Annotated in this window: 51 protein-coding genes and 1 pseudogene (1 of these 52 running past the window's edge); 16 read left to right on the forward strand and 36 right to left on the reverse strand. The window is 59.6% G+C overall.

Annotation, left to right across the window (positions count from 1 at the left end):
* The 3 genes from FHD67_RS20455 to FHD67_RS12980 all read right to left on the reverse strand — a co-directional run.
* The coding region (locus FHD67_RS20455) for a hypothetical protein (protein ID WP_176695120.1) at positions 1-861 on the reverse strand (861 nt) is incomplete at its 3' end.
* 788 nt (positions 862-1,649) lie between these two features.
* Positions 1,650-1,802, reverse strand: coding sequence for a hypothetical protein (locus FHD67_RS20460; RefSeq protein WP_176695121.1), 153 nt, complete (start codon positions 1,800-1,802; stop codon positions 1,650-1,652).
* Between the two features lie 859 nt (positions 1,803-2,661).
* Positions 2,662-4,857, reverse strand: coding sequence for a methyl-accepting chemotaxis protein (locus tag FHD67_RS12980; protein WP_246071293.1), 2,196 nt, complete (start codon positions 4,855-4,857; stop codon positions 2,662-2,664).
* A 631-nt stretch (positions 4,858-5,488) separates the two neighbouring features.
* Here FHD67_RS12980 and FHD67_RS12985 point away from each other — a divergent pair.
* A complete protein-coding gene (locus tag FHD67_RS12985) occupies positions 5,489-5,962 on the forward strand; it encodes a chemotaxis protein CheW (protein ID WP_139598923.1) in 474 nt (157 codons plus the stop codon).
* An 84-nt stretch (positions 5,963-6,046) separates the two neighbouring features.
* Here FHD67_RS12985 and pncA read toward each other — a convergent pair whose 3' ends face one another.
* The 3 genes from pncA to FHD67_RS13000 all read right to left on the reverse strand — a co-directional run bounded on the left by pncA (position 6,047) and on the right by FHD67_RS13000 (position 8,818).
* The gene (pncA, locus tag FHD67_RS12990; protein ID WP_139598924.1) at positions 6,047-6,643 is read right to left on the reverse strand and encodes a bifunctional nicotinamidase/pyrazinamidase; all 597 of its coding nucleotides are present in this window, start codon (positions 6,641-6,643) and stop codon (positions 6,047-6,049) included.
* A gap of 169 nt (positions 6,644-6,812) precedes the next feature.
* Positions 6,813-7,190, reverse strand: coding sequence for a response regulator (locus FHD67_RS12995; protein ID WP_139598925.1), 378 nt, complete (start codon positions 7,188-7,190; stop codon positions 6,813-6,815).
* A gap of 23 nt (positions 7,191-7,213) precedes the next feature.
* On the reverse strand, positions 7,214-8,818 hold the full coding sequence (locus FHD67_RS13000) for a sensor histidine kinase (RefSeq protein WP_139598926.1): 1,605 nt from the start codon (positions 8,816-8,818) through the stop codon (positions 7,214-7,216).
* Between the two features lie 638 nt (positions 8,819-9,456).
* On the opposite strand from FHD67_RS13000, the gene FHD67_RS13005 reads away from it, so the two are divergent.
* Entirely contained in the window at positions 9,457-11,694 is a 2,238-nt protein-coding gene (locus FHD67_RS13005) for a PAS domain-containing hybrid sensor histidine kinase/response regulator (protein WP_139598927.1), read from the forward strand.
* A gap of 127 nt (positions 11,695-11,821) precedes the next feature.
* On the opposite strand, the gene FHD67_RS13010 is transcribed toward FHD67_RS13005, so the two are convergent.
* The 6 genes from FHD67_RS13010 to FHD67_RS13035 all read right to left on the reverse strand — a co-directional run bounded on the left by FHD67_RS13010 (position 11,822) and on the right by FHD67_RS13035 (position 17,503).
* A complete protein-coding gene (locus FHD67_RS13010) occupies positions 11,822-12,559 on the reverse strand; it encodes a sugar transferase (RefSeq protein ID WP_246071294.1) in 738 nt (245 codons plus the stop codon).
* 1,722 nt (positions 12,560-14,281) lie between these two features.
* A complete protein-coding gene (gene ctrA, locus FHD67_RS13015) occupies positions 14,282-14,986 on the reverse strand; it encodes a response regulator transcription factor CtrA (protein WP_139598928.1) in 705 nt (234 codons plus the stop codon).
* An 827-nt stretch (positions 14,987-15,813) separates the two neighbouring features.
* The gene (locus tag FHD67_RS13020; protein ID WP_139086285.1) at positions 15,814-16,110 is read right to left on the reverse strand and encodes an addiction module antidote protein; all 297 of its coding nucleotides are present in this window, start codon (positions 16,108-16,110) and stop codon (positions 15,814-15,816) included.
* A 3-nt stretch (positions 16,111-16,113) separates the two neighbouring features.
* Complete coding sequence (locus tag FHD67_RS13025; RefSeq protein ID WP_139086283.1) at positions 16,114-16,410, reverse strand: type II toxin-antitoxin system RelE/ParE family toxin; 297 nt, start codon at positions 16,408-16,410, stop codon at positions 16,114-16,116.
* 155 nt (positions 16,411-16,565) lie between these two features.
* A complete protein-coding gene (locus FHD67_RS21205; RefSeq protein ID WP_139598929.1) occupies positions 16,566-16,883 on the reverse strand; it encodes a BLUF domain-containing protein in 318 nt (105 codons plus the stop codon).
* A 305-nt stretch (positions 16,884-17,188) separates the two neighbouring features.
* Positions 17,189-17,503 (reverse strand): H-NS histone family protein, encoded by a 315-nt coding sequence (locus FHD67_RS13035; protein WP_139086277.1) that lies wholly within the window; start codon positions 17,501-17,503, stop codon positions 17,189-17,191.
* A 245-nt stretch (positions 17,504-17,748) separates the two neighbouring features.
* On the opposite strand from FHD67_RS13035, the gene FHD67_RS13040 reads away from it, so the two are divergent.
* The gene (locus FHD67_RS13040) at positions 17,749-18,042 is read left to right on the forward strand and encodes an HU family DNA-binding protein (RefSeq protein ID WP_139086275.1); all 294 of its coding nucleotides are present in this window, start codon (positions 17,749-17,751) and stop codon (positions 18,040-18,042) included.
* Between the two features lie 19 nt (positions 18,043-18,061).
* Here the strand turns inward: FHD67_RS13040 and FHD67_RS13045 are convergent, their stop codons facing one another.
* From FHD67_RS13045 to FHD67_RS13060, 4 genes are all read right to left on the reverse strand, one after another.
* Positions 18,062-18,271, reverse strand: a complete 210-nt coding sequence (locus tag FHD67_RS13045) for a hypothetical protein (protein WP_139598930.1) — start codon at positions 18,269-18,271, stop codon at positions 18,062-18,064.
* Positions 18,272-18,534: 263 nt separating this feature from the next.
* Positions 18,535-18,723: a hypothetical protein gene (locus tag FHD67_RS13050; protein WP_139086071.1), complete on the reverse strand. Its 189-nt coding sequence runs from the start codon at positions 18,721-18,723 to the stop codon at positions 18,535-18,537.
* Positions 18,724-18,946: 223 nt separating this feature from the next.
* Positions 18,947-21,007: a calcium-binding protein gene (locus tag FHD67_RS21070; RefSeq protein ID WP_139598931.1), complete on the reverse strand. Its 2,061-nt coding sequence runs from the start codon at positions 21,005-21,007 to the stop codon at positions 18,947-18,949.
* 254 nt (positions 21,008-21,261) lie between these two features.
* Positions 21,262-22,299, reverse strand: coding sequence for a LacI family DNA-binding transcriptional regulator (locus tag FHD67_RS13060; protein ID WP_139598964.1), 1,038 nt, complete (start codon positions 22,297-22,299; stop codon positions 21,262-21,264).
* 186 nt (positions 22,300-22,485) lie between these two features.
* Between FHD67_RS13060 and FHD67_RS13065 the strand changes: the two genes are divergently transcribed.
* From FHD67_RS13065 to FHD67_RS13095, 7 genes are all read left to right on the forward strand, one after another.
* On the forward strand, positions 22,486-23,496 hold the full coding sequence (locus tag FHD67_RS13065) for an ABC transporter permease (RefSeq protein WP_139086067.1): 1,011 nt from the start codon (positions 22,486-22,488) through the stop codon (positions 23,494-23,496).
* A gap of 36 nt (positions 23,497-23,532) precedes the next feature.
* Positions 23,533-24,549 carry a substrate-binding domain-containing protein gene (locus tag FHD67_RS13070; RefSeq protein ID WP_218062310.1) on the forward strand — a complete coding sequence of 339 codons (1,017 nt, stop codon included), beginning with the start codon at positions 23,533-23,535 and terminating at the stop codon, positions 24,547-24,549.
* 92 nt (positions 24,550-24,641) lie between these two features.
* Entirely contained in the window at positions 24,642-26,189 is a 1,548-nt protein-coding gene (locus FHD67_RS13075; RefSeq protein WP_139598932.1) for a sugar ABC transporter ATP-binding protein, read from the forward strand.
* Complete coding sequence (locus tag FHD67_RS13080; RefSeq protein ID WP_208863777.1) at positions 26,186-27,232, forward strand: ABC transporter permease; 1,047 nt, start codon at positions 26,186-26,188, stop codon at positions 27,230-27,232. The genes FHD67_RS13075 and FHD67_RS13080 overlap by 4 nt, the downstream gene beginning before the upstream one ends.
* A gap of 16 nt (positions 27,233-27,248) precedes the next feature.
* Complete coding sequence (locus tag FHD67_RS13085; protein WP_139598933.1) at positions 27,249-28,250, forward strand: dihydroxyacetone kinase subunit DhaK; 1,002 nt, start codon at positions 27,249-27,251, stop codon at positions 28,248-28,250.
* Between the two features lie 11 nt (positions 28,251-28,261).
* A complete protein-coding gene (locus FHD67_RS13090) occupies positions 28,262-28,921 on the forward strand; it encodes a dihydroxyacetone kinase subunit L (RefSeq protein WP_139598934.1) in 660 nt (219 codons plus the stop codon).
* A 21-nt stretch (positions 28,922-28,942) separates the two neighbouring features.
* The gene (locus tag FHD67_RS13095; protein WP_139598935.1) at positions 28,943-29,998 is read left to right on the forward strand and encodes an aldo/keto reductase; all 1,056 of its coding nucleotides are present in this window, start codon (positions 28,943-28,945) and stop codon (positions 29,996-29,998) included.
* Positions 29,999-30,195: 197 nt separating this feature from the next.
* Here FHD67_RS13095 and pcaD read toward each other — a convergent pair whose 3' ends face one another.
* The 9 genes from pcaD to FHD67_RS13140 all read right to left on the reverse strand — a co-directional run bounded on the left by pcaD (position 30,196) and on the right by FHD67_RS13140 (position 38,706).
* Positions 30,196-30,987 carry a 3-oxoadipate enol-lactonase gene (pcaD, locus tag FHD67_RS13100; RefSeq protein WP_139598936.1) on the reverse strand — a complete coding sequence of 264 codons (792 nt, stop codon included), beginning with the start codon at positions 30,985-30,987 and terminating at the stop codon, positions 30,196-30,198.
* Positions 30,988-31,046: 59 nt separating this feature from the next.
* Positions 31,047-32,378: an MFS transporter gene (locus FHD67_RS13105; protein WP_139598937.1), complete on the reverse strand. Its 1,332-nt coding sequence runs from the start codon at positions 32,376-32,378 to the stop codon at positions 31,047-31,049.
* A gap of 31 nt (positions 32,379-32,409) precedes the next feature.
* Entirely contained in the window at positions 32,410-33,195 is a 786-nt protein-coding gene (gene benD / locus FHD67_RS13110; protein ID WP_139598938.1) for a benzoate diol dehydrogenase BenD, read from the reverse strand.
* A complete protein-coding gene (gene benC, locus FHD67_RS13115) occupies positions 33,192-34,220 on the reverse strand; it encodes a benzoate 1,2-dioxygenase electron transfer component BenC (protein WP_139598939.1) in 1,029 nt (342 codons plus the stop codon). The genes benD and benC overlap by 4 nt, the downstream gene beginning before the upstream one ends.
* Positions 34,221-34,256: 36 nt before the next feature.
* Positions 34,257-34,745: a benzoate 1,2-dioxygenase small subunit gene (benB, locus tag FHD67_RS13120; protein ID WP_139598940.1), complete on the reverse strand. Its 489-nt coding sequence runs from the start codon at positions 34,743-34,745 to the stop codon at positions 34,257-34,259.
* Complete coding sequence (locus tag FHD67_RS13125; protein WP_139598941.1) at positions 34,742-36,100, reverse strand: SRPBCC family protein; 1,359 nt, start codon at positions 36,098-36,100, stop codon at positions 34,742-34,744. Before FHD67_RS13125 ends, benB begins: the two co-directional genes overlap by 4 nt.
* 116 nt (positions 36,101-36,216) lie before the next feature.
* Positions 36,217-37,155, reverse strand: coding sequence for a catechol 1,2-dioxygenase (gene catA / locus FHD67_RS13130; protein WP_139598942.1), 939 nt, complete (start codon positions 37,153-37,155; stop codon positions 36,217-36,219).
* 67 nt (positions 37,156-37,222) lie between these two features.
* Positions 37,223-37,513, reverse strand: a complete 291-nt coding sequence (catC, locus tag FHD67_RS13135; RefSeq protein ID WP_139598966.1) for a muconolactone Delta-isomerase — start codon at positions 37,511-37,513, stop codon at positions 37,223-37,225.
* Between the two features lie 2 nt (positions 37,514-37,515).
* A complete protein-coding gene (locus tag FHD67_RS13140; protein ID WP_139598943.1) occupies positions 37,516-38,706 on the reverse strand; it encodes a muconate/chloromuconate family cycloisomerase in 1,191 nt (396 codons plus the stop codon).
* A 143-nt stretch (positions 38,707-38,849) separates the two neighbouring features.
* Between FHD67_RS13140 and FHD67_RS13145 the strand changes: the two genes are divergently transcribed.
* Positions 38,850-39,785: a LysR family transcriptional regulator gene (locus FHD67_RS13145; RefSeq protein ID WP_139598944.1), complete on the forward strand. Its 936-nt coding sequence runs from the start codon at positions 38,850-38,852 to the stop codon at positions 39,783-39,785.
* 2 nt (positions 39,786-39,787) lie between these two features.
* Here FHD67_RS13145 and pcaF read toward each other — a convergent pair whose 3' ends face one another.
* From pcaF to FHD67_RS13160, 3 genes are read right to left on the reverse strand one after another with little or no spacing between them, the layout of a single operon-like run.
* Positions 39,788-40,990 (reverse strand): 3-oxoadipyl-CoA thiolase, encoded by a 1,203-nt coding sequence (gene pcaF, locus FHD67_RS13150; protein WP_139598945.1) that lies wholly within the window; start codon positions 40,988-40,990, stop codon positions 39,788-39,790.
* 1 nt (position 40,991) lies between these two features.
* Positions 40,992-41,663 (reverse strand): 3-oxoacid CoA-transferase subunit B, encoded by a 672-nt coding sequence (locus tag FHD67_RS13155; protein WP_139598946.1) that lies wholly within the window; start codon positions 41,661-41,663, stop codon positions 40,992-40,994.
* Positions 41,660-42,394: a 3-oxoacid CoA-transferase subunit A gene (locus tag FHD67_RS13160; RefSeq protein ID WP_139598947.1), complete on the reverse strand. Its 735-nt coding sequence runs from the start codon at positions 42,392-42,394 to the stop codon at positions 41,660-41,662. Before FHD67_RS13160 ends, FHD67_RS13155 begins: the two co-directional genes overlap by 4 nt.
* Positions 42,395-42,498: 104 nt before the next feature.
* Between FHD67_RS13160 and FHD67_RS13165 the strand changes: the two genes are divergently transcribed.
* A complete protein-coding gene (locus FHD67_RS13165) occupies positions 42,499-43,257 on the forward strand; it encodes an IclR family transcriptional regulator domain-containing protein (protein ID WP_139598948.1) in 759 nt (252 codons plus the stop codon).
* A 1,293-nt stretch (positions 43,258-44,550) separates the two neighbouring features.
* Here the strand turns inward: FHD67_RS13165 and FHD67_RS20465 are convergent.
* On the reverse strand, positions 44,551-44,706 hold the full coding sequence (locus FHD67_RS20465) for a hypothetical protein (protein ID WP_176695123.1): 156 nt from the start codon (positions 44,704-44,706) through the stop codon (positions 44,551-44,553).
* Between the two features lie 142 nt (positions 44,707-44,848).
* Between FHD67_RS20465 and FHD67_RS13170 the strand changes: the two genes are divergently transcribed.
* From FHD67_RS13170 to FHD67_RS13180, 3 genes are all read left to right on the forward strand, one after another.
* Positions 44,849-45,880 carry a family 8 glycosyl hydrolase gene (locus FHD67_RS13170; protein WP_139598949.1) on the forward strand — a complete coding sequence of 344 codons (1,032 nt, stop codon included), beginning with the start codon at positions 44,849-44,851 and terminating at the stop codon, positions 45,878-45,880.
* 72 nt (positions 45,881-45,952) lie between these two features.
* Positions 45,953-47,137 (forward strand): HlyD family secretion protein, encoded by a 1,185-nt coding sequence (locus FHD67_RS13175; RefSeq protein WP_246071295.1) that lies wholly within the window; start codon positions 45,953-45,955, stop codon positions 47,135-47,137.
* A gap of 1 nt (position 47,138) precedes the next feature.
* The gene (locus FHD67_RS13180) at positions 47,139-49,118 is read left to right on the forward strand and encodes a glycosyltransferase family 2 protein (protein WP_139598950.1); all 1,980 of its coding nucleotides are present in this window, start codon (positions 47,139-47,141) and stop codon (positions 49,116-49,118) included.
* Here the strand turns inward: FHD67_RS13180 and FHD67_RS13185 are convergent.
* The 5 genes and pseudogenes from FHD67_RS13185 to FHD67_RS13205 form a co-directional block, all read right to left on the reverse strand.
* On the reverse strand, positions 49,102-50,175 hold the full coding sequence (locus tag FHD67_RS13185; protein ID WP_176695124.1) for a cache domain-containing protein: 1,074 nt from the start codon (positions 50,173-50,175) through the stop codon (positions 49,102-49,104). The two genes, FHD67_RS13180 and FHD67_RS13185, sit on opposite strands and share 17 nt — an antisense overlap.
* A gap of 26 nt (positions 50,176-50,201) precedes the next feature.
* A complete protein-coding gene (locus FHD67_RS13190; RefSeq protein WP_139598952.1) occupies positions 50,202-50,780 on the reverse strand; it encodes a hypothetical protein in 579 nt (192 codons plus the stop codon).
* A gap of 442 nt (positions 50,781-51,222) precedes the next feature.
* On the reverse strand, positions 51,223-51,588 hold the full coding sequence (locus FHD67_RS13195) for a hypothetical protein (protein WP_139598953.1): 366 nt from the start codon (positions 51,586-51,588) through the stop codon (positions 51,223-51,225).
* A gap of 306 nt (positions 51,589-51,894) precedes the next feature.
* Positions 51,895-52,177: pseudogene (locus FHD67_RS13200) on the reverse strand (transposase); the annotation flags it as partial.
* A gap of 476 nt (positions 52,178-52,653) precedes the next feature.
* Positions 52,654-52,860 carry a hypothetical protein gene (locus FHD67_RS13205; RefSeq protein WP_176695125.1) on the reverse strand — a complete coding sequence of 69 codons (207 nt, stop codon included), beginning with the start codon at positions 52,858-52,860 and terminating at the stop codon, positions 52,654-52,656.
* Positions 52,861-53,655: 795 nt separating this feature from the next.
* Here FHD67_RS13205 and FHD67_RS13210 point away from each other — a divergent pair.
* Positions 53,656-54,651, forward strand: a complete 996-nt coding sequence (locus FHD67_RS13210) for a Hint domain-containing protein (protein WP_139598955.1) — start codon at positions 53,656-53,658, stop codon at positions 54,649-54,651.
* Positions 54,652-54,954: 303 nt separating this feature from the next.
* Here FHD67_RS13210 and FHD67_RS13215 read toward each other — a convergent pair whose 3' ends face one another.
* Positions 54,955-55,587 (reverse strand): TetR/AcrR family transcriptional regulator, encoded by a 633-nt coding sequence (locus FHD67_RS13215; protein ID WP_139598956.1) that lies wholly within the window; start codon positions 55,585-55,587, stop codon positions 54,955-54,957.
* 697 nt (positions 55,588-56,284) lie between these two features.
* Positions 56,285-57,671, reverse strand: partial view of a calcium-binding protein gene (locus FHD67_RS13220; RefSeq protein ID WP_139598957.1) — the 3' portion only. 476 nt of this gene lie beyond the right edge of the window; 1,387 of the gene's 1,863 nt are visible here — the last part of the coding sequence; the start codon falls outside the window, past its right edge — the gene reads right to left on this strand; it ends in the stop codon at positions 56,285-56,287.

A 57,671-nucleotide genomic window follows, 5' to 3' on the forward strand; every position in this document is an offset into this window, starting at 1 on the left:
ATTGCCGCCGCCGTTCCCGTTGCCGCCGCCGTTCCCGTTCCCGCCACCGTTCCCGCTGCCGCCACCGTTTCCGTCGCTGCCACCGTCTCCGTCGCTGCCACCGTCTCCGTCGTTGCCGCCGTCTCCGTCGCTGCCACCGTCTCCGTCGCTGCCACCGTCTCCGTCGCTGCCACCGTCTCCTTCGCTGCCACCGTCTCCGTCGCTGCCGCCGTCTCCGTCGTTGCCGCCGTCTCCGTCGTTGCCGCCGTCTCCGTCGCTGCCGCCGTCTCCGTTGCTGCCGCCGTCTCCGTTGCTGCCGCCGTCTCCGTCGCTGCCGCCGTCTCCATCGCCGCCGCCATCTCCGTTACCGCCGCCGTTCCCATTGCCGCCGCCGTTCCCGCTAGAACCACTGCCACCGGGGCTGCTTCCGCTGCTGGCTCCATCTGACCCGTTCCCGCCAGATCCATTATCGCCGGTGCTTGCGCTGAGACCACCACTTCGGGTGGTGGCCGCATCTTCGGGGCCCTTGTTGCGGCCGAAAATACCGGGAAGATTTAATGGTCGCAGCCATGGATTCTCCCCCCGTTCGCCAGAATCCCGATCAAGATCTTCGGTGATCGGTTCCGGGCCGCCATCGTCACCCGACGCAGTCAACGCCTGATAGGGTTCCGTCATCTGCCCGCGGGTAATCACTGGGTTGGTGATCGGAGGAGCACCCGGTCCACCCAACCATAGTTCCAGATAGCCTTCTTCTGGAGAGGGTGTGAAGCTCACGAAGTCCCGGGCATCAATATCCAGCGCGGCTGCCATATCTTCGGCTGCTGCGCGATCTTGCGGATGAAAATACCGGACATGCGTTTCGCCGACCGTGATCGGCGTCACGACTTCCTGGGGTTTCCAGCCTTCGGCCGATAGCCATCCGATAGTCTGGTCCCGCTGATCTGTGGCACTCCGCTCGGGAACGTAGACGGCGAGGCGCAACTGAGATGGCTCCGACCGCGCCATCGCCTGCTGGGGAATAGCCTCATCTGTCTGAGTTGGGGGGCGGGTATTCTGCATCCCTGGCGCGGCGTAAACCGATGGATCGCTGGAGGTCGTGTCTGGCCTAGCGGTCTCAAGCCCAGAGCCGGGCGTCCCTTCAGGTTGTCTGGACGCAGTGTCGGCCTGCGACCCGGCTGCTTCCGACGGTGCCGGTGCCGGCGAGGTCTTAGACTTCAGCCCTGGCAGCGGTGGCAGATGCCGCCAAATTTCTTGTGCCGTCGGAGGACTATTGCCACTCTGCTGAGCACCCGCTTGTGCCGCCATCAGGCAGGCGACGAGGGTCAATGCTCCCAGAGGGACCTTCATATGCTTGTGTCGTTGCATCACGGCGTGGGCCTTCGCTTTTGATGCACGATACCTGATGAGAACCAGCCATCTGCATGAGGTACAGGGCTCCAGTCCATAGCCCGTCCCATACACGTGTCACGTCAAGTTTAGGTGACTCTACCGACGGGTGAAATCGGGCATACTCACTAGGCCTAAGGCGCTTTTCCCTGAGATAACCACGCCATGCAGGCTTGCCGATCCACGCGGCATGGATGTGAGGCAGTGATAAGAGTTGCATCGATGATGATTAGCGAACAGTGGTGTTCCCCTGCCGCCCACCTAGCCTTGAAGCGTGGCTCCCGTCAGCCGGCAAGTTCGTACACCTGATCCTGCTGCCGGATAAGCTTCTCATACAGTGCCCGATATTTTGTGTTGTGGTTGTATGCTGATAGAGCCGACACGATCATATCGAGTTCGTCTTTGGTGGCGATGGCCATGATCACGGTGTTCCGCACGGTTGTCTCCGTCTGATTTTTTGGTTCGCCGGCACTAACATGGAGCGCACGCCTTGGTTGCACTGATTAACCGCAAGTTGATTTTCTGGCGGAAACACGCTCAGGACGGACCAGATGACAGGCGACCGCTCGGACGCTGCGTGGCATCTGATGATGACGCGTCGCTCGTTGAACTGCACAGCTCTCTGCGCGAGTACTCTGCTGCGCCGTGCCGCGTTCGCGGACGATCCGCAGCTTTTCGGCAGCAGTCCAGCGGCGCCGACGACCGCCATCGGTGATGATCTCAATCCCAGACATAAGCACGTGCTCAGGCATATACCTAAGCCTCCATGGCTATGCCCAAATGTCCGGTCGAAACGGGGACCAGTTCACCCTGCAAAACGTTCTCGCACCTATCTCTGGCATCTTTGGATGAAGAGTCGAAACAGTAGCAATGCCCGATGGCATGAAACGTAAGATATGAAATCTTCCATGCTCAGCCCAGAACTTGCTCGATAAAGACTGCAAAGTCTTGGCAGCCGTCACCATCCACATCGATCCGGACATAGGTTCCGCCACTCCCTTCAGACAGCCAGAGGCAGTTTACCGTTCTGCGCCTGACCTGCGCTGACGACGACATCGGCATGGCCGAGAAAGCAGGGGGAGAGGAAGGTGGACTTGGGATGAGGGTTTCCGAGGTCCTTGCGGCAGAGCTGCGCGGCGTGGTCAATATTCAGAATGACGACTGCGGGTACGCGATTGCTGTCGGGTTTCCGTCCTACGCGTAAGAAGCACCAGCTTTCAATCGGCGGCACAGGCACCATACAATCACCAGCCCGGACCCGGCATGTGGGTCCGGGCTGGTAATCTTTAGTAGATATCAGAACTCGAACATCTGGCTTTCAGGTCGTCCACCGACGACCCGCAGGGGAAGCGTTTGGACAGCGGGGAGAGATGCAGGCATCCGCCCCCGCGACGCTGAGGTCCTGACACCATGTCCTGCAACACGAAACCCCGAGATTTCCTGCGTCAGATCTTCGGCCCGCTGCTGCAGCGATGCTGCTGCGGCATTCGCCTGTTCAGCGACGGCGGCGTTTTGCTGGGTCACCTGATCCAGTTGGTTAACGCCGGTATTCACTTCGATAAGCCCAATCGCCTGTTCATTGGCAGCCAGCGCAATGGCCGAGATCTGGTCTGACACCTCTTTCGCCATGACCAGGATCTGCTCCAGACTGTCGCCGGTACGTCCAACCAGTGCCGACCCTGCCTTGACCTGGCTAGCAGATTCAGAAATCAGCAACTTGATCTCACGCGCGGAGCCGGATGCGCGCTGTGCCAATCCCCGAACTTCTGATGCGACAACCGCAAAGCCACGGCCCGCCTCTCCTGCACGTGCGGCCTCGACGCCCGCGTTCAGGGCCAGCAGATTGGTCTGGAACGCGATATCGTCAATGACGCTGATGATGCGGGTGATCTGGTCGGATGATGCCTCGATCCCCCGCATTGCGGTCACCGCATCGCGCACGATCTCGGTACTGCTTTGCGCGATATCACGGTTCTGGCGGCTGGCGTGTTCGGCCTGACGCGCCCGGTCGGCCGTCGAGGTCACACTGGCACTCATCTGGGTCAAGGCCGCGGCCGACTGCTCCAGCGTCGCGGCTTGGGTTTCGGCGCGGCTGGCCAGATCCTGCGCCGCCGAGGTGATCTCGGATGCCCCGCCACGGACCTGATCAGCGACATCGGTGATGCGCGCCACCGTGCCCGTCAGGTTCTCGACTACCGTGTTGAAGGCCTCGCGCAGCGCGTCATATCCGGCCGGGAACGGGTCAGAGATGGGGTTGGGGATCTGCTCGGTCAGGTCGCCCCGGGACAGACGGTCCAGACCCGCGCCGATGTCACGGACAACGCGCGCCTGCTGACGGGCTTCTGTATCGCGGGCGGCGGCTGTGGCATCCTGTGCCTGACGAGCCTGCTCCTCCAGATCGCGCCGGTCGATCGCATTTTGGCGGAACACTCCCAAGGCCTGCGCCAATTCGGCCAGTTCGTTTCGGCCGTCCTGTCCCTTGATTTCGACCTGCAGATCACCGTTGGCCAAGCTGCGTGTCTGATCCACCGTCTGCGACAGCCGCCGACGAAGATCGCGCGACAGGATCGTCGCAATCGACATTCCGATCAGGATCGCAAGAGCCACGCCACCAAGGATGGCAGCGATGGTCGTCTGCATGATCTCCTCGAACCTGGCGTCAGCCTCCGCCAAGAGGCCGCCGGCGGTTTCGCGGATCACCTCGACCAATGCCACTGCTTCCTTTGATGTCACCTCGACTGCCGCAACCGCTTGCCGGACATTCACTTCAAGCTCGCGCAGCGTCGTGGCGTCCGTCCAGTAATCCGTAACGCCGGCCAGGGCTGTCGTCACCAAGGTGCGGGCATCATCGGGAATGGGGCGGCGGGCGATATCCTGCAGCTGGGATTGCGTCTCCTCATACGGGGCCTGCGCCTCGTCGAAATCTGCGACATCTGCACCCGACAGGAAGCGGTCGACCCGGGCGCGGGTAACGAGCAGGCTGTTCGATGCGGCCATTGCGGCATAGGCATCATCCCGTGCCCCTCGACCCTCGAACAGACCTTGCAACTGCTCGATGTTGCGGCGGTGCTCAATTGCGGTTTTCTGCATGCGGGCAATCAGACCGTTCCGTGCTTGATACAGGTCGATGAACACCTGCGCCTCTGCAAGATGACGGTCCTTGAGTGCAATCATCGGTGCCCCGTTTTTGCTTCCCAAGGCATCCAGATCCACGGCCAGAGCACGAACATGCTGGATCGCTGCGATGACCGCGTCTCCGCTCTCTTCTGTAGGCGCCTCGAGATATGCTCCGACTGCGATGGTGGCTTTTCCAACGCCATGGTCCATATCAGCGGCGATGATTGCCCGAGCCTCGGCGTTATCTGCCTCAGCACTGACATCACGCAGACTGTGCAATTGAGACCAGGTCAACCCCGCAAACAGGGCCAGCATCAGAAGGATCACACCAAAGCCGCCGGCGATGCGTGTCGAGATGCGGATGTTCTTTAACATAGTAACACACTCCGGTGTTGCTGAGTTCTAAGGGGATGTTGGGCAAAGTGGCGGATGGAAACACAGGAGCCAGCTGCGTAGCTTGACACCCTGCTGATATTGCCGATCCGCGGCTGTTGACCGTGGAGATCAGAGGGCACAGGGGTTGGAAGTCCGTTATCCACAAGGGAGCTGCAAGGAATCGCCGCCTCTGGCGTGCAGCCACCGGACAGGCGAGGCTGCTTGTCTCATTTTCCCGCCACACCCCAGAGTTGCACGACATGCAAGAAAGCGGGTTTCGGTATCGGTGTGACGAGATGCAACACGACGTGGCTCCTGTAAGGACGTGCCAAGCCATACTCGAGAACAGTTAAAGGACCGTTTCCATCACTGCTCAGACTCCCTTCGCCCGCAGCAAGGCTTTCTTAATCCCCAGATGCTAGCGGGTATGAATACTGTTGAAGGCGCAGGCGGAACCGCATGACGACAAGGACGAGCAACTGATCGATGTTATCGATAAAGCCCTGGGCCGCTGACGATGGCCGACATAGATAAATTCCGCGACATGTTCTTCGACCCCGAAGAAATCCTTCTTTCCATGTCCAACGACCAGGGCCGCCGCATGGCCCCCATGGCATCGAACGGGTGACGCATGCTGCAATCCATCTCGCATAATTCCGTCGGCAAAAGCGACGTCGTGGCCTTCAAGCTGGCCGATCAGGACTTCTGCATCGACATCGGGCTGGTCCGCGAAATTCGCGGCTGGACCCTCACGACCATGCTGCCCCATGCGCCCGACTACGTCAAAGGCGTGATCAACCTGCGCGGATCGGTCGTGACGGTCGTCGACCTGTCGGCACGGCTTGGCTTCGGTGCGGCGACGCCGTCCCACCGCCATGTCGTCATCATCGCGATGCATGCCGGCCGGATCGTGGGCCTGCTGGCGGACCTGGTGTCCGACATCCTGCCCATCAACGACGATCACATCCAGGCGGTGCCCGACATTGCATCGAACCCCGCGCGCGAGTTCATCGTCGGCATGATCACGCTGGAGGACGGCCGCATCCTGCGCAAGATCGACCTGGCGCAACTGCTGCCCACGGCCCACGGGGTCGATGCAGCATAACAGTGACATCGTTTCCGCTGCCATTCATATGGGCAGTAGTTCTCCGGTGATGGGTCGTTACTCAATTGTTTTGATCCTTACGCGTCAAACCAGCTCGACTCCAGCTCGGCGCATCCCGTCCCGGGCAGAAGCCAAGCTGCCGTTGACGTTGATGGCACGACATGCCTTCTCGATCACGCGCACCTTGAAGCCGAGGCGGGCGGCATCCATGGCGCTCCAGGTAACGCAGAAATCATGAGCAAGGCCCACAAAGCTCAAGTCGGATAAGTCGCGCTCGCGGAGATAGCCGGCCAATCCGGTCGATGTGCGATGATCATTCTCATAGAATGCAGAGTAGCTGTCGATTTCCGGGCGAAACCCCTTGCGGAGGATCAGATCCGCACGGTTCACATGCAATTGCTCGTGGAAATCTGCCCCTGGTGTACCAATGACACAGTGAACCGGCCATAGGATTTGCCCGCCATACGGCATCCGGACGATCTGGTGCGGTTCTGCCCCAGGGTGATTGTCCGCAAAGCTGGTGTGATTTCGAGGATGGACGTCCTGCGTCAGCACTACAGCATCATAGTGGTCCATTAGGGCATTGATAGGACCGACGATCTCGTCTCCGCCCGAGACTGCCAATGCACCACCGGGGCAGAAATCCTGCTGGAGATCGACCACTATCAAAGCTCGCGCCATAAGATCCTCATAGGGTGTCTAGTTTCTCATCATGGGGAAATGCCCGCACCGTCAGGTCAAGGGCCATACAATCAAGGTTTGGCCCATCTAATCGAGTGCGTGCCCACCATCGGTATAGGTAAGCTCAGGGATGGTTCCGGAGCGAGCGTCATCTTGAGTTTTTAGACAGCTACCAAACCTCCAACCCACCCCCCTGCAAATTCCGATCGATAATATCGAAAAGCGACTGCATCCTTACCGGCTTGGGGATGAAGCCATCAAAGCCGGCTGCCTCGCATTCAGCACGGCGTTGCGACGTGTCATCTCCGGTGACCGCGACGATAGCGGGGGCATCGGAGCCCATGAGGTCGGTAATTTCCAATGCCGCCTCGACGCCGGTCATCCCGGGCATGTTGATGTCCATGAGCACAATTGCGGGGGCATTGTCGCGAATGCACTCGATCGCCCGTGATCCGCTGGTGACCTCGGTTACCGCATACCCACGGCTTTGCAGCATTTTTGCGAGGATAAACCTGTTGGTTGGATTGTCATCGACGATCAGGATCATGGCTTGTTCCAATACATTCCCTCTCAGGCTGCAAGTTTCTGTGTGTCGGGAGCGGCGACGGGAGCTTCGAGTGTGACCTCAAAGACGAAGGTTGCGCCTTGCCCCGGTATGCTATTGACGGAAAGTGTTCCGTTCATGGCGTTCGCCAAGCGTCGTGAAATCGCCAGGCCCAACCCGACGCCGCCGGCGGCGCGTGCCTCTGCGCCATCAAGTTGAACGAAGCTCTCGAAGATCCGATTGGTGTCGGCCTCCTTGATCCCGGGCCCGGTGTCACTCACCGCAATTCGAAACCTGTTTCCATTCATGGTTCGAGAGACCTTCAGCTCGACCGAAACTGCTCCCATCTGGGTGAATTTGATCGCATTGCAGATAAGATTCGTTGCGATCTGTCGGATTGCGAGACGGTCACCCAGCAGTGGAGCATCGACTGGTCCTTCAAAGAGAACCTGCAGCTGCAGGCCCTTGCTTCGAGCCAGGGGCATCGCCAGAGACACCACCTCCCGCACTGCGTCCGCGGGTGCGAACGAACCAATGGAAATGTGCCTATTCCCTGAGTCGATCTGACCGAATGAGAGCAAATGATTGATCAGAGCCAACTGTGCTTCGGCCGAGCTCAGCCCTACTGCCACCAACTCACACTGCCCATCAGTCAGATCTTCCAACTGCAGGAGCTCCAGAATGCCGACAATGCCATTCATCGGAGTGCGCAGTTCATGGCTAAGGCTGGCGATGAACTCCGACTTGGTGCGATCGGCAGCCTCGGCTGCCACAAGCGCCCGTTCCAACCGAAGGGCAAGCCTACTGATGGCGAATGCTCCAAGGCCAAGCGTGACCGTCACAAGGAGAAGAGCCAGAACAAGTGGCACCGAGACGGCATGGAGTGCTTGCAGGCCTGGCTGAGGCGCTGCCCAGACAAGATACCTTAGCGGACCAGCAGGACCCGAAATGGGGATTGCTTGGCGGCCCTGAATATCACCAGCAGCTCTAACGAAATTTAGCCCATCAAGGAGGAACATTTCCCCCCACCGCGCCGTCGTTCCCTCGTCAAGCCGTACCGCCGAGACCAAGAGTGCCTTCTCCTCATCAGCACCCAGCTCCCTATCATGTGGAATGATCCAGTCGACCGCAATCGTGAACAAGGTCTCATCGATTTCCACGAATGTACTGATCGGCTCATCGCCGGGTTCGTGATGTCTCCGCTTCGCCAAATCGAAGCCCGCGTCGCGAAAGGCGGCGAAATCCTCGGTGCCTAGATGACCACTCGCTTCGTCGGCCCATCCGAGGGTTTCCGGCAGCGGCCCACCGGCGATGACCAGAACATGCATCGTGTCGGCCAAGACACCGGATCCGACATTGATATTCAGCCAGTCGATATTGTTTTCATTCACCGCGTTGAATGCTTCGGTCCAATACGCGTAATCCCGTCCGATGATTTCATTGCTGGCCACGAGGGCATTGAGGCCGCTCTCCACCATGAGATGGGAGCTTTGCCGCGCGTCTTCATCAAACTCCCGGGATAGCCAGAACACTGCCCCTAGCACTGTCATGCTGACAAGCGTCACCGCTCCGAACGCGGATATGCGCAAGAGGCGAGAAAGGTGACGTGGCACGTGGGTCAGAGATTGCATTGTCAGGTCCTCGTCGAGAAGCCTCAAGCGTACCCTAGCGAACCATCTTAGAGAGTCCTTAACTGTTTAAAACACGCTGACAATTCTTACGTTTTGGTACTCATCCATTCTTCGCAACTGTAGCGTGAATAAACGGGTACAGGCCCTGACTTGTTTTTCCTCTTTTTCTGGCAAGTTGATCGACATTCCCGGCGTGATGAGGATCTGGAGTTCTTAGCCTCGTTGCCAGTCAATGGACCTGCGGATCATTTTCTACCGGTTGATGCCCATTTCCAGGGTCGCCTCGAAATGATCGGAGTCGTCCGGCAACTGTCATTCGCCATCAAGCAATGAGTACGGTCACCGGTTGTCGCAAGAGCCCAGAACGCGCCAAAAGCCTGGGGCCTGCCTTCTTTCTGGCGGTCGGGTTTCAGTCTTACTGCATGACCAACCTCGCGCTAAAGCCGGGGTATCCAGCGAAGCATGCCGGCAAGCCTGAAAATCGGCATCCTGTCTTGCCGCCGACGGAAACACGTCACACACTCCTAACACTATTTTACATCTGGGAGTTGATACGGCTGAACCTTAAGAAAGTGGTAAGGCAATTTTAGTCGGTAACCCTTTGGGCATCTGACCGCATTTAAAGGGACCCTTTGACGATGGATCAGCATGACGAGCTTCGTCTTCTGAGAGGCGCCTGCGCCGCCAGCCAGACCGGCGCGTGGTATTACCGCGTTGGTGAGGATCGAGTTGAATGGACGCCACTTCTCCACGATCTGTTTGCTGTGCCGGTGGGAACGGAACTCGGCCTGGACTTTGCCCTGTCGTTCTACGTCGAAAAAAGCAGGCAAGCAGTCACAGAAGCAGTCAACGCCTGCCTCGCCGACGGAGCGTCGTGGAACCTGGACGTGCAGTGCCGCTCCATGACAGGTAGGTTGTTCTGGGCCAGAACCATCGGTGAGGCGATCCTGCAGGATGGGCGCGTGGTGGCGCTGCAGGGTGCCTTCCAGGACATCAGTCGGGAACGCGCTGCGATCGACGAGCAAATGCGTGCACAGGCGGAGCTATCCTTCGTTATGCGCACGATGACCGACGGCTTTTTCCTGCTTGATAGAAGTTGGCAATTCACATTCGTAAATGTGGCTGCAGAACAGATGCTCCGCCGCCCCCCTACCGAGCTTGTCGGGCAGTGTATCTGGGAGGAATTTCCCGAATCTCGCGGCACGATCTTCGAGCGGACTTACCGGATTGTCAGTGGAACGGGACACTCGGAGTCATTCCAAGCCTATTTCGCTCCGCTGGAGAGCTGGTTTCATGTGACCGTTCATCCTGCTCAGACAGGCATCGCGGTCCACTTCCGGAACGTGACCCGCGAGGTGAGCGAACAGCGTGATCTTCGGCTGTTCAGAACAGCCATCGACGCAATGACCACGGGCGCGGTCATGCTTGAGAGACGTGAAGGCGCCATCGACTTCTGGCCGATCATGTATGCGAACGCCGCGGCGATCGCACTTCAGGATCAGGATGGGCAGCAGCTGTTGGGAAAGACCCTGAAAGAGGTGATGCAGGAGACGGATTGCACCCCCAATATCGACCATGTGCGCGATAGGCTTGCAGCGCAGCAGCCGTGTCATTTCGAGGCGCGGCACCACCGTTCGGGACGCCAGGAGATATTGGAATGCGTGGCCGTGCCGCTGGCGGGTGAACATGACGGGCACGGGCATGCGGTGGTGCTCATCAACGATGTGACGGAGCAAAGGCATAGTGCTGAAGAACGTCAGCGAAGTGAGCGCTTGGCATTGATCGGGCAGATGGCAGGGGGCGTCAGCCACGATTTCAACAATCTGCTTGCGGTGATCCTGGGGAACGTCGAGCTACTGGAACTGACCGCTGATCCCGACGAGGCCAGGATACTGATCTCGGAGGCCCGCGATGCCGTGATGCGCGGCAAGTCCCTGAACGATAGCCTTCTTGCCTTTGCAGGAAAGTCGAAGCTGACGCCGCAGACAGCGGATCTGGGGCGCTTCCTGCAATCCTGGGCGCCTTTTGTGCGACGTGCTATCCCATCGCGCATCAAAATCGAGTTGGAGGTGGAGACCGCTGTTCCGCCGGTTTTAATAGATGCAGTCATGGCGGAAAGCTGCCTCCTGAACCTGGCCCTCAATGCCCGCGATGCGATCGAGGGATCGGGCACCATTCGGATAATGCTCGGCGTGATACACCGTGCGCATCCCAATGGAGGAGCAACTCAAGCATGGGTATGCCTTTCCGTCGCCGATACCGGCTCCGGTGTCCCAGAGCATCTGCATGAACAAGTGTTCCAGCCGTTCTTCACGACACGCTCGCCCGGCCAGGGGTCGGGTCTGGGACTGTCACGTGTGCGCGGTTACCTCGAACAGATGGGCGGCTTCGTGACGCTTTCCAGCACGGCCGGGAAGGGTACGACCATTTCCATGCTCTTCCCCATTGCGCCTGTCGACACTCGGCATGTGGAAGGCGACGCTCCAGCCGCGGCAGCCATTCCGGAAAAGAAACGAAAAGCCCTTGTGGTCGATGATACACCGGCGGTCGCACGGGTGATTGCACGAATGCTGGCCTCTTTGGGTTGCGATACCCTCATCGCAGCTAACGGCAGGGAGGCACGGGACATCATCAATCGTGAAAGCGGGCTGGATCTGCTGATAAGCGATGTGGTGATGCCCGGAGAGTCAGGATTGGACCTTGCTTGCGCGGTCTCCAAGACCCACCCCGACATCCGCATTGCCCTTATGTCCGGCTACAATCAAGAAAAGCTGTCCGCCAACGAAGGTTTGGCTGACATCGTCTTCTTGGCAAAGCCTGTCAGTCGAGCACAACTCGAGACCTTCATCTCTCCGACGCGGCCATCTATCTCCTAGCGCAAGATGCGCACCTGGAACTGCAGCAAACTGCGATCGGTCCAATTAAGGTAGCTTGGGAGACCTGAACATTTGGAATAGTCAGGTCTTCCGCGCTAGCAAATAATTACGACGCTCTACATGTGACCTATCGGGCCCCCTTGGAGGTTATCAGTGCAGGCACGGTCCTGGCGATGATGCGGAGGTCACTCAGCAAGGTCCACTGCACCACGTAATGGCGGTCCATACGGACACGCTCTGCATAAGTCGTATCGCTTCGTCCACTGACCTGCCACAGTCCCGTCAGACCTGGACGGGTCGCCAGGTAGTAACGCGCTGTGCTACCATAATGAGCCAACTCGTCGCGCACGATCGGACGCGGACCGACCAGGCTCATCTCACCCTTCAGAACGTTCAGAAGCTGGGGGAGTTCGTCCAGGCTCAATTTCCGCAGCATCTGCCCAATGGGCGTGACACGTGGATCGTTCGTGAGCTTGCGTTGCTCTCTCCACATGACCGCATCTTCAGGATTTTCTTTCAGATGCTGTTCCAGAACCTCATCGCCATTGACGACCATGGTCCGAAACTTCCAGCAGTTGAACTCACGACCGTCAAAGCCAATGCGGCGGTGACCGTAAAGCATCGGCCCCTTATCACGCTGCTTAATGAGCAGCGCCAGTCCAAGCATCAGCAGGCCCAGAAACGGCAGAACGAGCAAAATCAACGCAATATCGAGGGTGCGCTTGCTCGCGCCACCCAGAGGTAGGGGTTCCTTTGCGGATCTGGATCGACTCGATGTATCGCCATCAAGCGTCAATGCACCGATGAGCGGCCGACTGTCCTTACCAGCTGAACATTCGATGGAAGATCTCTCTGAGCTGGACACGGCTCACCCCTTACGCACAAAAACGAACAATCCATTACCAATTGAATAAAATTTTCTACGTTTCAACCGAACCGGCCCCGGTCTTACCCACAAAGAGTGACAGTTGGTTAACGCCGGGCGGTCGTGGTCAGATTTTAGGATCCCACAACGGTACGGCACCTAGATTACATCAATTGGTTGAATCCAAAAGCTTTTTAAAATAGATCACCATAAGAGTTTACTGTGGTCTATATCCGCGTTTACCCGGGAGATGATGAGGCCTGTTAACTAATTTGATCGGCACAACCACATATTTGGAACGGCAGTTCGTGATGAAGGTTAATATTTACCGAGGCAGCAGTTGCCAATCTGCTCGAGCGGCACCCACCGGTGGCAGATGTGAGGACAACCATGAAACGACGTCTTCTGCTAGCCGGTCTTGCTCCCAGGACAAAGGCGCTGGCCGTCGCAGCAATGATGAGACGGGCCGCGTCGGACAGGGAAGTCGAGGTCTTGACGACATGTCCGATCTATATCGGAAAACGACCCAGGCATGGTGAACGGATGTACCTACAGCGCAGCCGAAGGTGCGCACCGGAACCGGCGGCAGTTGCGGTAAAATCCACGGCGGGTCAGCTTACAGGGTTTCTCCCTACAGCTTCGGCTGAGCTATTGGCAGGTCTATTGGAGCACGGTCTGATGGCTTCAGGGGAGGTGATCGAAGCCGGCCGGCTGCGCGTTCTTCTGTACACAGATTAATGGATGGGGCGTCGGCAGCCCGGGCAGCAATGACGGGGTTAAACATCCTTTATGCATCGTGCTGCTTCTTCAGTGACAAAAGACAGGAGCACGGCAAAATTCGGTTTGCTCATGTCCGGCTTGAAGACACTCGCCAGCCACATGAACGCAATGATCCTAAACCACCGCCGTGTTCCGCGTTACGCGCCGATCACAAGGTGTCTACCCTTGATCGCGCCCGGATCACGCAGCACTGAGCCGTTTCCTTAGACCGGCTCGATGGCTTTTTTTGCTGACAAAGCATTGGATAGCGTCTGATGCGCAGCGCAGACCCTGAGGTCGGGTGCACAGCGTTCCAGCCAATCTCTTAACGGAGCAGAAATGCTTCGGGTGTATCACCATGCTATTCCTCCGGCTGTGCCCTCCTCCCTGCGGTGCCGGTGATACAACAGCCCCCGGCCCGCCGCTTTTTCCTCCTTGCGGCCAGAACCGGGGGGCTCCTCCTTTGGATTACGATTTCTCCAGTCCACCCTTCACGGCGACTACAGAAAAACAAAAATATTTTAGGCTGGGGGAACTTTAAGATGGGGCCTCGCCTTTAGATTGCGTTCTTCACGAGTTCGTAAATACATATCTAAAACCCTCGCCCGATGCTTCGTGCGGGGGTTTTTGCTGGATAACACCCGTCATGCTCATGAGTGTTACAGCAGTTACCATTCGCGTTGCAGGACTAGCCGTGGCGCGGCGTATCCGGACGATTCGATAGGTTCGAATTCTGAATGACCGTTGGAGGTGATCGTGTTCAGCCTTAGTGGCGTTCCCATTGCCAGACAATCATCGCCGATGTGAGTTGCTGCTGGAGTAGCGTTTGGCACAATGGTCATGCCGCCGTTTTACCGGACACTCAGGCGGTTGCGGTTTGAGGTGCGATGAACTCGCATGAAGTGTCACTAACAAATAGGAAATACTGGTGATTTGGGTATAGCGCCGTCCCTCGATTTAACGTCAAGCGCGCGCGGTGATCTGCTTTGCCGGTTGCGCCTCACGAAGAACGTAGCCTCGGCCCCAGACCGTCTCGATCATATTTTGCCCATTCATGGCGTCGGACAGCTTCTTGCGCAGCTTGCAAACGAAGACGTCAACGATCTTGGCCTCCGGTTCGTCGATCCCCCCGTAAAGGTGATTCAGGAACGCTTCCTTGCCGATGACATTGCCCTTGCGCAGACTCAGCAGCTCAAGAATTTGATACTCCTTGCCGGTTAGCTTCAGTTCCTTGCCCCTGATTTCAGCCGTCCGCGTATCAAGATTGATCGTAAGATCTCCAAGCTCGACCATCGCTTGGCTATGCCCCTTGGACCGACGGATGATTGCCTGAATGCGAGCCTGCAGTTCCTGGTGGTTGAACGGCTTTGTCATGTAGTCGTCTGCGCCGAAGCCAAATCCCCGCAACTTGCTCTCGGTATCGTCCGAACCGGTCAGGATAAGAATGGGGGTGTTTATCTTCGCGATGCGGAGATGGCGCAGGACGTCCATACCGTTCATGTCAGGAAGATCGAGATCTAGAATGATGAGGTCATACTCATAGTTCTTCGCAAGATCGATACCCTCCTCCCCCGTGCCAGTCATAAACACGCCGTGCTTCGCAGTCGTCAGCATGAGTTCGAGTGCTCTAGCGGTACTGGCATTGTCCTCCACCACAAGAATTTGCATGGCTGGTCCTTTCTGGTCTTGCTTGCCGTAGGACGGTCGATTTCCCTTTTATATGAACAAGCTTATACACCTATTGGTTGCATTCCGACTTAGGATATATCCCTGCCATTCCAACCTCAAAGCACCTATTTCTGGCGCTTGCCTGCGCACGCCATGAGTATTGTCCTCAAACTTACTGACGCCCCGGATCTCGACGACGGCAGGCTGAACTGGTCGTCGATGACACACCGGCAGTAGCATCCGTCGGTATGCGGCTATTGAGCTGTCGATCAACGACGTAGTCACGTCTGGAAAATCCGAACTAGAATTGGGCCAGACCATATCCAACACCTACCCGCGCATTCGGATCGCTCTCAGGTTGGGCTGCACTCAGGACAAGCTTCTACGAATGATGAAACAAAGGGACCGGTATTCCTAGCGCGGCTGCCGACCATATATGCGCTTGGAAGCCATCACGGGCCGCCAGCAGGCCCTCTACAGCTTCGGAGGGGGTGTCTGTTCTGGCCGTCTTCGGGGGAATTGCGGCTCTGGGGGCCGTTCTGGGCATCGTGGTGCTGCTCCTAATCCAGAGGCGCGGAGATGCACGGGAGTTTGGGAAGTACCCTTTCACCTATTGCATGGCAGGAGGCGGACAAGTCGCGTCCACCAGCGATGGCAGTCGCTTCTGTGGTATCTGGATCGATCCACCAAAACAGACGGACTGATGGACGACTTGAGGGGGTGTTGCAGTTGCAGGATATGGCCGATGTCTACCGAAATTGCATTTCGGCATCCCTGCTGTGTTTTGGAACGTCTCCTAAGGCCGTTCTTTCAGACTTGAAATATGGTCACGTGCCCGGCTGGATCGAGACCTTGAGGCCAAGCGCCTTGGCGACCTTCATCACCGTGGACAGGGTCGGGTTTCCCTCACCGGAGAGAGCCTTACTGAGGCCGACCCGGCTCATGCCCACCTCGCGGGCCAGTGCCGTCATGTTCCGGGCTCGTGCCACAACGCCCAATGCACGGGCGATGTAGGCCGGATCATCGCCCGACTCATCCATGACCGCCTCCAGATAGGCGGCGATGTCCTCTTCCGTCTTGAGGTAATCGGCACTGTCGTAGCGGGCAAAGGCTTCTTCGGTCATCGTTCAACCCTTCCATTCTGCGGCCAGAGCCTTGGCCTGGATGATGTCTTTCTCTTGGGACGACTTGTCGCCTCCGCAGAGCAGCACGATCATAACCGGGCCCCGTTGGAGGAAATACACCCGGTAGCCGGGCCCGTAGTGGATCCGCAACTCGGATACTCCGTTTCCGACAGGCTGGACGTCGCCCGGATTGCCACCGGCCAGCCGATCAAGCCGGGCCGCGATCCGGGCAACCGCCCGACGATCCTGCAGGCCGGTCAGCCAGCGGTCAAAAGTGGCACTGCGGATCAACTCGACCATTTGACAAATATAGTTGTCATAGAGGGCCTAGGCAACTACGGCCCGTCGTTCTCGAAAGATCGGACTGAGGCGAAGTCAGACCAACTGCTGCTTCATGAAAGACATGATGTTTCTGGCATAGGCCGCATGATTTGAGCTCGGGACAGCGCTGGCCGCTATGAACGCGAACAACGAGTTCCCCTCGGACTTGTTTTCAGCCATCGACCATCCTCAAACTCTCTTTCCGGCCCATAGCCTCTGTCCAAGACGACAGTGTTTTGGTGGTTCCGGTCAGACAAAATGTACTGTTCGACAATCGAAAGCCCTGCAGCAGGTCCCTCGATCCATTGATGGATGATCCCATCTTCCCAATGCAGGTATCCAGTGACGCCCAGAATGAAATTGCGGGCTCTGGCCTGCTCTAGGATACGCCGATAAGCATCATCCGACGGCATCAATTCGGTATGGCTTCGATAGATCATGTAGTGAATCATCGGCCTCTCCAAAAACCGATCTCTCACATATGCACTGCTCGTCGAACACCTGAATTTCGGTATAGAAAAAGCCGCCAAAGACGGAAGGTCTTTGACGGCTATGACTCGTTATGCGGTCGCGACGTAGCAGGAATTCAAAGCACTTGCACTCGGCCTTGTTTTTCCGTGCAGTTTTCTGCCTGTCGAGCATAACCTTCGGGCTGATACCCCCCCTGCGCGGTCTGCCGCATAACAATCGCTCTACAGATTTTCGCTCTCGAAAGAGAACGGGCCGGTTCATGACCGGCCCATAGCCTTGCGCGATCTCAGATGATGAGATCGGCAGGCTCGGTCCCGGCCTCGATTGCTTCCCGGAACCAGGTCGGTTGCCGGCCACGCCCTGTCCAGACCTGATCCGGATTGCTCGGATTGCGATACTTTGGGGCGACGGGCCCCCGCTTCGTGGTTTTGACCTCCGCAAGCTCGGAGAGGGAAAACCCGTATTCACGGGCTTTTTCCTCAAGATCGCGCCTTGCTTCCGCTTTGCGGCGGTCATCATAATTGGCAATGGCCTTGTCGAGCTCCCGCTTCAGACGCTTCAGATCCTCAAGGCTCATGGTGTCGAAATCAATATCAAACATAGCTACCCTTACATTTTCAGTCGGCGCCCGAGTTATGTGCCATCAAATCTAAAATGAGGAGAGCATATAGACAGGAAAAAATATTTTTCGGTCATGCGTAATGTGCAATTACCCTGCATTTTAAGGCCGTAACAAAAATCTATCACATCTCTTGAACCCAAAAGTAAGAATCGAAAGTTCTCCATCCGGCGGGCTATGAGATCGTAATGCCTGTTCGGTTTTCTTTCGAAACAGGGATAGACAAAGTGATCCGTTCAGAGCTGCTGGCAAAGCTTCGACAGGAAAATCCTCATCTGACCGCGCTTGCCGCGGAAAAAGCTTTGGACACGATCCTGGACGAGATCGCCGAGGCTTTGAGCCAAGGGCACAGGGTGGAGTTGCGCGGGTTCGGGAGCTTCTTCAGCAAGGTCCGGGTCGCTCGTGTGGGTCGCAATCCGAGAACGGGCGAGGCAGTGGAGATAGCACCCAAGCGGCACATGCATTTTCGGGCCTCGAAGCAGATCCTCAAGCAGCTCAACCGCCTTACAACCCCCGGCTGATCCCCGCCCCCTGTGCCAGTCAGATCAGGTCGCATCTCGCTGAGGGAGGCGGAGCGCCTTTTCGAGGCATTCCATACCCGATCAACAGCATGACGCCCTCGAAGTGGTCGGCACCGCATTCCAGGCAGATCCAATCCTCAGCCAGCTTGCCTTTGCAAACCAAGCAAGGGCCATCCTCGATGTCGAAATCGAGCGGAAACGGATCAGGGACCTGAGGGGTGTCGGACATGGCCTGCCTTACCGAGGGAACCACGCTCAGTTTAGTGCATCTGGCGGTGCCGCGCTGACAGCTTCGCGACACTCGAACCGGGCAATCAGCAGCGTTAGGGGGTATAAAAAATCACACTTCCATTTCTTGCCACTCACACTCCTACCCATGCGCAATTCGTAAAGGGCAGGAACATCTTCAAACGGGTTCTGTTCTCTGCCCATGAAGAGCAAACGCACTCTCTTCATGGGGACCTTCGTTCACCTTGTTCGAAGGTCCCCTCATCATCTGGACAGTGCGTTGCTCAGACCCGCCGAACAGGACACGGATTTGTCGGGAACATTGGCACGCTGGTCCGGTTCGGAGTCATGACAGACATCCCGCCCCACCTGATCGAGCTGGCCCGAAGGCTGGAGGAGGCTTTGCACGCCGCCGCCCTGCGTCATGAAAAACAGATCGCAGATGCGGCGCACCGCAGACCCTCATGAGACAACCCCCGCGCGATCGCTCACACGGGGGTTGTTGGGCGCATAACACCTCATCCTGAAGTATGTCAGATCCAAGCTATCACTTCTGCAGATCACCCGCCTGATCCGGGCCGGCTGCGACGGCCCATGTCTCCACCCGCTCAGATCAGAATAAGTCAGCGCCTGTGTCGCATTTCAAGGTTAAGCCGCAGCAACAAGCCCAGCCCCATCAGACGAAGACAAGGTCGTTTCCAAGCGCGTTTATCGTTGTATTGTGAATGATCAGGACGTCGCCGTGGCCGAAATCGAGGACAACAGCGGATCCGCTTTCCGAAGCGTAGGTACGAGCCTGCGCAAAGTTCGCAACTTCAAAATCAAGAAGCTGGATCGTGTCGATATCATCCTGAAAGTCGAGAATGACATCGTGGTCAGATCCGCTCCTAAAAACAAAGGTGTCAGCGCCTGCGCCGCCCCTGATGCGGTCATTTCCGACACCGCCATCCAAGGTGTCGTTTCCAAAGCCCCCGGCGAGAATGTCATTGCCGACGTTGCCTTGTAGCAGGTCATGGCCATACCGACCGTAAATGGTGTCCGCCCCGTATCCGCCTCTGATCAGGTTGGCTCCAGCATTGCCGAGCAGGTGGTCATTGCCTGCCCCGCCGTGAATGTTCTCGATGTTCCGGATGACATCGACGCCGTGACCTGTGGCCTGCGAACCCGTCACCGCTAGATCGAGCCTTGCCGCCCGGGTTTCGCCCATGAACGTGACCCAATCAACTCCAACACTCCCGTCCAGGGAGTCGTTTCCAAAACCGCCGTTGAGAATGTCATCACCGGCGTTGCCCTGTAGCAGGTCATGGCCATACCGACCGTGAATGGTGTCCGCCCCGTATCCGCCTCTGATCAGGTTGGCTCCAGCATTGCCCAGCAGGTGGTCATTGCCTGCCCCGCCGTGAATGTTCTCGATGTTCCGGATGACATCGACGCCGTGACCTGTGGCCTGCGAACCCGTCACCGCTAGATCGAGCCTTGCCGCCCGGGTCTCGCCCATGAACGTGACCCAATCAACTCCAACACCCCCGTCCAGGGAGTCGTTTCCAAAACCGCCGTTGAGAATGTCATCACCGGCGTTGCCCTGTAGCAGGTCATGGCCATACCGACCGTGAATGGTGTCCGCCCCATATCCACCTCTGATCACATTGGCCCCGGCATTGCCCAGCAGGAGGTCGTTGCTTGCCCCACCATGAATGTTTTCGATGTTCCGGACCACATCGACGCCATGGCCTGTGGCCTGCGGACCGGTTATCGACAGATCGAGCCTTGCCGCCCGGCTCTCGCCCATGAACGTAGCCCAATCAACTCCAACACCCCCGTCTAGGGTGTCGTTTCCAAGACCCCCGGCAAGCGTATCATCGCCAAGACCACCCTCCAGTACGTCGTTTCCTGCAAGGCCATTGATACGGTCATCACCCTCGTTGCCTACCACTACGTTCGCATCGGCTGAGCCGATCAGGATGTCGTTGAAACGACTTCCCATCAGGTTCTCGATGCTGATCAAGGTATCACGACCTTGGGAGGCGCCGACATCTTGAGAACCTACCATTGAGAGATTGACCAGAACATTGCCCTGGGCGCTCAGATAGTCGGCCGTGTCGGTGCCGTGCCCCCCGTCAAGGGTGTCGTTTCCGGCTCCGCCCACCAACGTATCATTGCCCTGGTTGGATGATACCAGGTCACCGGAAACCCTCATGGTATCGATGTCCGAATTCCACCTCAGATCGCCCAGAAGGCCGCCCGCAGAGAGGTTGGTGAAATCAATCACCATCGTTGTGTAAATGTCACCGACGGCTTCATTTCCTGAGATACTTACGATCCCTGAGTAATTTGCGATCAGGTTTCCGGCGATCTCTTCATATTCTGGAGCCAGTCTGAAAGGAAAGCCACTCAATGACCCTGGGGTAGAGCCACCGGACTGATCATCGCTGTCCAACGTCGTGTCAAATACAGAGTTGGCCGGCTGCAGATTAATTTGAAGCGATGCGAGGAGCTTTGTTGCCGCCAACTCATGCCAATCAAAACCAAAGGACATATCGACGCTGGTACCGGTAGCGCCGCCGTATGTATACGCATCCAAGGCGTGCCATCTCAAATTTTCTACTGATCCGTCAGCATATACAGCCGTGATTTGAGCACCTTCCAAATCAACCCCTCGCGAGGCCGTGTCTTCGCGAATACCACCGATGGTTTCGTACGGATTATCGTCTACTCTAACAATATCGATTGAGGGCATTTATCGATCCACTTTCTACCGTCTGAGCACGTTCTCAACGTGCACTTTTTGAAGGCGAAGTAGATCAAGGCCACTCCGTCATAAAACCCATCAGCACGCACTTACAAATCTATTTGATGACCATGAGACTATAAATGTTTCCTGATCTGTTGTTCGGGTTCTCTGTTTGTACCTCCGCGCCCATGTCACAGTTAGGGTTTGATCTGCAAGAGTGAAGCAGTCTGGTAGAGGGACATAATTACCCATAGATGCGCTTAGCTTACTCTCACTGCGCTGCTCTCTCTGAGTATCAGCTGACCGGTCACAAGCACTTTCGTCGGAGCTTGGGTCTGACCACCGTTGATGACGCCGTCGAGCAAGCTGACCGCCATCGCGCCGATCTGGCGTTTCGGGACGTGTATCGTGGACAGAGCCGGGGACAAAAGGCTGCTCATAGGCAGGTTGTCAAAGCCCACGACCGAAACGTCCTCTGGGATGCGATGCCCCAGTTCCTGCAAGGCACGCATCAGGCCGTGGGCCACAATGTCATTCACGCAGAAATAGGCGTGGGCGATACTGTCCTGCGCGGCAAGGTGACGCTTGGCCTCGGCATAGGCTCTGTCGCGCCGCGCTGATACATGCAGGATGTCCTGCTCCCCGACCGTGATGTCCAGCTGCTTACAGGCCCGCGAAAACGCCTGTTCACGCAGCCGGAAATTTGTCACGTCGGAACGGCTTCCGACGAAGCCGATCCGGTCGAGCCGGGACGCCTGGAGGTGCGACGCGACGCAGAAGACGGCTTGATCATTGTCCATGTCGACGAAATTCGCGGTCACGTGCCGGCAATAAGTGTCGATGAACACTACTGGCTGCTGACCTTGTGACAGTTTGAGGATGTCGTCCTCGGATAATTCGGTCCCCAAAATGATCTGACCTCGCCCGTCACCACCCGTGGCCAGCAGGGCCGCGATGTCCACGCCGTCATGGGCCACCACCTCAAGGTTATAGCCCCGGCGCGTGGCCTCGTGGGACATGCCGTCGATATAGTCAGAGATGAAGTGGTTGTGGTCGCGGTTTACCGTGTCGCCATGCTTTGACACCTTGAGGAAGCGAATTGTCTGCGACGCGTCGGCCTTAGTCTTGGACGGCCTGGGAGCATAGGACAGCGCCATCGCCGCAGCCAGCACCCGATCGCGGGTGACCTGCGTGATGTCGCCCTTGCCGTTCAGAACCAGCGACGCGGTCGTGGCCGACACGCCGGCCATGTCGGCCACCTGCCGAAGGGTCGCGGGCTTTCTGACTGGTTTGTCCATGTTTCGCACGCCCCCTCCTCTGGTCGAGACCACCTTCTATACAAGACCGCCCGAAGGCCAAGGCTGCTGTGACCCCCCGTTTCGACAAACCGCGAGGGCCCTGACAAATCCGTTGCGTGACTAACAACTTGCTGCTAGCGTTTTACTAAATCAAGCGAATGTTTTACTAAATCCTGGGGAGGAGAAATGGTGAAACGCGATGCGAACCTTGCGGTATTGTGCGTCCTGACCGTCGTCCTGCTGGCCCTCGGCGGGCTGGTGTCCGACGGCGCGTTCCTGTCCTTGTTCAACCTGCAGTCAATGGCGACACAGGTGCCCGAGATCGGCTTGCTGGCGATCGGCGTCATGCTGGCGATGTGCGCGGGCAACGGAGGCATCGACCTGTCGGGCATCGCGAACGCGAACATGTCCGGAGTCGCCGCGGGGATATTCGCCATTGCGACGGTCGACGCCGCCACTTCCCCCATGCTGTTCACCGTGGTCTTTGCCGTGGGATGTATGACGGTCGGCCTGATCGCGGGCATCCTGAACGGCATCATCATCTCCCGGTTCGCCATCACGCCAATCCTCGCGACCCTGGGCACGCAGATGCTGTTCACAGGCGTCGCGGTCGTGCTGTCCGACGGGCGGTCGTTGACCATCGGCTCTCCGGACCCGTTGTACGAGCTGGGCAACGGGGTCTTGTTCGGGATGCCGATCAGCTTTCTGATTTTCCTGGCGATCGGAGCGGTGCTGGCTGTGGTACTGCGCCTGACGCCGTACGGGATGCGCCTGATGCTGACTGGCGCGAACCCCAAGGCGGCGGTCTACAGCGGGTTCCGCGGGGTGCGGATCATCACCACCACATATGCGATATCGGGGCTGCTGGCGGGGATCGCCGGGATCATCATCGCGGCGCGCAACGTCAACGTCAAATGGGACTATGGCACGTCGTACCTGTTGGTCGCGATCCTGATCGCGGTGATGGCGGGGGTCCGTCCGCAGGGTGGCCACGGCCGCATCGTGAACGTGATCCTGGCAGCCGTCGTGCTGCAGCTTCTGTCCAGCCTGCTGAACTTCATCGGGCTGTCCAATTTTGTTCGAGATCTGGCCTGGGGCATCCTGCTTTTGTGTTTCCTGGCCGTGGCGCGGTTCGATCTGACCGACAGGATCGCCGCGTTCGCACCTTCCCGGCACCCCCCTCGCGCCGCGGAATGATGGGAGGATGAGGGCTTTCTTCGGAGGAGACAGACAATGACGACCAAACACCGCGCGCTGACAACCGGCCTGAAGGCCGCCCTTCTTACCACCGTGATGGGGGTGGCCGGCCAGGGGGCATGGGCGCAGGACGGCAAGGCCATCACCACCGTCGTGAAGATCAGCGGCATCCCGTGGTTCGACCGGATGGAGACCGGGGTCAAGATGTATGCCGAGCAGCACCCTGAGATGACGATTTCTCAGGTCGGGCCTGCCACTGCCGACTCTGCTCAGCAGTTGCAGATTGTCCAGGACTTGGTGGCGCGAGGCACCGACGCACTGGCCATCGTACCCATGGATCCGGGCGTGTTGGAGGGGCTGCTCAAGCGCGCTATCGACCGGGGGACCATCGTCGTGACGCACGAGGCCGACAACCAGGTCAACACGATGGCCAACATCGAGGCGTTTGACAACGCCGAGTACGGCACTGCGCTGAACGAGCGGCTGGCGGAATGCATGGGTCAAGAAGGCAAATGGACGACCTTCGTAGGGTCTCTGGGCAGCCGCACGCACATGCAGTGGGTCGGCGCAGGCGAGGAGAATGCCGCCCAGTATCCCGGCATGGAACTGGTCGATCCTAACAACGAGTCCTTTGACGATGCCAACGGCACTTACGAGACCGCCAAGGAGATCCTGCGCAAGCATCCGGACATCAAGGGCTTTCAGACCTCGGCCGGGAACGACGTCCTTGGCGTCGGTCGCGCGATCGAGGAGGCCGGCCTGACCGGTCAGGTCTGTCTTGTGGGCACCGGACTGCCGAACCCGTCAGCGGCCTATCTGGACAGCGGCGCCATCACGGCTATCGGGTTCTGGGACCCGCAAAAGGCCGGAATGGCAATGAACGAGGTTGCCCGCATCCTGCTGGAGGGGGGTGAGCTGGAGGACGGCATGGATCTTGGCGTCGAGGGCTATGAGGCGGTGTCCGTCACGCAGGGCGCCGGCGAAGGAAAGCTGGTTGTCGGCAACGGCATGGTGATCGTCGACAAGGACACCTACGCCGAACGCCTATTCTGATCTCGAACCATGACAAGGACCGCCCCGGCTGCAGCCAGCCTGCATCCGGGGCGGTCCGACCCCGCGACCTTGTCCCAACGGAGCCTTTTCCGATGACCGAGCCCACCCGTTCCACCCCGCCCTTCCTGCAACTTCGCGGAATCCACAAGCGGTTCGGCGGTGTGCGCGCCCTGTCCGGGGTGGACCTGACCATCGAGGCCGGAAAGGCCTATCATCTGCTGGGCGAGAACGGCTGCGGCAAAAGCACGGTCATCAAGATCATGTCGGGCGCCCATGCCCCGACCGAAGGCAGCATCCTGCTGGACGGGGAACTGGTCCCCAAGTTGTCGCCGATGGCAGCGCTGCAGGCGGGGATCGAGACGGTCTATCAGGACCTGTCGCTGTTGCCGAACCTGACCGTGGCCGAGAACGTCGCCCTTGGCGAACAGCTTGTGGCCGGGCATGGGCGGCTGCTGCGGCTGCTCGACCGGACGCGCGTTTATGCCACCGCCGCCGCCGCGCTTGGCAAGGTGGGCTTGGACCCGGTCGAGGCGCTGTTGAACAGCGTCGTGGGCGATCTGCCCCTGGCGATCCGCCAGCGCGTCGCGATTGCGCGCGCCATCGCCGCCGAGGCGCGGCTGGTGATCATGGACGAACCCACCACGTCGCTGACCCGGCACGAGGTCGAGACGCTGATTGAGGTGGTCAACCGGCTGCTGGATGCGAATGTCGCCGTGCTGTTCGTGACTCACAAGCTGGAAGAGTGCTATCGGATCGGTGGCGACGCCATCGTCTTTCGCGACGGGCTGAGCGTCGCGCAAGGCCCGATAGAGAGCTTTTCTCGCGCCAGATTGGCCGAGCTGATGACCGGGCGCGAGATCGAGGCCGTGCGGTTCCGCACCGGCGCCCCCCAGCCCGAGGTTCTGCTGACGGCAAAGGGGCTGGGCTACGGACAGGCGTTTCGCGACATCTCCTTCACCCTGCACCGCGGTGAGATCCTCGGGATAACCGGCCTGTCGGATTCTGGTCGGAACGAGCTGGCGATGGCATTGGCCGGTCACCTGTCGACCGACAGCGGCAGCCTGTTTCTGGACGGACAGCCGGTGCGCATCGGATCGCCCTCCGAGGCCATTGACCACCGCATCGGCTATGTCCCCGAGGATCGGCTGTCCGAAGGGTTGTTCATCGAGAAATCCATCTTCGAGAATGCCGTGCCGCTGATCCTGGGCCGAATCGCGGGTCACCTTGGCCTGATCGACCGCCGCAAGGGCCGCGACGCCGCCCGCGGGATAGCTGCCGGGATGAACCTGAACACCGCCGACATCGACCTGCCGGTCGGCGCGCTGTCGGGCGGCAACCAGCAGCGCGTTCTGATCGGGCGCTGGCTCAGCATCGATCCGCGGCTGCTGATCCTGCACGGGCCGACCGTGGGCGTCGACGTAGGTTCCAAGGAGACGATCTTTCGCGCGATCCAGGAGATGGCCGGTCGCGGCATCGGCCTGCTGATCGTGTCGGACGACCTGCCGGAACTGCTGCAGAACTGCGACCGCATCCTGGTGATGAATTCGGGCCGCATCATCGAGGATCTTCGCGCCATCGAGGTGGACGAGGACCGTATCTATCAATCCATGCTTGCCAGCCAGGCGGAGCTTGTAGAATGACCGTGGTGCCGCACATGATCGACAGTCCATCTACCGACCCCGAACGCGCGCCGACCGCCGGCGTCTTCGCGTTCCTGCGCGCCCATCCAGAAGCAGTCAGCCTGATCCTACTGGTCGCGATCTGCGCATCGGTCGCCCTTATCAACCCGGCTTTCCTGCAGCCGTCATCGCTGATCGACATGGGGCGGGCCAGTGTCGTGACAGGGCTGTTCGCCTTGGGCGTGTTCACCGTGCTGGCCTCGGGCGGCATCGACGTGTCGTTTCCCGCTGTGGGGGCGGTGGCCATGTACGGGATCAGCACGCTGGTGCTGAACGTGTTCCCGGGCATGCCGATGGCGCTGATCGTCGTGCTGTGCGTCGCGACGGGCATCGTGCTGGGCATCGTGAACGGCCTTCTGGTCCATGAGCTGCGCGCGCCCGCGCTGATCGTCACCATCGGCACGCTGTACGTTTTTCGCGGGATCCTGCTGGTGTTCGTGGGAACGGTCTGGCTGATGGAGATGCCGTCGCAGATGGTCGCCTTTGGGCAATGGTCGCTGGTGGACATCACCACGCGCGGCGGCGCCACCGTCAGCCTGCCGGTCTATTTCCTAAGCTTTCCGCTGGCCGCCGTCCTCACTTGGTTCGTCTTCAACCGCACCTTGATGGGCCGCGCCATCTTTGCCGTGGGCGGCAAGGCCGATGTCGCCGCCAGGCTGGGTTACAACATCCGCGCGGTCCAAGTCTTCGCCTTTGCCTTCGCGGGCGGGCTGGCGGGCATGGCCGGGGTCATCCAGGCCTCGGCCAACCGGATGGCCAATCCGTTCGATTTTGCCGGGACGGAGATCATCGTCATCGCGGCCGTGATCCTGGGCGGGGCGCGCATCACCGGCGGCACCGGGTCGGTCCTGGGCACGGTCATCGGTGTCCTTCTGGTGACGGTCGTGAACAACGTCCTGGTCCTGGTCGGCATTCCCAGCACCTGGCAGCGCGTCGTCGTCGGCGCCTTCATCCTCTTGGCCGCCGCGTTCTTCGTCCTGCGCGACCGCAAGACCACCACCTGATACCCGGAGTAGAGCAATGAAGAAATTCCTTAACAATCCCGAAGACTTTGTCGATGAGATGCTGGAGGGCATCTATCTTGCCCATCCCGAGGTGACGCATGTCGGTGACGACTTGCGCTGTTTCGTGCGCACCAATCCGGTGCCCGGCAAGGTCGGGCTGGTGACCGGCGGCGGTTCGGGCCACCTGCCGCTATTCTTGGGATTCGTGGGCGAGAACATGCTGGACGGCGCGGGCGTGGGCGGTGTGTTTCAATCGCCGTCATCCGAGCAGGTGCTGGACGTGACCCGTCATGTAGACCAGGGCGCGGGGGTGCTGTACCTTTACGGAAACTACAGCGGCGATCTGATGAACTTCGACATGGCCGGGGAACTGGCCGATCTGGAGGGTATCAGGACCATGACCGTGCTGGGCCGCGACGATGTCGCGTCTTCGGTCGTGGGCGAGGAACACAAGCGGCGGGGGGTCGCCGGGATCTTCTTTGCCTACAAGGCTGCCGGGGCCGCCGCCGCCGCGATGAAGCCCTTGGACGAGGTGGCGCGTCTGGCCGAAAAGGCCAGCGCGCGCACTCGGACAATCGGCGTGGCCCTGTCGCCCTGCATCGTCCCCGAGGTCGGTCGGCCCAGCTTTCAGATCGGCGCGGACGAGATGGAGATCGGCATGGGCATCCACGGAGAGCCGGGCATCACCCGCAAGACACTGACACCCGCGAACGAGATGGTCGACGAGATGATGGCCCGCATCCTCGCCGAACAGAGCTATGAGACGGAAAAGGACGTCGCGGTGCTGATCAACGGGCTGGGGGCTACGCCTCTGGAGGAGCTTTACGTCATCTATCGCCGCACGGCGCAGGTGCTGGATCAGGCTGGTGCGCGGATCAGGCATGTCTTCATCGGCGAGTTCGCCACGTCGATGGAGATGGCGGGTGCGTCCATATCGGTCCTGCAACTGGACGACGAACTGCAGCCGCTGATCGCGATGGGCGCGAACACGCCCTTCTTCAAGCATATCGCCCAGTGATGGAGGGGACGATGGACAGGCTGACGGCGCATGACATTCCGCAACTTTTCGCACGCCTTTCCAAGGTGTTTGCAGACCAGAAAGAGGCTCTGATCACACTGGACGGACAGGTCGGCGACAGCGATCTTGGCCTCACCATGGCCAAAGGCTTCGTCGCCGCCGACAAAGCGGTGTCCGAACTAGGCGACGCCCCGATCGAAGCACAGCTGAAGGCAGCCGGTGCCGCAATCGCCCGCGCGGCCCCATCGACGATGGGCACCCTGATGGCCACCGGCTTTCTGCGCGGTTCGGCCTCGGCCAAGGATTGCGACGACCTGAGAACTGAACAGATGGCGCTATTCTGGCGGGCGTTTCGCGACGGCGTCGCGCAGCGGGGCCGCGCGCAGGTGGGCGACAAGACGGTCCTGGACGTGCTCGACCCGATCGCCATGAGCGTCGAGGCCGATGCCAAGGCGGGCACGGGGCTGTCGACGGCGCTGGACAACGCGCATGCCGTCGCGGTCGATGCATTGGAGCGGACCAGGGACCTGGTGGCCCAGCACGGCAAGGCGGCGGCGTTTCAGGAAAAGACTCGCGGCATCCAGGATGCCGGCGGCACCGTTGCGGTCATCCTGATCGAAACGATGGCAAATTTTGTAAGGCACACCGCGGCACGGCACGCCGGGTCCTGAATTCAAGACAAGGAGAGCGGCATGAAATACCGCATCATGGGGCGCAGCGGACTAAAGGTCTCGGCCTTGTCCATGGGCACTTTTTCGTTCGGAGGCCGGGGGCCCTTTGCAGCCATCGCCAGCCAGGGCGTGACCGAGGCCGCACGGCTGATCGATTGCTGCACCGATTACGGGGTCAACCTGATCGACACCGCAAACATGTACTCGACAGGCCTGTCAGAGGAAATCGTAGGTGAGGTGCTGGCGGACCGCAACCCGGACATCCTGATCTCCTCCAAAGCGCGGATGAGAATCGGGGACGGGCCGAACGACGAGGGCGCCAGCCGCTGGCACTTGATCCGCGAATGCGAGCGGTCGCTCAAGCGGCTGCGTCGCGATCATATCGACATCTACCACATCCACGAATGGGACGGCCAGACCCCGGTCGAGGAGACGATGGAGGCGCTGGACAGCCTGACACGGCAGGGCAAGATCCGCTATGCTGGTTGTTCAAACTATACGGGTTGGCAGATCATGAAGTCGCTGATGGCCAGCGACCGCGGCCATTTCCAGCGCTTCGTCACTCAGCAGATTCATTACACTCTGGAAGCGCGCGAGGCGGAATACGAGCTTCTGCCGCTTTCGGTGGACCAAGGCATCGGCGTCACCGTCTGGAGCCCGCTGGCGGCGGGCCTTCTCAGCGGAAAGCACACGCGGCAGCAGCCTGTGGCACCCGACAGCCGTCAGGACCGCGGATGGTCTGAACCGCCCATCCGGGATCAGGAGCGTCTGTGGCGGATCGTCGATGTCCTGAATGACATCGCCGCCGCATATGACATCGAGGCCGCGCAGATCGCCTTGGCTTGGACGCTGACGCGACCCGCCGTTGCGTCTCTGGTTGTTGGCGGAACCTCGACCGCGCAGTTCGAGGCGAACTTTCGGGCTCTGGACCTGACACTATCGCCCGAAGACCTTACACGTCTGAATGCGGTCAGTCGCCCGCCCCAGATCTATCCGCTTTGGCACCAGTCGCAGTTCGCGTCGCCCCGGTTCGGACCGGCGGACAAATCGGTCGACTTAGAAACTGGAAACCCCTAATTGGGTACGAGATCGCCAGCCAAATTCACATCCTAGACGACAGCAAACCCGACATGCTCGATATGCGCCATTATTGAGGACGCGCACTAGGCATCTTTTGAGGCCAGCGTGAAATGGGCCGTAAAAAACTGTCCCCCTACGTGTTACGCATGGCGTGAGCAGTTACTTCTTCCGTATGCGAGGTCTCCAGCCTACGCTCATGGCAAGGCTGCAACGGTAAGAAAATCATGAAGGACGTCATTGAATCGCAAGGTCGATTCCACATTGACGATATGCCGCCCAGGCAGGGAGACATGCCTCCCATTGGTAACACCGGCGAGAGCCTCAAGGTTGGCAGGCGGACAGACCGGATCATCCCCCCCTGATATTGCCAGCACGGGGTTCTTGATATCATGAATCTGTTTGCGGAAATCTGCACGGGCCAGCGCTGCGCAGCATCCCATGTATCCATCGACAGATGTCTGTTCAAATTGGCCAAGAACTGCCGCGGCGGCATCAGGATGAACCTGCCGAAACTCCGGCGAGAACCACCGATCAGCTGTCGATGTGATCAGAGGGCTTAAACCGTTCTCGGTGACGTCTGCAATCCGGGAGGTCCAGCTGTCCACGGTGCCGATGCGGGCAGCAGTCGCGCACAAAACAATGCGGTCTAGACGTTTGCCAGCATGGATCGCCAGCCACTGCCCCGTCAGCCCACCGATCGACAGCCCGCAGAAATGGGTGCAATCGATGCCCAAGGCATCCAGCAACGCAATGACGTCTCCCCCCAGATCGGCCATCTCGTAGGGAGCTGGTGGGGCTTCGGACTTGCCATGTCCCCGTCGGTCGTAGCGCAAGATCCGGAAATCCGACTTTAGATCCGCAATCTGCGCGTCCCACATGTGCAGATCGGTGCCGAGAGAGTTGCAGAAGGTCAGCCAAGGCTTGTCTTCCCCTGCCCCATCGATGCGGTAATGCAGGTGGTGCGTAGGAAGGTTCAGGTATGGCATGGCGTAATCTCCAAAAGAAAAGACGCGCAGCCTAACGACTGCGCGCTATCAGATGATCTTCAGACTGTCGCCAACTGCGCCCTTTCGGTGCTGCGGGCATTGCTGAGGGCAAAGACCATCATCGCAAGAGTCGCGATGGCAGCGGGCAGCGCGAAGATCAGGAAGTTCTGACCCAAGGGCAGTTCCTTTGCCAACAGCACCCCGCCCATCGTCGGTCCGACGATGGCGCCGATGCGACCCACACCGGACGCCCAGCCCAGCCCCGTCGAACGCACTGACAGATTGTAGAGCTGCGCGACGCTGGCATAGAGCAGGATCTGCGTCCCGATGGTGGTCGCACCTGCGACGAAGATCAGCGCGAACAGCAGCCCCGGTGCCGGATTGACGCCGATCAGCGCGATGGACAGTGCGGCCGCCGCAAAGAAGCCCACGACGACACGCGGCAGGCCGAACCGGTCACCCAGCCTGCCGCCCATGATCGCGCCAGCCATGCCGCCAAAGTTCAGCGAGAACAGGCTGAGAAGGCTGGCGCGTTCGGCATAGCCCGCTTCCTGCAGAACCTTGGGCAACCAGGACGACAGCAGATAGACCAACAGCAGGCAGCAGAAGAACGACAGCCACAGCATCAACGTACGCAGCAGTCGGCCATGCCGGAACAGTTCGGCGACCGACGCGGAGGCGCCCTTCACCTCGGTAAAGACCAGTCGGTCGTCGGCGGCCAGCGGCATTGCAGGATTGATTTTGGCGAAGATGCGCTTCGCCTCTTCCTGCTTGCCCTGCTTGATCAGGAAGCCGAGCGACTCAGGCAGCTTCCACAGGATCAGCGGCAACAGCAACAGCGGCACCGCGGCGATGAAGAACATCGGCTGCCAGCCGAAGCTGGGGATCAGGCCGATGCCTAGCCCCGCCGCAACCATGCCGCCCACCGAATAGCCCGAGAACATCAGCGCGACCATCGTGCCGCGCAGACGCTTGGGTGCATACTCGTTCATCAGCGCGACTGCATTGGGCATCAGGCCGCCACAACCCAGACCTGCGATGAAGCGGAAGAATTTGAACTGTCCGGGCGTGTCGGCAAACCCCGTCAAAACCGTGGCAGAGGTGAACAGCACGAAGCTGATGGCCACGCCCTTCTTCCGGCCGATCCGGTCGGCCAGCGGGCCCAGGATCAAGGCGCCGAACATCATGCCGAACAGCGCCCATGCCTGAAGCGCACCCGCCTGCGGCTTGGTCAGGCCCCATTCCTGGATCAGCGTCGGCAGGACCGTCCCCGCCACGAACACATCATAGCCGTCGACCACCAGCAGGGTGCCGCACAGCGCAACCACCAGCCACTGAAATTGCCCGAACGGACTTTGGTCAATGGCCTCATTCACGTCTATCGTACGCATCGTCATTCTCCTCCCTGTTGTTGTTTCGGTGTCAGCCCTCGTCGCCTCCCGCGACGGACAGGACGGACCCGGTGATGTAGGATGCCTCGTCGGACGCCAGGAACAGGATCGGCGCGGCCTGTTCGTCGATGGTCCCATAGCGTTTCAGGACACTGGACCCGGTCACCTGTTCCACGACCTGCGCCATCCACTGCCGCTCATCCGGGCTGTCGCCCGCGGCATTGCGCGGGATGCGGCGCGGGGGTGCCTCGGTTCCGCCGGGTGCGGTGGCCACGACGCGGATGTTCTGGCCTGCCACCTCCATCGCGAGGGATCGCGTGATCGCGTTCACGCCCCCCTTGGCCGCCGAGTAAGGCACCCGGTGGATGCCGCGTGTCGCGTTCGACGACACGTTGACGATGGTGCCGCCGCCCCGCGCGGCCAGATGCGGCAGGACCGCATGGCAACCATACAAAGTCGGCATCAGCGACCGGCGGATCTCGGCGTCGATCTGGTCAGGTTCAAATTCGGCCAGTGGGCGCATACGGATCGCACCGCCCACCACGTTGATCAGAATGTCGATGCCGCCAAAGGTATCGGCGGCATTGCGCATGGCGGCGTTCGCCCCTGCCCAGGTCTCCAGGTCGGCAGTAAAGCCTGCGGCATCTCCCTGGGCCTCGGCCACAACTTCGGCCAGGAAATCGGCCCGGTCCACGAACAGTACGCGGCCACCTTCGGCCGCGGCGCGCAGCGCCACCGCCCGGCCGATGCCCTGGGCCGCGCCGGTGACCACGATCACCTTGCCCGCAAAGCGTCCGGCAAACACCGCGGCAGTCATGCACTGGCCTTCAGCGGTGCGTTCGGCGTGAATTTCTCGTAATGAAAGCTGGCCGGTTCGACCTTGTGGTCATTGAGATACTGCCTGACGGCATCGACCATCGGTGGGGGGCCGCACAGATAGATGTCGACATCGCCCGCCGCCAACATCTCCTCCGGCATGTGTTGGGTCACCCAACCCGTGCGCGGGTGATCCGAGGCCGGATCGGCAACCACAGTCGCGACGGTCAGGTTCGGCAGCCGCCTGGCCAGCGCCATGATGCGGTCCACCAGAACAAGATCCAGATCGCGCGTCACGCCATAGATCAGGTGGATCTGCCGCCGCGATCCGGCACGCGCCAGCACCTCCAGCATCGACAGGAACGGAGCCAGCCCGGTACCGCCTGCCAGACACAACAGCGGACCATCGCCCCCTCTCAGGTAGAAGCTGCCCATCGGGCCGGTCAGTTGCAACTGATCGCCCGGTTTGGCACGCGACAGCCAGGTGCTCATCACCCCATCGGGGATCTTCTTGATCAGGAATTCCAGGTTGCGCTCGCCCGGCGCGGTGCTGAAGGAGTAGGATCGGTGAGTACCGCTGCCGGGAACGTCGATATTGACGTATTGCCCTGGCAGAAATGCAGGAGCCGTGGCCGTATCATCCATGGTCAGTTCCAGAACGACGGCGGCATCATGATGCGGCTCGATCCGGGTCACCGTGGCCGCGAACGCCTGCTGGTTGGTCTTGCAGGCCTGCGATGTGGTTGGCACCGACAGCACGCAGTCGGACGATGGCACCATCTGGCAGGTCAGCACCAGCCCCTGCCCCGCCTCGTCCTCGGTCAGGGCGTCCTCGATGAAATCGTCGCCCAGGTCGTAGGCGCCGCTCTCGGCGCGGCACTTGCAGGTGCCGCAGACGCCGTCGGAACAGTCCATCGGCAGATTGATCTTGTTGCGGAATGCCGCATCGAGAACCTTCTCTCCGGGCTTGCAGTCAACGAAGCGGGTGACCCCGTCCTCGAAATTCAGGGCTATGGTGTAGCACATGGTCGCCTCCTCCTTGCGGTTGTGCGGGGTCGGCGGTCAGACGTGATAGACGTCGATGACCTGGCGGATGTAGTCGTTTTTCAGGACGATCTTTTTGGCCGCGATGCGCAGCCCGTCCGGATCCCGCCGCAGGGTGACGAACATGGTCCCGAAGAACTGATCCGTGGCCTTGTAGCGGTGGTTCAGCGTGTGGAAGTTGTAGCGGACATCGACCTCGTCGCCGCGATCGGCCACCATCTCGACGTTCTGGACCGCGTGACTGGTGCGCGGCTCAGGCGTGGATGCGCCGGAGCGTTCCGTCTTGATGCGGAACACCCGGTCTTCCAGCCCCTCGCGGTTTGGATAGTAGATCAGCGAGATCTCGGATTGGGGATCTTCGGTCGTCTGGTCGTTGTCGTCCCAGGCCGGCATCCAGTAGGAGGCATCGGGCGCATAGCAGGTCAGCCACTCATCCCATTGCCGGTCATCCAGCAGGCGCGCTTCGCGGTAAAGGAACGCGCAGATCGCGTGATGATCGATGCTCATGCCATCTCTCCCGTCTTCTCGCTGGCCAGGGCATCGCGCATGACGCGGGCCCAGTATTCGTGCTGGCAGACGAACAGCCCTTCGTCCTCGCTGCGCTCTCCAGAGATCAGCGGGTTCAGACCCATGCGGCGGGCATTGTCGTCCGCGCCGTGGATCCACAGCGGCGCACCACGCGACATGTCGTTCCACAGCGGCGCGCTGCCGGCATAAGCGGTCTGGCAGGCACGGAATTCCTCCAGGTCGTCCGACGTGCCCATGCCGGACACGTTGAAGAAGTCCTCGTACTGGCGGATGCGGGTGGCACGGTCTTCGGCACCTTCTCCCTTTGGTGCGAAGCAGAAGATGGTGACCTCGGTCCGGTCCACCGACAGCGGTCGGACCACGCGGATCTGAGTGCTGAACTGGTCCATCAGGAAGACGTTCGGATAGAGGCACAGGTTGCGCGTCTGGTTGACGATGAAGCCAGCCTTGTCCTCGCCCAAGCGGGCGGCAATCTCGTCGCGGCGGTTGAAGACCGGGCGCACCTCGGGATTGGCAGTGTTGGTCCACAGAAGGATATGGCCGTTGTCGAACCCGTAGACGCCAGCCTTGGATTTGCTCCAGCTGTTGGCATCGACCGCCTTGGTGCCGGTCTCGCTGCGGCGGTCCATTGTGGTGGCATAGTTCCAGTGGACCGAGCTGACGTGATAACCGTCGCAGCCGTTTTCCATCTGCAGCTTCCAGTTGCCGTCATAAATGTAGCTGGAATTCCCGCGCAGCACTTCCAGCCCCTCGGGGGCCTGGTCGACGATCTGGTCGATGACCACCGTGGTTTCGCCCAGGTAATCGGTCAGCGGCGCCACATCGGGGTTCAGGCTGCCGAACAGGAACCCTCGATAGCTTTCAAACCGGGCTACGCGGGTCAGGTCGTGCGAGCCATCGGTGTTGAACTGGTCGGGATACTGCGTGGTCTTGGCATCCTTGACCTTCAGCAGCTTGCCCGTATTGGCAAAGGTCCAGCCGTGGAACGGACAGGTGAAGCTGCCCTTGTTGCCCTGCTTGCGGCGACACAGCATTGCACCCTTGTGGGCGCAGGCATTGATGACCGCGTTCAGCGTTCCTGTCTTGTCGCGGGTGATGACGATGGGCTGGCGGCCGATCCAGGTAGTGTAGTAGTCGTTGACGTCGGGGATCTGGCTCTCATGGGCCAGATAAACCCAGTTACCCTCGAAGATGTGCTTCATCTCCAACGCGAACAGATCCTCGTTCGTGAAGATGTCGCGGCGGCAGCGGAACAGCCCGGCCTGGGCGTCGTCCTGCACGGCTGTCGCCAGCAGGGTATCCAGATCGCGGGCCTTGTCGATGATCGCAGACATGAGTGGTCCTCCCCCAGGGGATGCGCCGGATACGGGCATGCCCTGCTCAGATGTCATTGGTGAAAGATGGATGCGGATCGAGGCAGCCGCGTCGGGCGGCTGCCTGCAGGGCTCCGTCAGGCGGCTGCGCGGCGGCGCTGTTCGTTCAGCTGGTTGTCCACACCGTCGATCAGGGCCGTCAGGTGGATGTCAAAAACGATCTCGGCAAACGGACCGTTCAGGTTGTTGGCATGAATGCTCTGCTCATCCGACCGTTCCACGACTTTGGGGATCAGGCCCTCGCGCGTCGCATAAGCGAAGTCGTCGTGGATCAACGGATCGCCCTCAATATTGATCTGCGTCGTCAGCTTGCGATGTCCATCGGCGCTGACGAAGAAGTGGATATGAGCGGGCCGCTGGCCGTGCCGTCCAAGGGCGGTCAGCAAACCCTCGGTCGGGCTGCCGGGGGGCACGCCGTAACCACTCGGCAGAATGCTCTGGAACTTGTAGCAACCCTGGTCGTCGGCAATGATCGTGCGGCGCATGTTGAAGGGGGCCTGCTGACCGGTCGGGTCAAAATGCGAATAGAAACCGCGCGTGTCGCAATGCCAGACCTCGACCTTGGCGCCGGGCAGCGGCTGGCCGTCTGCGCCATGAACCTTGCCCTGCATGATCAGCGTTTGACCGTTGGTGTCGTTTCCGTCGTCCAGTCGTGCGAAGCCCACTGACTCCGGGGCGCCGGCCACGTAAAGCGGACCTTCGATCGTGCGCGGGGTCGGGTTTTCGATGCCCATGGCCGCGTCAATGGCGTCCAGCCTCTCATCCATGAAGTGATCGATGCCAAGGCCCGGTGAGACCAGCCCCACTTGACCAGCGGCGCCCAGATCATTCAGCCAGGCCACGCCCTGCCAGTATTCGTCGGGGGTGATATTCAGATCGTCGATTGCCTTGAACAGGTCAGACATCAGGCGGTGCACGATCTGCTTCATCCGCGGATCGCCATCCTTGTTGTTCAGGCCGCTCAGCTCGTTCAGGAATTCCTGGACATCGGGTCGGTTGAAGATGGTCACGGTCATCGGGTTCTCCTCCTGGATTCTTTTGGAAACTGGGTCGGCGGGGCTCCCTCCCCGCCGTTGGGCATGACTAGCGGTCGTCCTCTCTGATGGCCGACGGATGGCGCAGCAGAGGCGTGACGCTGATCTCCATGAACGGGAACAGTGGCAGGCCGGACAGGATCTGGTGCAGCTCGTCATGGTCGCGCACATCGAAGATGCTGCAGTTCGCGTATTGTCCGGCGATCCGCCAGATATGGCGCCACTTGCCGCTGCGCTGCAGATCCTGGGAATAGGCCTTTTCCTGCGCAAGGATCCGGGTGGCCTCTTCGGACGCAAGGTCCCGGGGAAGATCGACCGTCATGATCACCTGGTACAGCATCGTCACACAACCCCTCTGGGCAGGCTGATCGTCTTGCGCAGTCCGTCGCGCGAGAAGAACGCCACGCGGTCCTCGTCCAAAGACAGTCCGAGACCGGGGCCGGCCGGAACCGTCAGCTCGAAGTCGCTGTAGTCCAGCGGCTCGGTCAGGATTTCTTCGGTGAGCAGCAGCGGTCCGAACAGTTCGGTCCCCCATTGCAGATTGGCAAAGGTCGAGAACGTATGGGCCGAAATCACCGTGCCCACCGCCCCCTCCAGCATCGTGCCGCCGTAAAGGCCGATCCCCGCCGCATCGGCGATAGCCGCCACGCGCAAGGCGTTGAACGCGCCGCCGCTTTGCTCCAGCTTGACCGCATAGACGTCCGCACCCTGCACGCGGGCGATCTCGAACGCGCTTTCGGGTCCGGTCAGTGATTCATCGGCCATCAGCGCGATCGGAAAGCGGCGCACCAGCCGACCCATCGCCGCGCTTGAGGCCACCGGTTGTTCGACCAGCAGGCAGCCTGCATCGGCCAGCGCCGCCATGCCAAAGGCGGCCTCCCCTTCGGACCAGGCCATGTTCACGTCGACGCGGATGGACGCCCTTTCGCCAAGCGCCTGCCCGATGGCGGCGACATGGGTAATATCCTCGCGCAGCGCCCGCGCACCAATCTTCAGCTTGAAGACACAGTGGCGGCGCAGGTCCAGCATGCGCTCGGCCTCTGCGATGTCGCGCGCCGTGTCGCCCGAAGCCAGCGTCCAGGCCACGGGCAGGCGATCCCGCCGCCGCCCGCCCAGCAGTTCGCTGACCGGCAGGCCAAGACGCCGACCGTGGGCGTCCAGCAGTGCGGTCTCGACCGCGGACTTGGAAAAGCGATTTTCGCGGACCATCCTGCCGATCCGCGCCATCAGCGACTGCACGCGGGTGGCATCCTGACCGATCATCAGCGGCGCGAACCACGTGTCGATATTGGTCTTCATGCTTTCGGGGCTTTCGCCGCCATAGGCCAGACCGCCGATGGTTGTCCCCTCGCCGACGCCAACGATACCGTCGCTGCAGTGGACGCGGACCAGCATCAGAACCTGACCGTTCATGGTCGCAACCGACAGCTTGTGTGGCCGGATGGTCGGCAGATCAAGGATCACCGTCTCGACCCGCGTGATGACGGGGGTGGCGGTGGTAGTGGAAGCGAGGGGGGCGAATGACTGGTTCATGAGGCCAAAATGCCTCCCGCACAGCGCCCCGTCCAACACCGTTTCGGTTTGAAGCCATACCCTTTGGGTATTATGATCCGTCAGGCATCCACGAAGACTATGATGCTTCGGTGCAGAATACTTTGCGTGAAGGAAAGAATCCGATGGACTTGCGTCAGCTCCGCTATTTTGTCGCTGTCGCGAGAGAGCGCAATTTCACCCGTGCCGCGGAACAGCTGAACATCGCCCAGCCACCGCTGAGCCGGCAGATCCAGTTACTGGAGGAGGAGCTGGGCGTCATCCTGATCACCCGCACAAGCCGGCCCGTGAAGCTGACCGACGCCGGACGGCTTCTCTATGAACAGGCGTTGCAGGTCCTTGGGCGCGTGGACCAGATGAAAGACGCCACACGGCGGGTGGGCATGAACCGCAATCGGGTGCTCTCCATCGGCTTCGTGGCCTCGACGCTGTATGGCGGGCTGCCGGTCCTGGTGCGCAAGCTGCGCCAGAATGCACCGGAACTGGATATCCAGTTGCTGGAGATGCTGTCGATCCAGCAGGTTGCTGCATTGAAAGAAGGCCGCATCGATATTGGGTTTGGCCGCATGCGCCATAATGATCCCAACGTCGTCGCCACGATCCTGCGCGAGGAGCGTCTGGTTGTCGCGCTGCCACAGGACTCGGTGCTGGCCCAGGACGAGGGCCCGATCCGGCTGTCTGACATCGCGGACCAGCGGTTGATCGTCTATCCGAAGGAGCCGCGTCCCAGCTATGCCGACCAGGTTCTCAGTTTGCTACAGGAGGAAGAGATTCGTCCCCGCGATGTCTTGGAAGTCCGTGAGATCCAGACGGCGCTTGGGCTGGTCGCTGCGGATTCTGGGGTCTGCATCATCCCGTCATCCGCGAGGCAGATGCGGTCTGATGTCCGCTATCGTGTCATCGACAGCCCTGGTGCGACGTCTCCGGTAATCATGAACCATCGGGCTGGCGATACATCCCGCTATCTGGACCTGATCCGGCGCCTGATCCGCGAGATGTATGCCGAAAAACCCGCATGGCTGGCGGCCAACAACTTGGCCGCCCCGGACCCGGACCCCTGACGTCAGACCCGTTCCAAGGCGATCGCGATGCCTTGGCCCACGCCGATGCACATCATCGACAGGGATCGCCTGCCGCCGGTGCGGGCCAGTTCCAGCGCCGCCGTGCCGGTGATGCGCGCGCCCGACATGCCCAGGGGATGGCCAAGCGCGATGGCGCCGCCATTGGGGTTCACGCGCGGGTCATCGTCGGCAATGCCCAGATCGCGAAGGGTCGCCAGACCTTGGCTGGCGAAGGCCTCGTTCAGCTCGATCACGTCGAAGTCGGTCTGGCCCAGCCCCAACCTGGCCATCAGCTTGCGCGCGGCGGGCGCCGGGCCAAATCCCATGATCCGCGGCGCCACGCCCGCGACGGCCCCGCCCAGGATACGGGCGATGGGCGTCAGCCCGTGTCGGCGCGCGCCTGCCTCGGACGCGATGATCAGCGCTGCCGCACCGTCATTGACGCCAGAAGCATTGCCCGCCGTCACCGTCCCTCCCTTGCGGAAGGGCGCCTTCAAACCTGCAAGGGTCTCCAGCGTCGTCTGGCGCGGGTGTTCGTCGCGATCGACCCGGTTAGGGTCGCCCTTGCGCTGAGGGATCAGCACCGGGGTGATCTCTGCGTCAAACCGACCATTTCCCTGAGCCACGGCGGCTTTTTGCTGAGAGCGCAACGCGAACACGTCCTGGTCGGCGCGGCTGACCCTGAAATCCTCGGCGACGTTCTCGGCCGTCTCGGGCATTGAATCGACTCCGTATTGCGCCTCCATCAGCGGGTTCACGAACCGCCAGCCGATGGTGGTGTCGTGAACGGATGCGCTGCGCGAGAACGCCGTTTCGGCCTTGGGCATCACGAAGGGCGCGCGGGACATGCTTTCGACACCGCCGGCGATCATCAGATCCGCCTCTCCGGCGCGGATGGCGCGGGCGGCGGCGATGACCGCGTCCATGCCCGACCCGCACAGCCGGTTGATGGTCGTCCCGCCGACCTCAACCGGGAGGCCCGCCAGCAACAGCGACATGCGCGCCACGTTTCGGTTATCCTCGCCCGCCTGGTTGGCGCAGCCGAAGATGACGTCATCGACCGCCTGCCAGTCGACACCGGCATTGCGCGCCATCAGCACCCGCAGCGGAACGGCCCCCAGATCGTCGGCCCGGACGGAGGACAGCGCACCTCCGAACCGGCCAATGGGCGTGCGGACATAGTCGCAGATATAGGCTTCGGTCATCTCATACCTCCGGAACGGTCAGGTCGGTCACGGCACCATCCACATGCAGCGGGGCGCCGGTGAGCAATTGCAGAGCCTCAAACGACAGGGCGGCGAGCTTTTCGCGCAGCACGAACCGACCGCCCTCGATGTCGATGACCGCCAGCGAGGTATAAACCCGCGTCACGCAGGCCACGCCGGTCAAGGGCAAGGTGCAGGCTTCAACCAGCTTGGGCTTGCCGTCGCGGGTCACATGGTCGGTGATGACCGCCACGCGCTTGGCCCCATGGACCAGATCCATCGCGCCGCCGACGGCGGGCACGCCCTTGGGGCCGGTCGACCAGTTTGCCAGATCTCCGTTCTGTGCGACCTGATAGGCCCCCAGGATCGCGACATCCAGATGCCCCCCGCGCACCATCGCAAAGCTGTCGGCGTGGTGAAAGAACGCGGTGCCGGGCCGGATCGTCACCGCCTTCTTTCCGGCATTGATCAGATCCCAGTCCTCCGCGCCCGCCGCGGGGGCCTCGCCGAAGCCGAGGATGCCGTTTTCGGTATGAAAGATCGCCTGACGCCCGGTGGGCTGGAAGCGGGCGACCATTTCCGGAAATCCGATGCCCAGATTGACATAGGCTCCTTCGTGGATGTCCTGCGCGGCCCGCCACGCGATCTGCGCATTTGTCAGCTTGTCAGTCATGCCGCCACCTCCGGGTATCGCGCCCCTGCGCGGTTCAGGTCCTCTTCCTGCGCCGGGTCCGGCACGTGGATGATCCCATCGACAAAGATCCCCGGCGTGATCACCGCCTCCGGGTCGATATCTCCCGGCGCGACCACATGGCTGACCTGCACGATCGTCCGCATCGCGGCCATCGCCATCAGCGGCGCAAAGTTGCGCGCGGCCATCCGGTAGGTCAGATTGCCCAGGTGATCCCCGGCCTCCGCCTTGATCAGCGCCACATCGGCTTTCAGCCAGCGCTCCTGCACATAGGACCGGCCGTCGAATTCGGCCACGGGCTTCCCCCGCGCCAGGTCGGTGCCGAACCCGGTGGGGGTATAGAACGCCGGGATGCCCGCCCCGCCTGCGCGGATGCGTTCGGCCAGCGTTCCCTGCGGGACCAGCTCAAGGTCGATCTGCCCGGCCAGATAGCGCTCGGTGAACACCACCGGGTCTGCCGAGCGCGGAAAGGAACAGATCATCCGGGCCACCATGCCCTGCTCGATCATCGCCGCGATGCCGACATGACCGTTGCCGGCGTTGTTGTTGATCACCGTCAGGTTTCCGGGGCTACCGGTCGTCACAAAGCGGTCGATCAGGGCGTGGATGAGTTCGATCGGCGCGCCGGAGCCGCCAAACCCGCCGATCATTACCGTGGCACCGTTCGCGATTTGGGCCGTGGCCGCCGCCAGCGTTGAGATACGCTTGTCCATGAATGCTCCTCCGTATGGGGAGGGCTTACGGCGCGATAACAAACAAAGCTATCAGGTTTGGTCACATGTTGAGGTTTGTTCGGACTGCGATTATTTCTGATCGCATGGCGAACAGAACCGACATTATCGGATCATTGGGCAAGGGACTGCAGGTGATCGAAGCCTTCGGCGCCGAGCGACCCCGCATGGCGATTTCCGAGGTGGCGGAGGCAACCGGCTTGGATCGGGCCACCGCCCGGCGCTGTCTGCTGACCCTGCACGAGTTGGGCTATGCTGATTACGACGGGAAGTTTTTCACCCTGACCGCGCGGGTGTTGCGCCTAGGCATGGGGGCCTTGGCAGCGATGCCCTTGGCGCAGCTGGTCCAGCCTTGGCTGGACCAGTTGTCCGACCGGATCGGCCAATCGACATCCGTGTCGATCCTTGACGGCACCGAGATCGTCTATCTCGCCCGCGCCGCGCAGCGTCGGGTGATGTCGATCGGGCTGATGCCCGGATCACGCCTGCCCGTGCATTGCACGTCGATGGGGCGCGTCCTGCTGGCCGCCCTGCCCCGCGATCAGGCCCTGACGCTGATCATGACATCCGATCTGACGCCCCGGACCGCCCACAGCCTGACCGACCCCACCGAGATCATGGACCGGATCGACACTGCCCGTGTAGACGGGTACGCCGTCATCGATCAGGAGGTGGAGCCGGGACTGCGGTCCATCGCCGTCCCGCTGTACTCGGTGCATGGCCGGGTCATCGCCGCGGTCAATACCGGGGTCGCCGCGGTTCAGACCGATGCCGTGGATCTGGTCGGGCTGTATCTCGATCCGCTCCTGAAGGTTCAGGAGGGCCTGCGACGCGTGCTGCGATAGCGCGACACGCCAAATTGCCGCAGATACCGTTAGCTACTGTCGCGTTACCCTTAATTCCGGCACACGGCGCATTGAGCAGCGTTTGTTGCCCTTAGATATGACGTTCAGACGCCAGCTTGCGGAAGTTTTTCCCTTTCCGCAGGACAATACGATCAACCGCTGCAAAAAGACGGGGTTCCAGTTCGAACGTACGAGGCATGGCAACTCTTGCGTCCTAGTCGAGGCCAGTGCTGAACATTGTCGCCTTGACCAGTGGACGTAACTTAGCCACGGCGAAGGCAGAAAGGCAGAAGAGTTTCACGTCGGGTTTGAGCCTAAAAAAGGCAAAAGCCGTATGTGCGTGAACGGACTTAAGCGCGTTGGCGTAGATAGCTGTACAAGCGGTCGAGGGACCGATGCCCGGCGCAGCGCCTCAGCACCAGCATCGCCACAGTCTCCGTCATTACCTTCCATCGATACCAACCGTCCAAATCCGCGCACCCTATGTCAGATTTAACAACAAGAATGTCGAGTTTAATGGCAAGATACCGTTTTTAGTGGCAAAGCCGCCCAATTGATTTATTTGACTTTTCTATACCGCATTTAAGGGCTATGCGACAGCCGGTGATGCACCGCCTGTTCTGGACGAGGATGAGGCGGAAGCAGAGAGGCTCGTCGATGCAGGCGCGGAAGCCGAAGATGAGCCGGCGGCCCGGGTCGCGACGGAAGCCCTTGTCGCAGCGGAGAGCAGTGATGCTAACTGACGGAAGCCCTGCTGACGATGGACTGCTTTGGCAGTATGACCCTTGCAGGACACATCAAACCCTGTGAGGTGGCAGTCCCGGCATTCGGCGGAACTGAACCGATGAGTATTGAATATCCCAAATGGTGAGTTAATTTAGATAGCATACCGCATAGGTTGTGTCGCTAGATGCTTCAGGCTTTTACGGGGAGGGTTCTGGCTGTGACGATCATTGGCAAAGACTTCGCGACGTTTCTGAGAGCCGTTGAAGCGGCGGGACATGCCGCCAGTCCGGGCGACATTCTATGTGACTCGCTCAGACGCGCGCAGCTGGTCTGTCTTGTTGCGAACGCCTCGACAGCCGCGGCAGTGCTGACGCGAACCGCTGTACGCTGAGACCGTCCGTTTCTTGCGCTGAAGTAGCGCACAGAAGGCTGTGCCGCCGAAAGCTATGCTGTTTCCGCCCTGACTGCAGCCGTAAAGAAATCCGGGACGGCTACCGTAGGGTGGAGCCGCTCAGCCTTTTGGAGAAAGCGACTTGGACCAGATCAAGCCAGCACACCGGCTTTTCGTCAGTTGGAGACCGCCTTGTACAGCTGATCCTGTTGCCGGATAAGCTTCTCATAGAGTGCCCGATATTTGGTATTGTGGTTATAGGCTGATAGAGCCGACACGATCATATCAAGTTCGTCTTTTGTGGCGATGGCCATGATCACGTTGTTCCGCACGGTTGTCTCCGTCTTATTTTTTAATTTTTCGGCTATAACAGAGAGCGCACGCCTTGGTTGCACTGATTAACCGAAAGTTGATTTTCTGGCGGAAACGCGCTCAGTACGGGCTGGCACGCATTCAGATGGGGTATGACACCTGATGATGACGCGTCGCTCGTTGATATGCGCAGCCCTCTGCGCGAGCACTCCGCTGCTCCGTGCCGCGTTCGCGGACGATCCGCCGACACAATGGCAACAATGGCAGCGCCGCTATGTCAGTTCCGGCAGGGTGGTCGACGCACAGCAACGCGGCATTTCTCATTCCGAGGGACAAGGATATGGTCTCCTGCTTGCTCAAGCGCATGGTGATCGCGAAGCGTTCGATGAAATCGACGCATGGACCCGACAACACCTTGCGATCCGCGATGATCGCCTGATGGCTTGGAAATGGCAGCCAGGTGCGGGCAACAATATCCCTGACTGGCACAATGCCACCGACGGCGATCTTTTTCGTGCCTGGGCACTGCTTCGAGCCGGACGGGACTCTGGGTGGACAGAGTATACTTACGCCGCTCTCAGAATTGCGCGAGATATTGCACGCCTTTGTCTTGCTCCCGATCCAAGGGCAGCGAATGGACCCCTGCTTCTGCCAGGCGCCGAAGCAAGGCGTGCCAAAAAACGTGTGCTGATCAATCCATCCTACATCATGCCACGTGCCCTGCGTGAGTTGGGGGAAGCTGCGGGTGAGCCTGCGCTCGTTCAGGCAGCCGATCATGGAGAAACCGTACTTGCCGAACTGGCAGCCACTGGCTTCCTGCCAAACTGGGTGGATGTAACACGGGCAGGTTTCGCAAAGCCTGTAGAGCATGACTTTCGATGGGGATATGACGCTCTCCGCATCCCTCTTTATCTGACCTGGTCGAACAGAACCGATCACCCGGCAGTGCGTTCAGCAGCGAGCCATATGAGCGACGGTGCCTTGCCGGGACATGTCGTTGTTGAGGCGACACCACAGGGGGAGGTGTTACAGGCCAGCGACCGCGCAGGATTCACCGCTATTCGACGCTTGATAGACTGTGCAAATATTGATGTTTCATCAGCCGTCATTGGTGCTGACTACTATTCCGATACCCTGCTGATGCTCATTGAGCTGGCCTTCCGGGAAGGGGAATGCAACACGCCGGCGCAATAAGGGAATGCACCTCTAGATGGCAGTGACCGGCATGAATTACTTGCTTAAGCTGAACTGAAAGAAATTATCAGCTTGGATCGCAGCCTTATGAGATACAGCAGACCAGTTATCGGCATCCTTCTGATCATCCTGTCGGTCTGGGTGATCGTGGGCGAACAGATGTCCGGGGCAAGCGCGGATGCGGTGGTCAACGCGCCGGTTGTCACGATCAGGTCGCCGGTTGCCGGAAACCTGACGATCCCCGAGCGACAGCTGGGCGGCCGGGTCACGCAAGGCGAGGTGCTGGCCAGCATTGAAGACCCGATCGCCGATCGCGTCAGGCTCAACGATCTGCTGATGGAAGTCCGGCTGGAGGAGGCTGCGCGCGCTCAGATCGCAACTCTACTGGCAGAAACCAGTGCGATCCGCGATGACCTGGACCGGCGTGCGGACATCTTTCGCACGAACCGGCTAGAGGAGCTGCGAACGCGCCTGACGCACGCCCGATCGCGTCTGGCCATTCTGGAGCAAGAGCAAGCCACCGTGCCTGACCCGCGCCTGCTGGACGCGGTCGAGGAGAACGACCAGCGCCTGCCTGCCGAACCGAGGCTGGATGCGCTCGTGCTTGATCATGCGCGCGAACGCGTGGCGATCCTGCAGATCGCGCTTGGCGCCGCGCAACAGGGCGTGTTTCTGGGCGACGGCTACAACGACGCGCCCAATGCCGAACAGCGCAGCGTCGAATTGCGCAGCGAAATCGCCACCCTGAACACGCGGCTGGCCGAAGCCAATGCCAGGCTAACCGCGGTCGGTGAGCGCGCCGACCGCGAACGTCTGCGGGTCAACAGCCAGATCGGCGGCGACCTGCAAAGCCCTGTGACCGGCATCTTCTGGGATGTGCTTCAGGCTGACGGGGTCAACGTTCAGCGCGGCGATCCGCTGCTGCGGCTCGTAGATTGCAATTCCACGGTGGTGACCCTGTCGGTAACTGAGCGCACCTACAACGATCTGGCCGTCGGCCAGCCCGCGCGCTTTAGACTTGCAGGCTCTTCTGAAGTCCATGATGCCACCGTGGCACGCCTTGCCGGAAGCGGCGCCGCTGCGATCTATCAAGCGATGGCGGTCGCCCCCAGCCAGCAACACCTGGAACGATTCGACGTGGCACTGATCGTTCCTGCACTTCGCGACGGGGGGGCGGACAACTGTGTCATCGGCCAGACGGGCCGTGCCTTCTTTGAAACGCGCCCGCTGGACAGCCTTCGCGGGCTCTTCAACTAAGATGCCGGACATCCTGCTTCTCAGCCAGCTCGGATCCAGCGCAGTCCACCTGCTGCTGGTCCTGGGCGTTGGGCTGATGCTGAGGTCCTGGGTGGATGTGTACAGCACCCTGCACCGCGCGATCCTGCTGGGCATCGGCTTTCTGCTGGCGGTACGCTATATCTGGTGGCGGGGAACCGAAACGCTGGCGTCACCCGGCCTGACTCTGGACATGCTGGCCAGCTGGTCGCTGTTCGCGCTCGAGTTTCTTGCGCTGATGGGATCGGTCAGCGCTTTTGTGATCATGTCGCGCATCAAGATCCGCAGCGCCGAAGCGGACGCCCATGAGACTTGGTGGGGTGAAACCGAACCACGGGTCGCCATCCTGATTGCCACGTATAATGAGGACCTGGAGGTTCTAGAACGCACCATCATCGGCGCCAAGTTCCTGCGCCATCGGAACAAGGAAGTCCTAGTTCTTGATGACAGCCGCCGGGACTGGCTTCGCGACTATTGCGCGCAACAGCAGGTCCGATACATGCGTCGTCCAGACAACAAGGGGTCCAAGGCAGGCAACATTAACCACGCGCTGGATCGTCTGGCCGAAGACCCGGTTCCACCAGATTTTGTGGCTGTTCTGGACGCTGACTTCGTTCCCCATCGCGGCTTTCTGGGGCGCAGTCTGGCGCTGTTTCATGATCCCGACGTGGCACTGGTCCAGACCCCCCAGCACTTTTTCAACGCCGACCCAATCCAGCACAATCTCGGGATAAGCCAGTCCTATCCCGACGAACAGCGGTTCTTCTTCGATCACATGCAGCCCTGTCGTGACGGGTGGGGGATCGCCATCTGCTGCGGTACTTCGTCCATTTGCCGTTGGTCCGCGCTTCGCGAGATTGGTGGCTTTCCGACGGAGAGCGTAACCGAAGATTTCATGCTGACGCTGGCCTTGCAGGAACGCGGGCTCAAGACCGTCTATCTGTCCGAACCCCTGACCGAGGGCCTGGCCCCCGAGGGGCTCAAGGAATATGTGACGCAGCGCGCCCGCTGGTGCCTGGGGCTGATGCAGATTGCCCGCTCCAGCCTGGGTCCGCTGTCAGCCAGCAAACTGCGCCTACGCGATCGCTGGAGCGTCATCGACTCGATCTTTTTCTGGATGACCAGCTTTCCGTTCCGCATCGCGGTGGTCGTCTATCCGTTGCTGTACTGGTTCTTCAACATCATCGTGGTGGACGCGTCCCTGCCCGACGTGATCACGTTTTTCGGATGTTATTTCCTGTGGTCATTTCTGGTCCTTCGGACGCTGATGCCGGGAATGTTCGTCCCGATCCTGCATGATGTCAGTCAGCTGATCGGCGCGATCGCGATCAGCCGCGCGGCGTTCACTGGCATGTTCCGACCCAAGGGGCATCCGTTTTCAGTTACGGCAAAAGGGGGCGACCGCACCAAGGTCACGGTCCAGTGGGCCTTGATGCGGCCGTTCTTGGTACTGCTGGTACTGACTGTGCTGGCCCTGACCGTCGGCATCGTATCCGACCGGTTCGCCTTCAACGACGCGGGCGACGGAAAATGGGTTGTGATCTTCTGGACGATCTACAACGTGTTCGTGCTGACACTGACGGTTCTGGCGTGCATCGAGCTGCCGCGCCAAGAACGCCATATCGCGGACCTGCCGGACCGTGCGGTCTTCATCGTCGACGGCGATATCCGTCGTCAGTGGATCAGCGCGATGAACATGGACGAAGCACGGCTGCGCGGAAAAATCTATCCCGCAGGCACCGAGGCCAAGCTGCGGATCGCCAAGATCGGCGACATTCCTGTAACCGTCATCGCCGAGACGGTGGACGGAAACCGCGTGCGCCTGACGCCGACACCGGACCAGCGCGAAGCCCTAATGCTGCGTTTTTATGCCGAGGGCGCGGCCCCAGGCACAGGGCGAGCACAGCTTGGCGGCATCCTGGCGGGTATGGGTCGGCGACTGTCGTTCAGCTCTCGCCGCTGACTGGATCGCGCTGGAGGCGTGCCAGCGCGGTTGACAGCTGTGCCGCCTCGACCGTGATGCGGCTGTTGGCGGGGTAATTCTGCGACCCTTCGGCGATTTGTTCAGCGGATTTCGCCAAGCGTGAAAGAGGTGCGAGAATAAGGCGCGAGTAGATCATGGTGATGAGAAATACCAACGCCAGAGCCACGAGAGCGGCGTAATGAGCCCCGTTGCGGATCAGGTCGACGCCGAAACTCACGCTTTTGGCATCCAGTCGACCAATCATCCGCCATCCGAAGCTCGGCAGGTCACCAGACGTAACTTCTGGCACGATCGTCGAGAAGTAGTCGCGGCCGTCAGGCCAGGTCTCCCGTCCCTCGGCGCTTATTCCTGTCTGGGCGGTCCGCAAAATCTGCAGGTCGGCTTCTGTCGGTGCCTGATCTGTGGACGAGGCCGATATCGTACCGCTCGGATTTATGAGGTAGAGATCAGTGCCGAACCTCTCCGAAGTTTCACGCAGATAGTCAGCGAGCCAGTTGGCGTTGATGTGCATGCCGATGACGCCTGAAATATCACCGCTTTCATCCTGCACCGGACGTGCCAGATCGATAAAGCGCAGGGGTTCGTCACTGTTGCCACCGAGCAGTTGGGCGAGCAGAACCGCATCATGTACATCGCCCGCAAAACCACCCGTCAGACCGTTGCGGTACCAAGGGCGTTCGCTGACATCCTGCCCCACCAGAAGATCGTTTGTTGCCGAAACCACGATCCCACTGAGATCGGCGTAGCCGACCCATGAAATACGGGTGGGATTACCCCCTGCGCCTGTCATCAGATATGATAGTTGATCGGGGGTCAGCTTGCTTGCCTGCTCGGTAAGGAAGATGAGATTGTGCCAATCGCGCTCCAGCATTCGGGCAAGCTCACCCGCCGCGGCAGTCGTGCGGAAGCGTGAGGCAAATGCCAACGTACTGTCGGTGAAACGATCGCCCCTGAGATAGACGAAGGCGGCACAGACGACGGTGACGGCCGCTAGGCAGGCGAGGCAGAAGAGAACGACCGAGCGCCGCAGCGTCATGAGATGCGCTGATGTCATTTCAAACCTCAAAATGTGTTGATGGAAAAGCCGGCAAACAACTCCTCGGAGCTGAGCTTGTATCCGACCCGCAGACTGACCGAGCTCCCGGCCAGTCGCTTCTGCACGGCCACTGTGGTTTCGCTGTAGGTCTCGCTGGCGCCACGCGACAGCTCGATACCGAGATCTGCCGGTGCATAGGTGACTTGGGTCAGAAGAAACCAGGAATTGTAGACCGTACTCGCCTCGCCCAAGAAATACGCCGAGCCGAAATCGGTTGGAAAGTAGCGGTCAGCGACCAGCCTCAGCCCCGCTTCGAAATCATCGCCCTCTCCATCGTCGTCTTGATAACCCACTGTCGGCCCCACCTTCAGGGAAACAGGCGCGTTTAACGGAAGGGCATAGGCGACGCTGACAGAGCCTGAGCGGCCGTCCTCGTAATCGGCATAGCTAATGCCGTATGCAAAGGATCCCCGGGACACAGCACCCACGGCAGTTTGCGTCTGACCTCCGATGTCGATCTGGAGGAACTCGCCATCCGCCAGTACTGGCTGGACAAGGAAGGCCCCGGCAATAATCGCGGAGAGGAGAACTGTCCTGTGGGGCATGGTCGCCTCATGAGTGAATTTAAGCCATACTATGCACGTAATGCGACTGCATCCTAGGGGGGAATGGGATTTGCATAGTTGTGTGGGCATCGGCAATACGAGGCATAAACATCCGACAGCTGTGGCACCCAATACCGCGATAGGACCTGTACTAGCTCACGTTGAACGGCTGGCGCAAATTGTTACCAGCCATCCCGGCCCGTTGCAGACACTTTAAACCATCGAGCGTGCAAAGCGGCAGCGGGACGATGCCACGTTCCATCGCGACGGACGGGCATGACTGTTAGTGCAGCGCAGGTCTAGAAGCGCAATCGTGGCTTTGATAACAAACCAACTGGTTAGGCTGGCGGCCTGCTAAGTGCACGAGACGCAATTTCAATATAATGGGAAAGAAAATTTTCCGTAGCGGCCTGGGCCCAAAAGATTCTGTGGATTGAAATATTCAAGCCAACTTGCGAACGGCAGTGTCGCCACAAAGCTCAATATTTGAAGTATGAACAGCACTACCGGCAGAATAATCAGCACTAGGGTACATGCCCAAATGAACGCCAACAAAAGCTCGATCCTGATCTGCCTTAGCTTTTGCATTCGCACGCCTTTGCTTTAACGTCAGCGAGCCTTTGCTGGCGATTAGATCAATAGTCTCAAGCTCACTGATCATGCGCATGATACGCATACGAATGAAGGCTTCATCCTCGGTTCTAATATCGATACGTGAAATGCCGGTCCTGCAGGCGCTGATGACTGCCTTTGCATGGGCGAGATTCGCTGCTAGATCCTTGCTGGTATTCACCCGATAGTCCATCATCTGCTCCTTAAGCTCCATGTCGCTATATGCGACGCATCCTAAGGAAGAGATAATTTACGAACAGGTTGATGTGGTCGTTGGCGATTTTAGCAGGTTGCTGAATTAGCCGCCGATCAGGAAGGTGTTTCTTGAGGTCGTCGGAGCTGACAGCGGATACCACGGCTCACGGACCCTCTGATCGACGACCGATTTTTCCCCGCGACCTCATCCGGCCAGCAACCGCAGCAGTCGGGCAAGGTTGCTGGCTGCCATCGTCAAGGTGAACTGAGCACCCACTCGTTTTATGCCCCGCAGCATGGTCTGTGCGACGAACCACCGGAAGATGTAGATTATACCGCATTTGCTCTATCATCTGCCGCTCTGAGCGGACCGAGAACAGGATCTGCAGCAGGCAGGCCCGGATCAGTCGCTCCGACGCAATCGAAGGACGGCCGAAATCGACATAGAGCGCCGCGAAATCTGCATCCAAGCTGAACAGGGCATCGTTGACGACCTGCCGGATCTTGTGTAGCGGATGCCGAGCCGAAATGCGCTCCTCAATGTCGACATAGTTGAACAGCGATCTGCTCGTCTCGTCCACATCCCGCATGGCCTTCCCCATCAGACCGCCCGGAAAGTGAATCATGTTACGGTTTCAGCGTTCAGAAGAGCGTTTTTCAGCAGCGTGTCAAATGCACAGGAGGCGAGCCTGCTACAGTGCCAAATGGTTACATAAGGTTTATCTGAGTTGGAAAAATCGCTGGCCAGACAGTCGCTCCTCCCAAAGCCGCTGCCTGACCGGCATGTAATGTATCGCCAATTGCTTGGCTCGGAACGCCTGTTTATTTGGGCAGGTCTGTTTGTGGCCGCTCCCAAGCAGGGCATCTGCGCTTTCATGCCAGACAATACCCGACCGTCGTCGTTTGAACGTGGAAGACCACCGTGCCTGGCCCGCCTGTCGAGAGACACGTTCAGCGTGGCGGGCAGTTTGCCGGGCCGCCCAAGCAGCTTACGCACGGCGCATATTCAGCACCGTCGCAGAGGGGTTGATCGATGCGCCAGGACCCCGCAGATGCAATCAACACATCAAAGGCGCGAAATTCCTGACAGCGCTGCCAGGCGGGCGGAGATGATCTGCTCACGCGTCTCGCAAACATGAATGATCTGCTGAGATCCCCGCTGGTACAGGGCGAGGATGGTGGCGCCCTCGGGGCCGTTGTCGATATTGAACTCGGTACCTGCCTCGAACTGTATCACCACGGGGTTTTTGTCGGGCATTCTGGTCAGCGTCATCCGGGGCATAACTTGCCACTCCCTGCGCAAAACTAAGATCAGGCATGATACTGAACCAGTTAGTTTGTTAAGTCATGTCTTTTGTAAGAGCTAATTGCGTTCTCAGATCCCGATAGACGTCCGAACCGCAGGAGATTATCGGTCGGGGTGCTATCGCGACTGCCTTGTTGCCTTTCGACTGCTTCCGGATGCGTTGCGCACTTGCCCAGAGCAAGCATTCCGCGTCGCACCGTACATGGCCCTAATCATGGCCACCTGAATGTCCAACCTGTCCCGCAGATCGCGGTAGATCGCGTTGTGGTCATAGGCTGTCAAGGCAGTCTCGATAAGCGTTTAGTCCTCACCGGAGATGGACAGGCGAAGCGTCGTCTCATTCGGAACACGCGGCATACTGGTGACCTCAAACAACTACACGCTGAATGTAGGGCAACTCTGCACGTTGTGTACTTGGCTATATGTACAGGAATGATGGGTGCCTGAAGCCGTCGATTGCAACGAAGCTACGGCCGCCAACCAGCATGTACGTATCCTTGATGACCCGCCCCACTGTGCCGCCGGTATAGTCGATCGGGTTGACTGTCCGTTCAGTAATCCGGCTATCGGGAAACAGGCCTGTGTCGAATTCTGCAGCTCGCTGGCCCGACCGCCACGAGTGATCGCATTTCGGGCTACCCCTTCATCTCATTTGTAATCGATAAACCACGATTACTAGAACGCCGCGCATCGCGGGTCGCGTTAACCTTGCAGAAAATGCAAATCTGTACGGTCGGGAAACCCCTGTGAAAGGAGCTTCCCGTGATCACGTTCAGCATTCGAGGCGATCAACTGATCGTCGATCCCGCCGTCGGCACCAACTCGTCCCAAGGCACGGCGACGGTGCAATGGGGCCGCCAGGTCTGGGCCAAGGACCACCGCATCGAAATCACCGCCATCAACGAAACGGGGACGGAGCTGACCGGCAGAAGCGGTATCACCGGGCTGAAGGTCTTTGACGGATCGGGCAAGCAGGTCGCCGAGTACCGGCCGATGAACCCCGGCCAGACCGCTAACATCCAGAGCGACCTGTCAGGGCTGGGGGATGATTATGCCCGGATCAACACGTCGGTGATGCAGCCTGCACTGGGGTCGCCCTGGATCGGGCCGATCATGATCACGAATGGCGACAATTCGTTCGCGACGCTGCCGCAGACATTCCCCGTGGGCAACGGCGCCTATGATATCGCGCCCGCGCTGTCCCGCCCCCTGGTGGCGCCCTGCTTTGGGCCGGACGTGCATGTCGATGTCGCCCGTGCGGGCGTGATCCCGGTGCGGGATGTCCGGGTGGGCGACGCGATCCTGACCGCCGACGGGCGTCAGCCCGTGCTGTGGACGGATCGGCGACACTGTTCCGGCAAGACCCCGCAGGACTGGCCCGTCGATCTGAACGGAGAGCTGTTCTCTCCCCTGCACAGGATCCTCTGGCACGGGCGGTGGGCCAAGGCCAAGCACCTTGCCGAGGCCGGGCGTGCCACGCTGCGTCCCGATCACGGCCCGATCGACTATCACCACATCCTGTTGCCGGTGCATTCGGTCATCCTGACCGCCCGCAACCGCGTCGAGAGCCTGCTGATGACACCCTATTCCCTCGGCCTGTGGGATCACGCCCCTGCCCTGTGCGCGCATGACGGTGCATCGACCCGGCTGACCCACGACGAATGGCGACGTGGAGAACTGCTAAGTCAGGAACGGCGTGCCGGTGCGGCGGCGACAGCGTCTCATGGTCATGATAGATACTTCCATCGGGTGTCATAGCAGTATGGCAGTGCTAGAAGTATTGATGCCCATTTGCAATAAGCGGTATCTTATACCTTCTTGGCTCTTCGTGCTGTCAGATAATGAATTCATTCTCAACCGAAGCTGAGTTGAATTGTTCATCGAGGAATGATCCCCCTCTGATTGTGAATGCAGAGTCGTAAAGGAAAAAGAGTATGGGTTAGCTCAATCGTTTTCTTGAACGCTTCGACTCAGCTTAACCAGTCACCAGTCACGGCTTTCCCCGGCTCTGTAAAATGGGCAGTGGCCGAATTTGCAATTAATCTCCTACGAGACCATACCTTATATTCCGTATCTGGACAGAAATAGTTCTGCAGCCTCGTTGGAAATCCTGACAAGCTGCGCATTGCCAAGCCTTTCTAGTCCTAGCATAATCGGATACTGTGCTTGTGCCATAACAAGGGTGCTTAATTGGAAAGCCGAATCGTCAATGTTATGGTGCTTAATTTCACCAGTAACGATCCATTTATCGATGATGGATTTCAGGGGCTCGGTGACATTTCTTGCGATTCCAGACGCATAATCCTGAGCCCCTTGTGGAAACCGTTCTACTTCTGATACCACCAGCCTAAGTAAACTTGGGCGAGGCTCGGATGTTGACCACTCCGCAAGATCATAAAGAATTTTAGCTAGTACAACCTTAGGCGGTTCATCGAGAAGTCGCTTAAAGGCTTTTCCTGAGAACGCCTGAGCCATCGTTATCTCAAGCATGTCAATAAACATGTAAGACTTGTCAGGGAAGTACTTATACATTGTCGCTTTAGAAGTCTTTGCCTCTCTTGAAATGTCGTCGACACTCGCACCTGCGTATCCGTCCCTCATGAATACCTTAACGAATCCATGACGAATTTGGTCAATCTTAATTTCTTGGTTTAATTCTTTGGGTGTTTTGGACGCTCTTTTTTTCAGCTGCATATATAAATGCCCTAGTTTACATTATGGCGCAAGGTCGTTCAGCCCAAGGGCAAATAGTAGCTGTTTTTGTTGTCATTCCGAAATGACAACATAGAAAACTGTCCTACAATCAAGAGAGGTCTTGCTCGCCTTACCCAAACTAACGCTACAACCGTAAAGTTGGGTTCCAAACCTTTTGCATCCAACAGGTGAGCGTGACGTATCATGCTGGACCACCCAGCCCGACGGCGTCAATATACCTCGTGCGCCATGCCGAGCGGCGAATGTTATGATGCACCGTAGCTATTATACTTGGATAAGAAAATGGGACGAGTGGGTCTCTCGCATGCGAGACGCAAGCGATCTACCGTTTCCTGCATGACCACAGGCCTAGCACGCTCCTCTGGGACGCGATCCCGATCGTACCAAATTTACAAACTGTCGCTGACCCGCACCAAACACGCCAATGGGATGGCACTCCGTGACTGCAATGAGCCAGCACGTCGTTAGTGCCTTTCGGCGCCGACCACGGACCACAGTATGCATCATAAGGATCCTTCATGAACACAGCGTCAAACAGGATGGCTGAGATACCCGAAACCTGAATCTGGCACATGGCGGCCGACAGCGTGTGCGCAAAACCATTTTACTGAAAGGCCCCGTTACCGAAGTCGCCCCCCTAGGGGGCAGTCAATGCGCAAGACGTTCATCTTAGCACTTAAAGGATAAAGTCCGAGGCGACGATCCGCTGCACGCCGGCTAACCAAACGGCAAAATCCTGTACGCCGTCCCCATCAAGGTCGGCACGAACCGAAATGCCGCGCCCCTCGCGGATCAGCCAAACAGCATGCTCCGCAGGTCCATTGGGGTTGAAGATCAAGGCCTGGTTACCTGCTCTGCTCAGATCGGCGTCTAGCCTGGAGACGTCTATCTTATCCTCGCCTGGCGTGAAATCGACGATGACGTCCCGCCCCTGGCCTGGACGGCTGTCATTCTGAGTAAAAAATACGAATCTGTCGGCACTTGCGCCGCCATGCAGTCTGTCTGTGCCCGCCCCACCAGCAATGGTATCCCGGCCGACCCCACCGACCAGAATGTCGTTACCGTAACCGCCATCCAGATGGTCATCACCGGCATCACCATAAAGATGGTCGTTGCCTGAGTTGCCAAACAGTCGATCGTTTCCTGGACCGCCAAAGATTAGGTCATGGCCGTGATGACCAAAGACAGTATCGTTACCCCATCCGCCATACAGATGGTCATGGCCATCGCCACCGTGAAGCCAGTCGTTGCCTGACTTTCCAAGCATCCGATCATTACCCACCCCGCCCCAGAGTCGATCGTGACCATCGCCGCCATCCAGGATGTCGGCGCCAACACCGCCATTCAGGCGATCATTACCGCTGCCACCATAAAGAGCGTCATTCCCGGAATCTCCAAAGATCAGGTCGTTTTCTGATCCCCCGAAAATTGTGTCGTCGCCGGAGGACCCGTGCAATGTGTCATTGTCCGATCCCCCTGCGATGACGTCGTGACCCAATCCCCCGACGATTATGTCGTGACCTTTCCCGCCATCGATGGAGTCATTTCCACTACCGCCGAAGATGCGGTCATGACCGTGATACCCATCAATGTAGTCGTTCCCTTCACCGCCCTGAATCGTGTCGTCTCCCCGATTTCCAAAAATGAAATCATGTCCACCAAGACCGAAGAGACTTTGTCCATGATCGGGAGACCCTTCAATACGGTCGTTGCGGGCGGTGCCAGAGAAGCTGTGGTCTCTTGGGCTGAACCGATGCTCATATTGTGCCTCGACCGGCAGGAAGCGCGCCGGAATGAAATTAACGGGGTTCCGATAGACCACATCCGCCGACGCCGGCACGCCATCTGCCCATTCTTCGGGCCAGTAGATAAAATGGTTTTCCTCCGAGGACTCGGAGTTTCGCCCGTCGGACTGGATCGTCGGAGAGGCGTGCCGTGCACCCTCGAGGGCATAAAGAATGCGATTGTCGATGAGGATCCACTGCTGGCCGAGATGCTGGACAATCCGGACATTGTCGGGAAGATCGTTGAGGTTCACCCGGACATTCCCGATCCAGATCGAG

It is taken from the genome of Paracoccus haeundaensis, from assembly GCF_006239215.1.
GTDB lineage: Bacteria > Pseudomonadota > Alphaproteobacteria > Rhodobacterales > Rhodobacteraceae > Paracoccus > Paracoccus marcusii.

Coding starts and splice junctions, on each gene's coding strand:
- FHD67_RS13025 (WP_139086283.1), bottom strand. CDS start 16,410: ATGGTCGAGTTGATCCGCAGTGCCACTTTTGACCGCTGGCTGACCGGC.
- FHD67_RS13190 (WP_139598952.1), bottom strand. CDS start 50,780: ATGCCCCACAGGACAGTTCTCCTCTCCGCGATTATTGCCGGGGCCTTC.
- pcaF (WP_139598945.1), bottom strand. CDS start 40,990: ATGACCGAAGCCTATATCTGCGACTATGTCCGCACGCCCATTGGCCGG.
- pncA (WP_139598924.1), bottom strand. CDS start 6,643: ATGGCGCGAGCTTTGATAGTGGTCGATCTCCAGCAGGATTTCTGCCCC.
- FHD67_RS13035 (WP_139086277.1), bottom strand. CDS start 17,503: ATGTTTGATATTGATTTCGACACCATGAGCCTTGAGGATCTGAAGCGT.
- FHD67_RS13195 (WP_139598953.1), bottom strand. CDS start 51,588: ATGATGGACTATCGGGTGAATACCAGCAAGGATCTAGCAGCGAATCTC.
- FHD67_RS13045 (WP_139598930.1), bottom strand. CDS start 18,271: ATGTCCGACACCCCTCAGGTCCCTGATCCGTTTCCGCTCGATTTCGAC.
- ctrA (WP_139598928.1), bottom strand. CDS start 14,986: ATGCAAATTCTTGTGGTGGAGGACAATGCCAGTACCGCTAGAGCACTC.
- FHD67_RS13085 (WP_139598933.1), top strand. CDS start 27,249: ATGAAGAAATTCCTTAACAATCCCGAAGACTTTGTCGATGAGATGCTG.
- FHD67_RS13185 (WP_176695124.1), bottom strand. CDS start 50,175: ATGACGCTGCGGCGCTCGGTCGTTCTCTTCTGCCTCGCCTGCCTAGCG.
- benB (WP_139598940.1), bottom strand. CDS start 34,745: ATGAGCATCGATCATCACGCGATCTGCGCGTTCCTTTACCGCGAAGCG.
- FHD67_RS13020 (WP_139086285.1), bottom strand. CDS start 16,110: ATGACCGAAGAAGCCTTTGCCCGCTACGACAGTGCCGATTACCTCAAG.
- FHD67_RS13090 (WP_139598934.1), top strand. CDS start 28,262: ATGGACAGGCTGACGGCGCATGACATTCCGCAACTTTTCGCACGCCTT.
- FHD67_RS13160 (WP_139598947.1), bottom strand. CDS start 42,394: ATGGACAAGCGTATCTCAACGCTGGCGGCGGCCACGGCCCAAATCGCG.
- FHD67_RS13145 (WP_139598944.1), top strand. CDS start 38,850: ATGGACTTGCGTCAGCTCCGCTATTTTGTCGCTGTCGCGAGAGAGCGC.
- FHD67_RS13000 (WP_139598926.1), bottom strand. CDS start 8,818: ATGCAATCTCTGACCCACGTGCCACGTCACCTTTCTCGCCTCTTGCGC.
- FHD67_RS13155 (WP_139598946.1), bottom strand. CDS start 41,663: ATGACTGACAAGCTGACAAATGCGCAGATCGCGTGGCGGGCCGCGCAG.
- FHD67_RS21205 (WP_139598929.1), bottom strand. CDS start 16,883: ATGATTCACTACATGATCTATCGAAGCCATACCGAATTGATGCCGTCG.
- FHD67_RS13070 (WP_218062310.1), top strand. CDS start 23,533: ATGACGACCAAACACCGCGCGCTGACAACCGGCCTGAAGGCCGCCCTT.
- FHD67_RS13095 (WP_139598935.1), top strand. CDS start 28,943: ATGAAATACCGCATCATGGGGCGCAGCGGACTAAAGGTCTCGGCCTTG.
- benD (WP_139598938.1), bottom strand. CDS start 33,195: ATGACTGCCGCGGTGTTTGCCGGACGCTTTGCGGGCAAGGTGATCGTG.
- FHD67_RS13065 (WP_139086067.1), top strand. CDS start 22,486: ATGGTGAAACGCGATGCGAACCTTGCGGTATTGTGCGTCCTGACCGTC.
- FHD67_RS12995 (WP_139598925.1), bottom strand. CDS start 7,190: ATGATCCTGATCGTCGATGACAATCCAACCAACAGGTTTATCCTCGCA.
- FHD67_RS13125 (WP_139598941.1), bottom strand. CDS start 36,100: ATGTCTGCGATCATCGACAAGGCCCGCGATCTGGATACCCTGCTGGCG.
- FHD67_RS13170 (WP_139598949.1), top strand. CDS start 44,849: ATGATGACGCGTCGCTCGTTGATATGCGCAGCCCTCTGCGCGAGCACT.
- benC (WP_139598939.1), bottom strand. CDS start 34,220: ATGTGCTACACCATAGCCCTGAATTTCGAGGACGGGGTCACCCGCTTC.
- FHD67_RS12980 (WP_246071293.1), bottom strand. CDS start 4,857: ATGTTAAAGAACATCCGCATCTCGACACGCATCGCCGGCGGCTTTGGT.
- FHD67_RS13180 (WP_139598950.1), top strand. CDS start 47,139: ATGCCGGACATCCTGCTTCTCAGCCAGCTCGGATCCAGCGCAGTCCAC.
- FHD67_RS12985 (WP_139598923.1), top strand. CDS start 5,489: ATGCTGCAATCCATCTCGCATAATTCCGTCGGCAAAAGCGACGTCGTG.
- FHD67_RS13205 (WP_176695125.1), bottom strand. CDS start 52,860: ATGACGCTGACCAGAATGCCCGACAAAAACCCCGTGGTGATACAGTTC.
- FHD67_RS13060 (WP_139598964.1), bottom strand. CDS start 22,299: ATGGACAAACCAGTCAGAAAGCCCGCGACCCTTCGGCAGGTGGCCGAC.
- FHD67_RS13140 (WP_139598943.1), bottom strand. CDS start 38,706: ATGAACCAGTCATTCGCCCCCCTCGCTTCCACTACCACCGCCACCCCC.
- FHD67_RS13105 (WP_139598937.1), bottom strand. CDS start 32,378: ATGCGTACGATAGACGTGAATGAGGCCATTGACCAAAGTCCGTTCGGG.
- FHD67_RS13075 (WP_139598932.1), top strand. CDS start 24,642: ATGACCGAGCCCACCCGTTCCACCCCGCCCTTCCTGCAACTTCGCGGA.
- FHD67_RS13080 (WP_208863777.1), top strand. CDS start 26,186: ATGACCGTGGTGCCGCACATGATCGACAGTCCATCTACCGACCCCGAA.
- FHD67_RS13165 (WP_139598948.1), top strand. CDS start 42,499: ATGGCGAACAGAACCGACATTATCGGATCATTGGGCAAGGGACTGCAG.
- catC (WP_139598966.1), bottom strand. CDS start 37,513: ATGCTGTACCAGGTGATCATGACGGTCGATCTTCCCCGGGACCTTGCG.
- pcaD (WP_139598936.1), bottom strand. CDS start 30,987: ATGCCATACCTGAACCTTCCTACGCACCACCTGCATTACCGCATCGAT.
- FHD67_RS13005 (WP_139598927.1), top strand. CDS start 9,457: ATGGATCAGCATGACGAGCTTCGTCTTCTGAGAGGCGCCTGCGCCGCC.
- FHD67_RS13215 (WP_139598956.1), bottom strand. CDS start 55,587: ATGCAGCTGAAAAAAAGAGCGTCCAAAACACCCAAAGAATTAAACCAA.
- FHD67_RS21070 (WP_139598931.1), bottom strand. CDS start 21,007: ATGCCCTCAATCGATATTGTTAGAGTAGACGATAATCCGTACGAAACC.
- catA (WP_139598942.1), bottom strand. CDS start 37,155: ATGACCGTGACCATCTTCAACCGACCCGATGTCCAGGAATTCCTGAAC.